Source organism: Bradyrhizobium sp. LA2.1 (genome assembly GCF_040547725.1).
Classification (GTDB): Bacteria; Pseudomonadota; Alphaproteobacteria; order Rhizobiales; family Xanthobacteraceae; genus Bradyrhizobium; species Bradyrhizobium barranii.
Genome location: NZ_JBEPQI010000020.1, coordinates 1 through 54,732, shown reverse-complemented (window position 1 = coordinate 54,732; position 54,732 = coordinate 1). Strand labels below are relative to the sequence as shown.

Genomic DNA, 54,732 nt, shown 5'->3' with positions numbered 1-54,732 from the left:
GTAAGCTGCGAAACCAAGGCGCCGTTCAGTCGAGGGCTGCGAGCGAGCTTCTTGCTACGCCGCCGCGCGCTGGCGCTCGACCATGGCTTCGCCAAAGGCCTCGAACAGCTTGCGGTTGATCGGATTGCGCTGCGGGTCGTATTCGGCGTGCCATTGTACGCCGAGCGCGAAGGTCGGGGCTTCCGCGATACGGATCGCCTCGATGGTGCCGTCCTCGGCGATGCCTTCGATCAGCACGCGCTTGCCGGGATCGAGAATGCCCTGGCCATGCAGCGAATTGACCCTGATCTTCTCGCAGCCGAGCAGCCGCGCGAAGGCGCCTCCGGGCGTCAGGTCGACGTCGTGACGGTCGGCGAACACCACGGTCGGGTCTGGATGAATCTCGCCGTTCTCGAGCCTGGGCATGCGGTGGTTCATGCGGCCGGGGATTTCGCGGATCTCCGGATGCAGCGAGCCGCCGAAGGCGACGTTCATCTCCTGTAGGCCCCGGCAGATGCCGAACAGCGGAATGCCGCGGGACACGCAAGCGATCGAGAGCGCCAGTGCCACCTCGTCGCGGTGGATGTCGTAGGGCTCGTGCCGCTCGCACGGATCGACATTGAAACGGGTCGGATGGACGTTGGCGCGGGCGCCGGTGAGCACGATCCCGTCGACCACATCGAGCAGCGCGCCGATATCGGTGATGTCGGGCGCTCCCGCAAACATCATCGGCAGGCCGCCGGAAACCTCGGCCACAGCGCGCAAATTGCGCTCGCCGACCATCTGGACCTGAAATCGATTTTCGACGCGATGGGCGTTCCCGATCACGCCGACGACCGGCTTTCTCATCTCCCGTTCCGACCTCCCGCGTAAGAAGATTCTCCAAACATGCCCTTGGGATGGAACAAATTCAACAGAAGGGTACGCGGGACGGCAATGCTATTTTCGCGCAAATGCCTCCTGGGCCGCGGTTGTCCCCACGACGGGCAGGCCGGCGGCCTTCAGCGCGGTTGCCGCCGGATCGTCCGGCGTGGCCAGCCAGGGCAATTTCGCCTCGATTCCGCGCGTCACGGGCTCCCCGAGCACCCCGCCGAAATCGATCGGCCAAAACCCGTTAGGCACCACCTCGGCGGTGAGGCTACGGACGGCGTAGCCGTCGCCCAGAACCGTATCCGCATGGTCTCCGGCGACAAGGCGGGCGGTCTGGGGATCTCGGGGATCGCCAAAGCTCACGAGCACGGGGATCAGTTCCCCCTGCACCGGGACAATGCCGGCCTGCCGGCTGATATCGTTGAACGAGACGCGGTTGCCGCGCGCGGCGCCATAGGCACGGAGCGCGACATAGTTGATGTCGTCGAGGTCGAGCTTGCCGCCCTGCTGATGCGCCAGCAATGCCACCAGGTTCTTGCCTTTGCCGCCGTCTTGGCCGAGATCGACGAACACAGCCTCCCCGCGCATCGTGGTGCGGCCGCCGCGGTTATAGTTGCGGTCAGGCACGACGGCGAGAACACCGGACCCCGTCTTGATCCCGTCAGGCGTCGTCACCTCGACCGTGAGGCGGTATTTGTGGCCGGGCCGGTTGATCCGGATCTGGTCGCCGATCACGATCACGGCCAGAAGCCCCAGCAGACCGGCCCACTTGCTGATGAAACTCAAGCGCCCCCCACCTGTTTTCTCCTCATCGCTCTGCACCGTTCGCGCGACAGCGTCAAACCAGCGCGTTGACGCGGTCTTGATCGGAAGCGCGTTTGTCGAAAGAGTGCCCCGCCCGCAGCCGCCGAAAAGGACATGATGTGACCATCCTCGCAGACCAACGCCCCACGACCCGCACCGATCTGGCTTGGGCAATTTCGGTCGGCGGCATCGGTGTCGTGCTGTTCACGGCGATGCTGGTCTTCACCTGGTATTTTGCGACCACGCTGCTGCTGATCTTCACCGGCATGCTGCTCGGCGTCGGCCTCAACGCGCTGACCAACGCGCTCGGCCGCCGCGTGCACCTGCCGCATCCGGTCCGGCTCGCGATCGTCTGCGTCGTGCTTGCGGTGCTGCTCGCAGGCGTCGCCTATCTCGGCGGCGCCACCATCGCCGAGCAGGCCTCGCTGCTGAGCAAGACCATCAAGTCGCAGATCGGCAACGTGAAGACCTTCCTGGACAACCACGGGATCGACACCAGCTTCTTCGATCTCGGCAGCGCTGCGTCTGACGCTTCGGCCAATCCACCATCGGACTCGACACCCTCGCCAGCAGCACCCCCGCGCGGTTCCTTGCCCGGCGCCGGCGCGCTGGCCTCCAGCGGTGGCGCGATCGTGAGCCAGACCTTCAAGCTCCTGCTCGGCACCATCCACGGCGTGGGAAACATCTTCATCGTGCTGTTCCTGGGGCTGTCCTTCGCCGCCCAGCCCGGCGTCTATCACGACGGCCTGTTGTTCCTGGCGCCGGCGAGGCATCGCACCCGCGTCACCCTGATCATCGACGGCATCAGCGAGACGCTGGAACGTTGGCTGATCGCGCAGATCGTCGTGATGATTGCGGTTGGCGTCGTGACCTGGATCGGGCTTGCCATCATCGGCATTCCCGGCTCGTTCATCCTGGGCATTCAGGCGGGCCTGCTCGCCTTCATTCCGACCGTCGGCGCCATCATTGCCGGCGTCGTCGTGGTGCTCGCGAGCCTCGCCTCGGGCTGGATTCCGGCGCTGTCGGCCTTCCTCCTCTTCATGGGCGTGCACGCGATGGAGAGCTATGTGCTGACGCCGATCCTGCAGCGGCAGGCACTGGACATCCCGCCGGCCACGCTGTTCGCGTTCCAGATCCTGCTCGGCGTCGTGTTCGGCATCTGGGGCCTGGCGCTGGCGCTGCCACTGGTCGCCATCGCCAAGGTCATGATCGACCATTTCAAGACGTATGAGGCGCCGCCCCTGGCAGCATGATCCGGAAAAGTGCGCAGCGGCTTTCCGAAAAGATCATGCTCAGGCGACGAGCCGGCGTAAGGCGTCGTGAAGTCGCTCAGGTCGTCAGCACGGTCTCGGTGTGCTCGACCTCCGGGGGCGAAGCAAAGTACTGACCGACGAGGCCGCGCCATTCGGTGAAATTCTCCGAGCCGCGGAAATCGACGGTGTGGTTCTCCAGCGTCGCCCACTTCACCATCAGCCGGTAGCGCTGCGGCTTCTCGATCGACTTGTGCAGCTCGAAGCCGTGAAAGCCCTTCGAACCGCCGAAGGCGGCCTTGGCCTTGGCGACGGCCGCCTCAAAGTCCTTCTCGCTGCCCGGCTTGACGTCGATTTGCGCGATCTCGGTGATCATCGGTTTCCACCCTGTTTGTTTGATGGGTGTGTCTACCGTAGACCGCAACGAAGAAAAAGGCACCGAATCGGCGCCCTGACCGGTCAAAAATGCGTGCTCTCAGGCTAACAGCAGAGCGGTGCCTGCCACGATGAGCGCGCAACCGATGAACAGCGCGAGCGGCCAGTAGCTACGGCTTTGCGTGTAGCGCCCCTGCGCGCGGCGCTCGGTGATCAGCGCGCGCTCGTATTCATCCGCGGTGGAGAACACGCAGGCGAAGCCGCCGCGTGCCGAGGCCGCAGCGGCTTCGAGCGACATCAGGGCAGCCTGCGGGTTCTGTCGACGGATCGATTCCATGACCGCAATGGTAGGGATCGAATGGTAAACAGCGGATTACCGAAGGCGCCTCTTGAGGCGGCCTCTTGGCTTCAGGCGGTGGCCGGACGCGCCTGCGGCGCACCGACCCGCGCCGCGCTCTGGCGGCGCCAGTTCTCCAGCGACAGCGGCAGCTCCTCCGCCGCCTCGACGCGGTTGCGGCCACCGCGCTTGGCCTGGTAGAGCGCGGTGTCGGCCGAGGCCAGCAGCACCTCGAGCTCGGTGCCGGCCGGACCGCCGGCAACGCCGATGCTGACGGTGGTGTCGACCGGGCCCTCGTCGACCACGACGCCGGAGGTCTCGAACGCCTCGCGCACGCGCTCGGCAACCAGCACACCCTCCTCCAACGAACACGGCAGCAGCGCCGCGAACTCCTCGCCGCCGATGCGGCCCGACATATCGGTCATGCGCAGATTGCTCACGACGACGGTCGAGAACAGTTTCAGCATCTCGTCGCCGGCGGGATGGCCGAAGCGGTCGTTGATCGACTTGAAATGATCGATGTCGAAGATCATCACGGTCACGGGACGGCCGGCCTTGGCTTCGCGCTCGATCACGCGCCCGCAGGCTTCCGAGAAGCCGCGGCGGTTGAGCATGCCGGTCAGGGGATCGGTGGATGCGGCGGTCCGGTGCGCCGTCACCGTGCGCTCCGACACCAGCATGAAGATCACGAACACGGTGCCGACGGCATAGAGGATGAGCTCGACCGCAAACACGGTGACCCAGATGCTGCCGGAGAAGCCGGCATCGTTCGGACGCAGGAAGCTGCCGAGCACGATCGGCAGCATCAGCACGCAGCCGTGCATCACCGGCACCACGAAGGCTGGCCAGCGCCGTTGCAGGCTCTTGCGCCGCTCGACCCAGAGCTCGCTCGCGGTCAGCGCCGCATAGACCGAGACGATGCCGGCGCCGACGATCATGCGCAGCATGGACGCGGCGGGATCAAGCAGCGTCACGGCGGTGGCCCAGGCCAGCGCGCCGACGAGGAGACCCGGCCAGTTCGGCTTGCGGCCATGGAAGACGCGCGCCGCATTCCACACCATGCCGCAGGCGACGAAGCCGACCGCGTTCAGCGCAAGGTAAAGATGCGGGCCGAGCTTGTCGCCGGCCGCGGTCCACAGCGCAACGGACGCTGCGCCGAGGAGATACGCGGTGCCCCACCATTTCAGCGCGGGGCTGTTCTCCTGCGTGCCGAAAAACACCATCATGGCGCCGAGCAGTGCGGCAACCATGGTGGCGACCAAATAGAGCGTGATGCTATCGAGCGACATCATGTCGGCCCCCTTCTAGACATAGCAAGTTACGCGATCGGCCCAGCCGACTTGCGCGCCCTTCCAGATGCGACGCTATGTCCCGCGAGTTCCATTCAGGTTTTCATGCGGGGCCAAGTTTTCGGGAAACACGCCATCAATTTGCATACAAACGAACAACAAAAAGGGCGCTGAAATCAGCGCCCTTTTGCATCTCATTGAAGCCGCTTTCGCGGCGAATCTGACCGAAGCGATTAACGCTTCGAGAACTGGAAGGACCGGCGGGCCTTGGCCTTGCCGTACTTCTTGCGCTCGACCACGCGGGAGTCGCGGGTGAGGAAGCCGCCCTTCTTGAGCACGGTACGCAGCTCCGGCTCGAAATAGGTGAGCGCCTTGGAGATGCCGTGACGGACGGCACCGGCCTGGCCGGACAGACCACCGCCGGCAACCGTGCAGATCACGTCGTACTGGCCGGAACGCGCGGCCACCGAGAACGGCTGCTCGATCATCATGCGCAGCACGGGACGGGCGAAATAGACCTCGACCTCGCGCGAATTGACCGTGACCTTGCCGGCGCCCGGCTTGATCCAGACACGGGCGACCGCGTCCTTGCGCTTGCCGGTGGCGTAGGCGCGGTTGAACTTGTCGACCTTCTTCTCGTGCTTGGGCGCGTCGGGCGCCGCCGCCGTCTTGAGCTGCGAGAGCTGGTCGAGCGACTGGATGGATTCGGCCATGTTATGCGGCCCTCGTGTTCTTGCGGTTCAACTTGGCGATGTCGATCTTCTCGGGCGTCTGGGCCTCGTGCGGATGATCGGCGCCGCCATAGACGCGGAGGTTGCCCATCTGGACGCGACCGAGCGGACCACGCGGGATCATGCGCTCGACGGCCTTCTCGAGCACGCGCTCGGGATGCTTGCCTTCAAGGATCTGGCGCGCGGTGCGCTCCTTGACGTGGCCGACGTAACCGGTGTGCTTGTAGTAGGTCTTCTGCTCGCGCTTGCGACCGGTGAGGACCGCATGCTGCGCGTTGATGATGATGACGTTGTCGCCGCAATCAACGTGCGGGGTGTAGGTCGGGAGGTGCTTGCCGCGCAGGCGCATGGCGACGATGGTGGCGAGACGGCCGACGACCAGACCCTTGGCGTCGATCAGTACCCACTTCTTCGTCACCTCAGCCGGCTTTGCCGAAAAGGTTTTCATATCGGAGTTTCCGTGGACGGGAGATATCGGCGCGAACACCGCGCCGGACTGGGCGGTTTTCTAGAGAAGAGACGCGCAACGGTCAATGCCCCAGAGCGTGAATTACAATAGCAAAATCAATATCTTAAAATTATGGTGCTATATTACCTGCGAAAAGCTCAAACATTTGGAATGGAATAGGTCGAGGTGACGTGAGCGATCGGGTCGGGCGACGTGCCGGACAGCAGCTTCACCTCGCCGACCGCCAGGCGCTTGCCGAGCTTGAGCAGCCGCGCCTCCGCCAGCACGTCCTGGCCGGGCTGGCCCTTGCGCAGGAAGTTGATGTTGAGATTGGTGGTGACCGCGAGCCCGATCGGCCCGATCGCGGACAGCAGCACCACGTACATCGCGAAATCGGCCAGTGCCATCAGCGTCGGGCCGGACACGGTTCCACCCGGCCGCAGCATCCTTTCGCTGTAGCGCTGGCGCAAAAGGCAGGTCTGGCCGTCGGCGCTCTCGATCGTGATGTCATCGCCGCTGAAGGCCTGGGGAAACTCGTCACGGAGAAACTGCTCGACCTCCGCCACGCTCATTTTCGCTAACGCCATGCTTCGTCTCACCCTCGCTTCGCATCCCCTGTTACATTAAGTTATCTGCGTCATCCAATTGCAAGAATCCAACCGGAAACGCTTCGATGTCCGCCCAGGCCGCCCGCGCCCCCTCCCCGCAACCGTCGAGCCTGCTGCGCGAGACCATAGGGCCCATCGCGGTCCTGACGCTGAACCGCCCGGCCGCCCGCAACAGTCTGTCGCAGGCGATGATCGCAAGCCTGCATGCCGAGCTCAATGAGATCCGCGACGACAAGGCGGTCCGCGGCGTCGTGATCGCAGCCAACGGCCCCGCCTTCTCCGCCGGCCACGACATGAAGGAGCTGACGGCGCGCCGCACTGACCCGGATCGCGGCCGCGCCTTCTTTGCCGAGATGATGACCGCCTGCAGTGCGATGATGCAGGCGGTCGTGCATTTGCCGAAGCCCGTGGTCGCGGCCGTCCAGGGCATTGCGACCGCGGCCGGCTGCCAGCTCGTGGCAAGCTGCGATCTCGCGATCGCCTCGGAAGCGGCGAGCTTCGCCACGCCGGGCGTCGATATCGGCCTGTTCTGCTCCACGCCGATGGTGGCGCTGTCGCGGAACGTGCCGCGCAAGCAGGCGATGGAAATGCTGCTGACCGGCGAGCCGATCCCGGCCACGCGCGCCCGCGAGATCGGGCTCATCAATCGCGTGGTTGCAGCCGGCACCGAGCGCGAGGCCGCAATTGCACTCGCCGAACAGGTCGCGCTGAAGTCGGCCTACACCGTCAAGCTCGGCAAGGAGGCGTTCTATCGCCAGGCCGAGATGAGCCTTGCGGACGCGTATCGCTATGCGGCAGAGGTGATGACCGAGAACATGATGGCGCGCGACGCCGAGGAAGGCATCGGCGCCTTCATCGAGAAGCGCACGCCGACATGGCGGGATGAATAGTCAACTCCTCATCCTGAGGAGCCGCGGAACGCGGCGTCTCGAAGGATGGAGGCCCGACTGTGGCCTCATGGTTCGAGACGCGCATGCCGCGCTCCTCACCATGAGGGTCAGAGAAAGACAAAGATGAACCACGACGCCTATCCCGACAATTACATCCGCGGCATCCTCAACAGCGTGAAGTCGATCGCGATGGTCGGCGCCTCGCCGGTCAATGTGCGGCCGAGCTATTTTGCGTTCAAATATCTGGCGCAGCGCGGCTATGACATGATCCCGGTCAATCCCGGCCATGTCGGCAAGGATCTGCTCGGAAAGCCGTTTGTCGCCTCGCTCTCCGACATCGGCCGCCCCGTCGACATGATCGACATCTTTCGCAACTCCAGCCACATCATGCCCGTGGTCGAGGAGGCCATGACGCTCGATCCGCTGCCGAAGGTGATCTGGATGCAGCTCGGCGCGCGTGACGACGCGGCAGCGGCGAAAGCAGAATCGGTCGGTATCAAGGTCGTGATGAACCGCTGCCCGAAGATCGAATATGGCCGCTTGTCGTCGGAGATCTCCTGGATGGGCGTCAATTCACGCACGCTGAGCTCCAAACGGCCGCCGGCGCCGACGCAAGGCATGCGGCTATCCCTCAATCGGATGAGTGTCGGCGGCGGTGACACCGCAGCTTCCGATCGCGCTGCAAAGAACAAGACCGAGCAAAGCTGACGCAATAAACTTCCGTTGCGCGAACGTGACAATCGTAGCGCCGTGATGTGAAGCGGCGCCTTGACGGCGGGCGCGTCGCCGATCAGCATGCCGCGCGATTTCAGATCACAAGAACAGGACGCCCTCAATGAGCGATCGCCTTCCGGGATTTTCAACCCTCGCCGTGCATGCCGGTGCACAACCCGATCCCACCACCGGTGCGCGCGCGACCCCGATTTATCAAACCACCTCTTTCGTCTTCAACGACGCCGACCACGCCGCCTCGCTGTTCGGCCTGCAGGCATTCGGCAACATCTATACCCGCATCGGCAATCCCACCAACGCGGTGCTGGAAGAGCGTGTTGCCGCACTCGAAGGCGGCACCGCCGCGCTTGCGGTCGCCTCGGGCCACGCCGCACAGGTCGTGGTGCTGCAGCAATTGCTCCAGCCCGGCGACGAATTCATCGCCGCGCGAAAGCTCTATGGCGGCTCGATCAACCAGTTCTCGCATGCGTTCAAGAGCTTCGGCTGGAACGTGGTGTGGGCGGATTCCGATGACATCGCAAGCTTCGAGCGCGCGGTGACGCCGCGCACGAAGGCCATCTTCATCGAGTCCATTGCCAATCCCGGCGGCAGCATCACCGACATCGAGGCGATCTCGACGGTGGCGCGCAAGGCGGGCGTGCCGCTGATCGTCGACAACACGCTGGCCTCGCCCTACCTGATCCGCCCGATCGACCATGGCGCCGACATCGTCGTGCACTCGCTGACGAAATTCCTGGGCGGCCACGGCAATTCGCTCGGCGGCATCATCGTCGACGCCGGCACGTTCGACTGGTCCACGGGCGGCAAATATCCGATGCTGTCGGAGCCGCGGCCCGAATATCACGGCATCCGCCTCCAGGAGACCTTTGGCAATTTCGCTTTCGCGATCGCCTGCCGCGTGCTGGGCCTGCGCGATCTCGGACCCGCGCTGTCGCCGTTCAACGCCTTCATGATCCTGACCGGCATCGAGACGCTGCCGCTGCGCATGCAGAAGCACTGCGACAACGCCAAGGCCGTCGCCGAATTCCTCGCCGGCCATCCGGCGGTGGCCTCGGTGAGCTATGCGGGCTTGGCAAGCGACAAGTACAACCAGCTTGCACGCAAATACGCGCCGAAGGGCGCAGGCGCCGTGTTCACGTTCAGCCTGAAGGGCGGCTATGACGCTGGTGTCAGCCTGGTGTCGAAGCTGCAGCTGTTCTCGCACCTGGCCAATGTCGGCGACACCCGCTCGCTGGTCATCCACCCGGCCTCGACGACGCACAGCCAGCTCGACGACGCCGCCAAGGTGAAGTCCGGCGCCGGCCCCGACGTGGTGCGGCTCTCGATCGGCATTGAAGACAAGGAAGATCTGATCGCCGATCTGGAGCAGGCGCTGGGCGCGTAAGACTCAGGGTCATTCCGGGGCGCGCGACAGCGCGAACCCGGAATCTCGAGATTCTCAGGTGCACAATTGCGCACCTGAGTTCGGTGCTTCGGACCGCCCCCGGAACGACGGCGGCCGTTTTGGCCGCAGTCAGTTAACAGTCATTAACCATATCTGCCGCATACATCGTCCTTGGATCGCCCCTTTGATTCGGAGCCGACGATGCTGCGCTGGATGGTGCCTGCCCTTGCCGCCATGCTGACGGTCTCAGCTGCCGTTGGCGCCGATCTGCCGGCCACAGCGAGACGGCGCGCTGCCGTGCCGCCGCAGGACCCGCCACAGGTCTATGTCGAGACCGATCCGGATGCGCTGATCTCGCCGGCCTATGGCATCGGCAGCTACATCCGCAACCTGCCGGGCACGCCGCTCCTGCCCGGCTCCAGCACCTTGCCGGGCTATTATGGCCGGCCCTGGAGCTACGATTATCAGGGCCCGTACTACGGCGGACCGCAGGTCGGCTATTTCTGGCGCCTGCCCTACGCCTGCGGCGTCTACGGCTATTGCTGACCTGATCAGCCGGCCTGACCGACCGGAACCGCGCGCGGCTGCGCCTGTGCAGATTGTCGCGACGCCAGCCGCTCCACCTGCATCACTGCAAGCGCGAGCACCACGATCGCAACCGCTTGGTGCGAAAGCGCGAGATCGATCGGCACCTGGTTGAGCAGCGTGAGGATCCCGAGCACAGCCTGCAGGCTGACCGCGGCGAACAGGCAGAGCGCACCGCCGGCCGCCGCGCGTGAACGCACCGCATCGAACGCGTGCAGCGCCGCCAGCACGAACAGCGCATAGGCCGTCATGCGGTGCTCGAACTGCACCGTCAGCACGTTGTCGAACATGTTGCGCCACCACGGCGTCTCGAACCAGAGCCGGTCGCCTGCGGGAATGAACGCGCCGTCGATCTGCGGCCAGGTGTTGTAGGCGCGCCCGGCGCGCAGACCCGCGACCAGCGCGCCGAAATAGATCTGGACGAAAGTCACGATGAGCAGCAGCACGCTCGTGAATCTCAGCCGCGCGGGCGCAATGATCTGCGGTCGCTCCTTGAGCCGCCGCACCGTCCAGACGATGCCGGCGAAGATCAGGAGCGCGAGCACCAGATGCGTCGCCAGTCGATATTGCGAGACCTCGACACGTTCCGTCAGGCCCGAGGCCACCATCCACCAGCCGACGGCACCCTGGAGTCCGCCAAGCGCGAACAGCAGCCACAACCGCCGCCTCAACTCACCCGACAGGCCGCCGCGCCACAGGAAGAACAGGAACGGCAGCAGATAGGCCACGCCGATGAAGCGGCCGAGCAGCCGGTGGCTCCATTCCCACCAGAAAATCTCCTTGAACTCGGACAGGCTCATGCCCGCATTGAGCTCGCGATATTGCGGAATTTTCTTGTAGGCCTCGAAGGCATCGGTCCACTGCGCCTCCGACAGCGGCGGCATGCTGCCCGTGACCGGCTTCCATTCGACGATCGAGAGACCGGATTCCGTCAGCCGCGTCGCGCCGCCGACCAGCACCATCAGCGCGATGAGGGCGGCCACGGAAATCAACCACCAGCGCACGGCGCGATGCGGGTTGGTCGGAGCGAAAATCGTCGTCATTTCAGGGGCAAAACCAAGCCTTGTTGCAAAGAGACTTGAACCGGACTGCGTGCCCCTTATAGTCCCCCGCTCCCGCAGCGCAAGTTACGCGAAGGCCGCAGCATTCCGCCATGACGATCCGCACCCGCAAGTTCCTCGGCGCCATCCTGCTCCTGGTGCTGGCCACCGTCTGGGCCCTGCTCGGCATGGCGCTGGCGCAGATGCCGTGGATCGCCGAGTCCGGCTGGCGGCAGGCGATCTACTACGTGGTGGTCGGCATGGGCTGGGTGCTGCCGGCGATGCCGATCGTGAGCTGGATGCAGCGGCCGGATCGCGTCAAATCTTAATTCGTAACGCTGCCGGTCGGTTTAACCGGCGCGAAGGCAACACCGGACACCAGCACGCGCAGCATGCGCAGTGATTGTATCCGGCCGTCCCAGGAAATCCGCGGCAGTGCGCGCAGATTGGTGCGCCCCTCCGCGTCCACGATGCCGGAGATGGTCGAGACGGCGCTGGCAAAGCCGGCCTCTTCCGCCATGACGACATGGCTGCGCCGGAAAGACGAGCGATCGCCGAACGGAAAGGCCAGATGCCTGATCTCGCGGTCGAAGGCCGCTTCCGCGACCGCCTTGCCCATCGTCATCTCGCGCAACGCGGCGGCGTCCTTCAGGTTGGCGAGAACGGGATAGTTCACCGTCGCGCTGCCGACCGTGACCAGCGGATCCGCCGCAAGCTTTACCAGATCCTCCCAATCCATCGAGGCTTCGCGCGTGAGCGCAGCGAGGTCGATCCGGTAGCGCGTGCAGAGATCGGCGATCGCAGCCGACACATCCGCCGGCGGCAACGAGCGCAGCCAGCTCTCGACGAACGAAAACAGCGCCTGCTTCTCGGCGTTGCCCGTGACGGTAAAACGTTGCTCTTTCTCGCCCATCATCAGGTTGATGCGGCTCTCGCGCGCGATCATCCGCTCGAGCCCGAGCCACCAGGCCTCTCCGACTCCATCGGGAAACGCGGTGGGCACATAGATCGTGAACGGCACGGCGTGGCGCGCCAGCACCGGATAGGCGAAGCTGATCAGGTCCTTGTTGGCGCCGTCGAAGGTGAGCGCCACGAAGCGCCGCTTCTCCGGCAGCGTCACCGCGCGGCGGCAGACATCGTCCATGCCGAGGAAGTCATATCCCCACTGTTTCAGCGCACGAATGGCGCGATCGAGAAATTGCGGACTGATCTCGCTTTCACGCAGCGGCTGAAACGCGCCGCGCCGCCGCGGCCGCACGTGCTGAAACCGCAGGATCGCGCCGACGCCGCGGTTGCGCAGCACAGCCTGACCGGTGAACCAGGCCAGTTCAAGCCGCAACCGCTCCAGCCATCTGTCGTCGGATGCCAATATCCCACCTTCGCGTTCGCCTGATTGTCATTACCCTTTGTTGACATTTCTTTGCAAAGGTCGGCCACAGGCCGAACTACGCAAATTTTTCGTTTCTCGACAGGTTTCGTGAATGACCATGGCTGCGGCGATGCAAAGCCGGACGGCAGAATCGCCAGCGCGGTCGAAAGCGAGCCGTATCGCGCATGTCGATATCGTCACCGATCTGGCCGAGGCCGAGACGGTCTGGCGCGCGTTCGAGGAGAGCGGCCACCTCTTCACGCCCTACCAGCGCTTCGACCTGCTCAGCCCATGGCAGCGGCTGGTCGGCAGCCACGAAGGCGCCAGCCCCTTCATCGTCATTGCCCGCGACACCGAGCGCCAGCCGCTCCTGCTGCTGCCGCTCTCGCTGCGGCAAGGCCACGGCGTGCGCACGGCCTGCTTCATGGGCGGCAAGCACACCACCTTCAACATGGGGTTGTGGAACGCCGAGTTCGCCGCCGAGGTCACCATCGCCGATCTCGACGCGCTGCTTGCGCCGCTGCGCGAACATGCCGACGTGCTCGCGCTGACGCAGCAGCCGCTGCGCTGGCACGACCAGCACAACCCGTTCGCGCAGCTGCCGCGGCAGAGCGCGATCAACGGCTGCCCTCTCCTGGCGATGGAGCCGGGCGGGCCGCCCACATCGCGGATCAGCAACTCCTTTCGCCGCCGCCTCAAGAGCAAGGAAAAGAAGCTCCAGGCGCTTGCCGGCTATCGTTATCACCTCGCCACCACGGATGCCGACGTCACCCGCCTGCTCGACTGGTTCTTCCGGGTCAAGCCGGCGCGGATGGCCGAACAGAAACTGCCCAACGTCTTTGCCGAGCCCGGCGTCGAAGCGTTCATCCGCAGCGCATGCCTGTCGCCGCGCGGCGAAGGCCGCGTCATCGACATCCATGCGCTCGAGTGCGACGACGAGGTGATAGCGATCTTCGCCGGCGTCGCCGACGGCCAGCGCTTCTCGATGATGTTCAACACCTACACGATGTCCGAGCACGCCCGCTACAGCCCCGGCCTGATCCTGATGCGCTACATCATCGACCGCTACGCCGAACGCGGCTACCGCTCGCTCGATCTCGGCATCGGCTCGGACGATTACAAGCGCATGTTCTGCAAGGACGACGACGACATTTTCGACAGCTTCGTGCCCCTGACCGCGCGCGGAAAACTCGCGGCGATGGCGATGTCCTCGCTGAGCCACGGCAAACGGCTGGTGAAGCAGAACCAGATGTTGTTCGATCTGGCGCGGCGGCTGCGGCAGGCGTTCGGGTAGGCGTCACAGCCTCTGGTCTCGTAGGGTGGGCAAAGCGAAGCGTGCCCACCACGTCTCCCGCAATCGTTGAAAGGTGGTGGGCACGGCGCAAATGCGCCTTTGCCCACCCTACGATTCCGAGCTCGTGGAGAAAGACCACTCACCCGGCTTCGCTTTCGCGAAGCCACCCTCTCCCGCAGGGGCAGAGGGCGAGAATTACGCCGCCACCACGCGCGGCGTTTCCACAGCATCCGACGGCTGCACCGGCTTGCTCAGCATCGTCACCTCGCTGAAGCCGACCGCCTTCAGCTGCTCGCACATCAGCGTGCGCGCGTCGGCGGCCATCGAGGCATCGGGCACCACGACGGCGCGGGCATGCGCCGTCAAGAGTTCCGCTGGGAGGTCCGAGGCGCTGCCGGCGTCCACCAGCACGTGGTCGTAGGCGCGGAGCAGCGCATCGATCGCGAGCGTCACCCGCGGCGATTGCAGCAGGCTGCGGTCGAAGCCGGGACGGCCGGCCATAACCAGGTGCAGCCGCGAGAGCTTGTCGCGGGTGATGATTTGCGCGAACGACGCCTCGCCCTGCATCAGCTCGGCGAGGCCGGGAGCCGAAGCATCGACGGACACCGCGGCGATGGTCGGCGAGGATGCGGCGAGATCGACCACAACGACGCGCGCATCGCGCGCCAGGTGCCGGGCCAGCGTCAGCGTCGACAGCGTGATGGCTTCGCCGGCCGCGGTGCCGAGCACCGTGACCTTCTTCGCCGCCGATCCCGCAGCGCGCAGGCTGTCGGCCAGATGCTCGATCTCGGCGAATTCAGTGACGTCGGCATCGGCCGTCATCTCGGGCTGAAGCGGCGTAAGGTCCTCCACAACCGGATCGAGCATCGGTTCGGCCACCGGCTGGACGACCGGCTGGACCAGCGGCTGGACTACCGGCTCTTGGCGCACCGGCGCCTGCGTTTGCGCCGGCGTGAACACCGCCACCGCGCGCGGCGCGGTCTGGCGCAGCAGCTCGCCGGTGACGACGACGCCGGACGAGAGCAGCAGCGTCGCGATCGTCGCAATCAGCACGATCGGCAGCTTCTTCGGATAGGCCGGCGTATTCGAGACGATGGCGCGCGAGATGATGCGGCCCTCCGCCGGCGCGGTATCGATGCTTTCGCGGGTGCTGGCCTCGCGATACTTCCCAAGATACGTCTCGAGCAGGTCGCGCTGCGCCTTGGCTTCGCGCTCGAGCGCGCGGAGCTGGACGTCCTGACCGTTGGTCGAGGTCGCCTGCTTCTTGAGCTGGTCGAGGCTCGCCGTCAGGCCGTCGACCCGGCCGCTGGCGATCCGCGCATCGCTTTCGAGGGAGCGCGAGATCTTGGCCGCTTCGTCGCGAATTTGGTTGTCGAGGTCGCCAAGCTGCGCCTTCAGCTCCTTGATCCGCGGGTGATTGCCGAGCAGCGTGGACGATTGTTCGGCGAGCTGCGCCCGCAGCGTCACCCGCTGCTCCGACAATCGCCGCATGAGCTCGGAATTCACCACCTCGGACGCCTCGATCGGCTTGCCGCTCTGGAGCATCTCTTTGATCAGCCGCGCCCTGGATTCAGCATCCGCCTTCATCGAGCGTGCGTTGTTGAGCTGGGTATTGACCTCGCCCATCTGCTGGTTCGAGAGCGTGGTATTGTTGGTGCCGACGAACAGCGACGACTTGGAACGGAAGTCCTCGACCTTCGCTTCGGCGTCGGAAACTTTCTTGCGCAGATTTTCGATTTCGCCCGAAAGCCACTGGCTGGCGCTGCGGGCCTGGTCCTGGCGCGCATTCTGCTGGAGCACGAGATAGCCGTCGGCGATCGAATTGGCGACGCGCGCGGCAAGGTCGGGATCGGCGGACTGGAATTCGACCACGATCACGCGCGACTTGTCGACGGCGTAGGCCTGGAGCCGCTCGTAATAGGCATCCAGCACCCGCTCTTCCGGCGTCATCGAGAACGGATCGCGGCCGATGCCGATCAGCGCCGCGAGCGACTTCAGCGGCGAAATGCCTTGCAGCACCGGATCGAATTCGGGGCGTTCCGCGAGCTTGTTCTTCTTGATGATCTCGCGCGCGAGATCACGCGACAGCACGAGCTGCACCTGGCTGGTCACCGCCTCGGGATCGAGCGACTGCCGCTCTTCGGTGCTGCGGTCGCTGCTCGGCCGCAGGAACACATTCTCGCGGCCGTCGATCAGGATACGGGATTCCGACTTGTAACGCGGGGTGACGAGATTGACAGCGGCGATCGACGCGACGAGCGCGAGCACCGTCGGCACGATGATCCAGCCGCGCTTGCGGGCGAGCACCGCGCCGAGCGCATGGAGATCGATGTCGCCGGATTCGGCTTGTGCCTGCTTCGCAGCAACGGGCGCAGGCTCTGCTTCAATCTTTCGCGCGGCTTCGGTCGATTTGGCTTCGGCCTTGGGCTTCGAAATAGCCCGCTCGACCACCGCCTTGTCCTTGCCGGCACGCCAGAACGCTAAACGCATCGAACACTCCCGCAGGGCAACGCTGCGACTCTACCTCAACCGGGGCGATTACACTCCATTAAGGTTGCTGCTGGGTTAATCGCGCCCGGCCGCGACAGGCGCGCACGGCGCCGACACCGTTTGTTAACCACGAGGGCTCTTAATCCATCTCGATATTTCGAGAATTGTTCGAGCATTCGCCGTCGAGCGCTGGTTCTGATCATGCCCCCCTCTCCCGACCGGCCGCTCCGCATCCTGCACGCCGTGCGCGCTCCCGTGGGCGGCATCTTCCGCCACATCCTCGATCTCGCCAACGGTCAGGTCGATCGCGGCCATCACGTCGGGATTCTCGCCGACAGTCTCACCGGCGGCGAGCGCGCGGACAAGGCGCTGGCCGAGCTCGCGCCGCGGCTGAAGCTCGGCGTGCACCGGCTGGCGATCCGCCGCGAACCGTCGCCTGACGATTTTCTGGTGTGGCTGCGGATGCGGCGCCTGATCGCCGCGCTCAAACCCGACGTCACGCACGGCCACGGAGCCAAGGCCGGCGCCTTCGTCCGCATGCGGCGGCGATCCAACGACACCATCCGCATCTACACCCCGCATGGCGGCTCGCTGCACTATCCCCTCAACACCTTCAAGGGCGAGTTTTACGCGCGGCTCGAACGCACGCTGATGGACGCGACGGACCTGTTCCTGTTCGAGAGCGCGTTTGCGCGCGACACCTATCAGCGCATCGTCGGCACGCCCAAGGGCGTGGTGCATTGCGTCTTCAATGGCGTGACGCCGGAAGAATTCGAGCCAGTTAGCATCGCCGACGATGCCACCGATCTCGCTTATGTCGGCGAGTTCAGGCACATCAAGGGCGCGGATTTGCTGGTCGATGCGGTGGCGCGCCTGCACGAGGGCGGCAAGAAGGTCACGCTCACGCTCGGCGGCGACGGCGAGGAGACGGCGGCGCTGAAGGCGCAGGTCGACAAGCTCGGTCTCTCCAGCGCCATCCGCTTCATCGGTCACGTCAAGGCGCGCTACGGCTTCTCCAAGGGGCGCCTGCTGGTCGTGCCCTCGCGCGGCGATTCCATGCCCTATGTCGTGATCGAGGCTGGAGCTGCCGGCATTCCCATGATCGCGGCCCGCGTCGGCGGCATCCCCGAGATCTTCGGGCATGACAGCCCGGCGCTGTTTGCGGCAAGCAACGCCGAGGCCATGGCCGAAGCGATCGCGGCCGCGCTCGACGATCCGCAAGGAACCGCGCAGCGTGCGGTCGCCTTGCGCGAGCGCATCTCCGCGCATTTCTCCCAGCAGGCGATGGTTGACGGCGTGCTCGCGGGTTATCGCGACGCATTTGCCAATCATTAACCATCCTTAAGACCGCTTTAGAGAATCTTCCGATTTGTCCGATAATCGACGTGCCAGGGGATGCTCGCCCGGGGCGCAACGCTGCGACCCGCGGGTTTTTTGGAATGGACGTGGACGCCCGTGGAACCGCTCAACGCACGCTCGATGCTCGACGCCGCCACAAGCGCCGCGGCGAAGCCGGCTGACCAACCGTTTGTGGAGCGCCGTCGCCGGCTCTCGCCCGCCGCGCTCGACGTCGTCAACCAGAAGGTCGCCCGCGCCTATTCGCCGATCGTGATCACCGGCTTCGTCCGCTTGGCCGATTTCGCCCTGCTGAGCCTCGTCGGCATCGCGCTCTATGTCGGCTATGTCATGCCGCTCGCCGGTTCCTTCAGCTGGGTTTATCCCGCGCAGATCATCGCCGTCGCGGTCGCCGCCGTGGTCTGCTTCCAGGCCGCCGACATCTATCAGGTGCAGCTGTTCCGCGGTCAGCTCCGGCAGATGACGCGGATGATCTCCTCCTGGTCGTTCGTCTTCCTGCTGTTCATCGGCGTATCCTTCTTCGCCAAGTTCGGCAGCGAAATGTCGCGGCTGTGGCTTGCCGCCTTCTACTTCCTCGGGCTCGCCGCGCTCATCTCCCAACGTCTGGTGCTGCGCTCGCTGGTGCGCGCCTGGGCACGCCAGGGCCGGCTCGACCGCCGCACCATCGTCGTCGGCTCCGACAGCAACGGCGAGCAACTGGTCGAGGTGCTGAATGCTCAGGAGGATTCCGACATCCACGTGCTCGGCGTGTTCGACGACCGCAACGACAGTCGCGCGCTCGACACCTGCGCCGGCGCGCGCAAGCTCGGCAAGGTCGACGACATCGTCGAATTCGCCCGCCGCACCCGGGTCGATCTCGTGCTGTTCGCGCTGCCGATCTCGGCTGAGACCCGCATCCTGGAGATGTTGAAGAAGCTCTGGGTGCTCCCTGTCGACATCCGCCTCTCCGCGCACACCAACAAGCTGCGTTTCCGTCCCCGCTCCTATTCCTACCTCGGCGAGGTGCCGACGCTCGACGTGTTCGAGGCGCCGATCACCGACTGGGACCTGGTGATGAAGTGGCTGTTCGACCGCATCGTCGGCGGCCTCGCGCTGCTCGCAGCCCTGCCGGTGATGGGACTGGTGGCGCTGGCGGTGAAGCTCGACAGCCCCGGCCCGGCGCTGTTCCGTCAGAAGCGCTTCGGTTTCAACAACGAGCGCATCGACGTCTACAAATTCCGCTCGATGTACCACCATCAGGCCGACCCAACCGCCTCCAAGGTGGTGACCAAGAACGATCCGCGCGTCACCCGCGTCGGCCGCTTCATCCGCAAGACCAGCCTCGACGAGCTGCCGCAGCTCTTCAACGTGGTGTTCTCGGGCAATTTGTCCCTGGTCGGCCCGCGTCCGCATGCGGTGCAGGGCAAGCTCCAGAGCCGTCTGTTCGACGAAGCCGTCGACGGCTATTTCGCTCGTCACCGCGTCAAGCCCGGCATCACCGGCTGGGCCCAGATCAACGGCTGGCGCGGCGAGATCGACAATGAAGAGAAGATCCAGAAGCGCGTCGAATTCGACCTCTACTACATCGAGAACTGGTCGGTGCTGTTCGACCTCGTCATTCTCCTGAAGACGCCGGTCTCGCTGCTGACCAAGAACGAGAACGCGTATTGAGTTTCCGTCATGCCCCGGCTTGACCGGGGCATCCAGTACTCCGCAGCGCCGGCTGTTTTCTCCAGTGCGCGCCGCGGAATACTGGATCGCCCGGTCAAGCCGGGCGCTGACAGCGGTGTTTGTGGTGTACCAGTTGCGTAAGCGTATGAGCATGTGATGGCGTATGCGGCGACAGCCGGTGGAGTGAAATTAGCCGCACCGGCTGCGCCCGGCGTGCTGGCCATCCAGCGCGCGCTGGTGTGGCTGGCCGGCGCCTCCGGCGCCATCGTCTTCATCGAGCCGAGCCCCTACGAGATCGTGACGCTGCTGGCCGCCGTCACCTTCTTCGCGACCGGCCTGCGCCTGCGGCTCGTGCTGATGCCGCTGATCCTGATGCTGGTCCTGCTCAATGTCGGCTACACGATCAGCGCGGTCCCGCTGTACGAACAGTCCGAGGTGGCGAGCTGGATTGCGACCTCCTGGTACATGGCGGTCACCGTCGTGTTCTTCGCGATGGTCACCTCGGAAGACACCGCGGCCCGGCTCGACATGCTCCGCCGCGGCCTCGTGGTCGGCGCGATGGTCGCCTCGCTGTCTGCGGTTGCCGGCTACTTCCATCTGGTTCCCGGCGGAGACGATCTCCTCACACTCTACGGGCGCGCGCGCGGCACGTTCAAGGATCCGAACGTGCTCGGCGCCTTCCTGATCCTGCCGGCGCTGTTCGCCCTCCAGAGCGTGGTCTCCGACAAGTTTGCCAAGGCGTTCCGTAACGTCATCGCCTTCGGCATCATGTCGCTGGCGATCCTGCTCGCGTTCTCCCGCGCCGCCTGGGGCGGACTGATGCTGACCTCCGCCTTCATGTTAGCGCTGATGATGCTGACCAGCCGCACCAACGCGCAACGCTCGCGCATCGTCGTCATGGCGATCGTCGCCGCGGTGCTGGGCCTCGCGCTGATCGCGGTCCTGCTGTCATTCGATTCCACCGCCGAGATGTTCAAGCAGCGCGCGAGCTTCGACCAGAGCTATGACGAAGGCCGCTTCGGCCGGTTCGGCCGGCACATCCTCGGCGCGGAGATGGCGCTCGACCTGCCGTTCGGCATCGGCCCCCTGCAATTCCACCGCTACTTCCCCGAGGACACCCACAACTCCTACCTCAACGCCTTCATGTCCGGCGGCTGGCTCTCCGGCGTGTGCTATCCCGCGCTGGTCTTCACCACCGTGATCATGGGTATCAGGCACATCTTCGTCCGTGTGCCCTGGCAGCGCGCTTATCTGGCGATCTTCTCCGCCTTCGTCGGCACCGTCGGCGAGAGCTTCGTGATCGACACCGACCACTGGCGGCACTTCTGGATGATGCTGGGCGCGATGTGGGGCATGATCGCGGCTGCGCAGGCTTACAAGATCAAGGACATTACCGTTCCGATGGAATCGGAACGGTAATGTCTGGCTTTCTGTTTTGACGCGTTTTCTTGACGCGAACCGGTATCCACTTCGCTCGAAAACGCTCTAGCGACGAAGTTTCTTCAGTTTGAGATCCGGCCGCTTTTCCGGCGGCGTGTCGAGAAGCCCCTTCAGCGCCTCGGTTGCCGCGAGCACGCCCTTGTAGCCCTCGGTCGCGAAGCGCAGCAGCAGGCGCAGCTCTTCGTCGGAATAGGCGCCAAACACCTTCTCCATCGCCTGCTGCATCGGCACGTAGAGCTGGCCGATCTTCATCGCCGTCTCGGGCACGACGGAAATGAAGACCTTGCGGCGGTCTTGCTCGTCCCGCTCGCGGCGCACCAGCCCGGCCTTCTCGAGTCGGTCCACCACGCCGGTGATGGCGCCCGTCGTCAGCCCCGTGACCTCGGCAAGCCGGCCCGCGGTGACGCGTCCTTCGAGATAGAGGATGTCCATACATTCGAGGTCGGAATTGGCAATTCCGGCAACGTTCGCAACCGTTTGGCCATAGAGCACGCCCTGCGCGGACGACCGCCGCATCGCCTCCTCGAGCTCCTGCAACAGCGCCGCGCGCGCCTTCGTCCTTGACAAGGCCAACCTCATATCTTAGTCGATATATATCTTAGCTACTAAGAGATTTAGCAACCGTAATTTCTCCTAGCACCACGGAAACGTCGGGAGCAAGCCATGTCCAACCGTCCCCGCAAGGCCCTGATCATCGGCGCCGGTATCGCCGGGCCCGTCACTGCGATCCTGCTGCGCCGCGCCGGCATCGAGTCCGCAATCTACGAGGCCTGGCCCTATTCGAAGGGTATCGGCGGCGGCCTCCAGATCGCACCGAACGGCATGCATGTGCTGGACGAGATCGGGCTCGCGAACGAGCTGATCAGCCGCGGCTCGATCGCCGAATCCTTCGACTTCTATTCGCAGAGCGGCGAACGGCTCGGCTCGATCAACCGTGACATGGCGCGGCGCTTCGGCCAGCCGGCAGTGAACGTCTGTCGCGCCACGCTGAACGAAATCCTGATCGACAAGGCCTGGTGCGCCTGCGTCTCGCTCTATTTCGAGAAGCGCCTGATCAAGATCGAGGACCGCGGCGACCAGCCGATCATCGCCTACTTCTCCGACGGCACCACGGCCGAAGGCGACTTCCTGATCGGCGCCGACGGCGTGCACTCGGTCGTGCGCCGCCAGGTCGTGCCGGACGGTCCGCAACCATTCGACACCGGGCTGATCGGGTTCGGCGGCTTCGTGCCGCACGCCGTCCTCGATGGCAGGCCGATCGGCCGGCACGTCGAGACCACGTTCGGCAAGAGCGGCTTCTTCGGCTATGGCTATTGCAGCCCGGATCCGAACGATGGCGTGATGTGGTGGAGCACGCAGCCCGCGCACGGCATGGACGCGGCGATGTTCCGCGCGCTCGACCACGCGACGCTCAAGCAGCATCTGCGCGGCTTCCATCACGGCTGGCACGATCCGATCCCCGATATCGTCGACGCGGCCGAGAACATCGTGGTCACCGACACGCTCGACGTCGCGACCTTGCCGACCTGGTCGCGCAGCGCTCGCTGCTGATCGGCGATGCCGCGCATGCGACCAGCCCCCACGCGGGCCAGGGCGCTTCGCTCGCGCTCGAAGATGCGATGCGGCTCGAGCGGCTGATGCAGGAGGGCCAGGAGCTCGGCGCCACCTTCCAGGCCTTCGAGGCCGAACGGCGCCCGCGCACGGAGAAGATCGTCGCCATGGCCCGCCGCAACGGCAACAGCAAGCGCGAGTTCAGCGCCACCGGCGCATGGGTCCGCAATCAGATGATGAAATGGCTGTTGCCGCTGGGATCGAAGAGCATGGAGTTCATGTACGCGTATGATGCGCGGGCGGCGTAGTTCAACTGCCGTAGGGTGGGCAAAGGCGCGACGCGCCGTGCCCACCATCTCTCCGCAATCGCAATAGAAGTGGTGGGCACGCTTCGCTTTGCCCACCCTACGGAAGCTACGCCTGGGCTTCCACCTCAAACCTCAGCCCGGCGTGATCGACCAGCCGCTTGATCAGCTTGTGCTGCATCGCTGCGCCCGGCGTCCAGAGACCGGCCGGGACATCAGGCGTGTCGCGCAACAGGCAGATCGCGCATTCGGAAACCATCTTCGCCGTTGAGGCATAGCCGGGATCGAGATCGCCCTTCACCGCCGCGCGAACCTGACGGCCGTCGGGCGCGATCGCGACATAGAGCACGTCGTAATGACCGCTGTCGCGCTCTTCCTTGGACGGCCCCTCGCCGGGCTTGAGCGCTTTGGGGCCGGTCTTTTCGCTATTGGCGGCCATGACGAGCTTCGCGTTGGCCTGCCCTTCGTCCCCCGTCCCCGTCAGCACCATCTCGTCGTAGACGAAATCGCGGCCATACGGGAATCCCATCAGCATGTTGGAGCGATGGACGTTGCGCGTGTTCAGCGTCGCCATAGCAAACGGGGCGGACCAGGATTGCAGGTCTTCCTCGAAAACGGGCTTGTTGCCGCGCGGCTGTTTCGGCCCCTCGAAGCCGGGCGTGAATGCGAAGGGGTCCTTGAGGATCGACACCAGGCTGAGATCCTGCGCGACTGCTTCGAAGGTGACCCTCGCGCTCGCCGAGGTGCCGCCGGAGAACTTCCAGCTGAGGTCGCGGACGCGCCCCTTGACGCGCGGCGCCGGCGCTCCGAACACGCGACGGGCTTCCTCCTGCACGAAGAACGCACCGAGCTCGAACGGGATGGAATCGAAGCCGCAGGAGAACATGATGCGCGCGCCGCTCGCCTTCGCCGCCGCGTCATGCCTGTCGATCATCTGCTTCAGCCAGATCGGCTCGCCGCAGAGATCCATATAGTCGGTGCCCGACGCGACGCACGCGGCAAGCAGATCGGAGCCGTAGAGCTGGTAGGGACCGACAGTGGTTATGACCAGCTTCGCCTGATCGACCATCGCCCGCAACGAAGCCGGATCGGCTGCGTCCGCCACGATCAGCGGCGTGTCTGCGGGTGCGCTGATCGCATCGCGAACGGAGGCGAGCTTGTCCCTGCTGCGCCCGGCCATCGCCCAAGTCGGCGCGCCGTCACCGGCATAGCTTGCAGCGAGATATTCGGCGACGAGCTGGCCGGTGTATCCCGTCGCGCCGTAGACGACGATGTCGAACTTCGCGGACACGGACCTTACGCTTCCACCTCGAACGTCAGCCCAGCATTGTCCCGCAGGCGCTTGATCAGCTTGTGCTGCATCGCCGCGCCCGGCGTCCAGAATCCGGCCGGGACGTCTGTCACATCGCGCAACAGGCACATCGCGCATTCGGAGATCATCTTCGAGGTCGAGCCGTAACCGGGATCACGGTCGCCGGTGACGCCGGCGCGAACCATGCGGCCGTCGGGCGCGATCGCGACATAGAGCAGGTCGAAGCGGCCGTTCTCCCGCTCTTCCTTCGACGGCCCCTCGCCCGGCTTCGGCGCGTTCGGACCAGTCTTCTCGGCGTTGGCGGCCACCACGCGCTGCGCGTTGGCTTCGCCCTTCTCGCCGGGACCCGTCAGAACCATCTCGTCGTAGACGAAGTCCTGGCCGTAGGGAAAGCCCATCAGCATGTTGGAGCGGTGGACATTGCGCGTGTTGATCAGTGCCATCATGAACGGCGCGGCCCAGGATTGCAGGTCCTCCTCGAGCAGCGACCTGTTGCCCTTCGGTTGCTTCGGGCCGGTGAAGCCCGGAGTCAACGCGAACGGATCGTTCAGGATCGCGATCAGGCTGATGTCCTTTGCGACCGCATCGAAGGTCGCCTTGGCGCTCGCCGCGGTGCCGCCCGACAGCGTGCCGCGCATGTCGCGCACGCGGCCTTTCACACGCGAGGCCGGAGCGCCGAACACGCGCTTGGCCTCTTCCTGCACTACAAATGCACCGAGCTCGAACGGCACGGAATCGAAACCGCATGAGAACACGATACGCGCGCCGCTCTCTTTGGCGGCCCCCTCGTACTTGTCGATCATCTGCCGCATCCAGATCGGTTCGCCGCAGAGATCGAAATAATCGGTGCCGGTGGCGACGCAGGCCGCGAGCAGTTCCTCGCCATAGAGCTGATACGGGCCGACGGTGGTGATCACCGACATCGTCTGCTCCGCCATCGCCTTCAGCGAGGCCGCGTCCGACGCGTCCGCGACAATCAGCGGCGTATTCCCGGGCGCGCCGATCGCATCGCGTACCGACTTGAGCTTGCCGAGGCTACGGCCTGCCATCGCCCATTTGAGCGCGTGGTCGCCCTTGTAATGCTGAGTCAGATATTCGGCGACGAGCTGGCCGGTGAAACCGGTCGCACCGTAGACGACGATGTCGAATTTCGCTGAGCTCATGGTCGACCTTTACTTCTTCGCGTAACTCACGCCCATGCCGGCGCGGACGTCGCTTTGAATCCCATAGGGCGGAATCGGATAGCGCAGGCCGTTCTTGGCCAGCGCCTTCATGCCCTCGATCGCCTTGGCAAGATGCGAGGGCTTCAAGGCCATCAGCATCTCCTCGTCCGGCACGCCGCCATAGCGCCGTTCGGCATAGCATGGCAAGGACAGGCTGGGCTCGCCGGTTTTCAGCGCCCGCCCCCAGGAATCCGCGCAGGCGGTCTCACCGACCACCCCCCATTCGAACTTCTTGTAGCCGGTATATTGCAGCCCGTTGATCAGGATGATCATCTGCCCCGGCGTTGCATAGACCAGGCAGATGTCGGGCGGATCGAGCCGCCCGCTCGCGAGCGGACTGACCGCAAGCGCCTGATACTGCCCGAACGGAACCACGTCCAGCGCCTCCTGGCGCTTGCGCGCGTCCTCGGCGGTGCCGTGCCAGACCCCGACATAGTTTTCGCCGGCGAGCCATTTTTCGTCCTGCGGCGCAAGCCCGATCACGGCGCGACACTGCGCACCGACAAGATCGTCGGCAGTGATACCGACCGTCCAACCCAGACGTGCAGCCATGCTGACGATCTGGTCTGTGGTGTGGACCGCGTTCGGCCGCCGGATTTTCGGGATCGCCTCCATGTCGGCGGTGCGCGCGAACAGCTTCATGCCGATCACCGTCGTCTTCAGCCGCAGCAGGCTGTTGAGGTCGGCGACGAGGCCGGCAAGATCGATCCTGTCTGCGCTCTGCTGTTGCATGGCGTCCTCCCGACCGGCGATCGCGCGCCGGTACTCTGTTCTTGTTTTGCGGCTCCCGTTTTAGTCCTTGCCCGGTCCCGGAAGCAACTCGCCGGTCCGCCCCATGATGCGATACGCCAAAAGGCCGATCCATTCGCGCACGGCGACATCGGTCTTGCCGAGCCCATCGGCCCCATTGCGGGTGAAGGCGAAGAGCCCGTCGCGACCGCCCATCCGCCAATCCACCGGATAGGCTTCGACATCGAACCCGGCCTTGCGGAAGATGCCCATCGCGCGCGGCATGTGGAAAGCCGACGTGACCAGAAGCCAGCGTTCGCCCGGCTTCGGCGTCACCAGCTGCTTCGTGAAGATCGCGTTCTCCCAGGTGTTGCGGGAGTCGCGCTCGAGGATCAGGCGCTCCTTCGGTATGCCCAGGCTTTCCAGGATGGGCGCGGTGTAGTCAGCCTCCCTCGCCTCCGTCGCGACCAGGTTCGCCGAGCCGCCGGTGAAGACGATACGCGCGTTCGGATAGCGCCGCGCGAGGTCGGCCGGCGCCAGCATGCGATCGGCCGCGTGCGCAACCACGGGCGTGCGATGCGCCGCCGACAGATCGGTGTCGATCGAGCCGCCGAGCACGATGACGCCGTCGGGGGCGCCCCGCGACGGGTCCCACGCCGGGAAACGCGACTCCAGCGGATAGAGCAGAAGATTGCCGATCGGCGAGAACGCGACCAGCGCCAGCAGCACCAGCGTGGTCACGGCGAGCTTGCGGCCGACCGCAGCAAACCGCGTCGCCATCAGCAGCAGCGACAGGATTCCGAGCTCGATCAGGAGATTGATCGGCAGCAGAGCGGTGCCGAGGGTCTTGGAAAGAACGAAATACAGGGGAGCCTCGCTGGAATGATCGTGCCGGGCTTGACCGGCCCGTCCATCTTCAGAAATCTTCTTGAAAGAGGATCGATCGCCGGGTCAAGCCCGGGCATAACAGGTTCTCATGACGAGTTCTGATGAAACCGATTGGACGCGGCTAATGACCCATCACCACCTGCATTCAAGCCCCGAGACCTGCCATTGGGGCTTCTTCGAAGCCGCGCTCAAACCCGTCCTCACCGTCAAAAGCGGCGATGAGGTGACGGTCGACACCATCAGCGGCGGGCCCGACATGCTGCCGGACCGCACCAAATTTCACATTCCGCCGGAGATGTTCGAGGTTCACGCCAAGAACGAGCGCATGCTGCCCGGCCACATCCTCACCGGCCCGATCGCAGTCGAGGGCGCCGAGCCCGGCGACGTGCTCGCGGTCGAGATCCTCGACGTCCAGCTCCGGCAGGATTGGGGTTGGAACATGATCAAGCCGCTGTCCGGCACCCTGCCCGACGATTTCCACGAAACGCGCATCCTGAACATCCCGCTCGACCGGTCGCGGATGGTCGGCCGCATGCCCTGGGGCCTCGATCTGCCGCTCAAGCCGTTCTTCGGCGTGATGGGCGTCTCGCCACCATCGGCCTGGGGTCGCATCTCCTCGCTTGTGCCGCGCGCAATGGGCGGCAATCTCGACAACAAGGAGCTCGGCGCCGGTGCGACGCTCTTTTTGCCGGTGTTCGTCCCAGGCGCGATGTTCTCCTGCGGCGACGGCCATGGTGTGCAGGGCGACGGCGAGGTCTGCGTCACCGCGATCGAGACCGCGCTCCAGGGCCGCTTCCGCCTGACGCTGCGCAAGGATCTCAGGTTCGACTATCCCCGCGCGGAGACGGCGACGCACTACATGACCATGGCCATGGACCCCGACCTCGACCAGTGCGTGGTGCGCGCGCTGCGCGACATGATCGTGCTGCTCGGCGAGACGCGAAACCTGTCGCGCGAGGACGCCTACACACTGTGCAGCCTGGCCGCCGACCTGCGGGTGACGCAGACCGTCAACGGCTGCAAAGGCATCCATTGCATGATCGAAAAAGCGATCGTGCACGGCTAGCTCCACCCGCCTGCCCGGCCCCGTCTCCACGCCGCCGCCGCTCGGCATCCCGCGCGGCGCGCGGCGCTGCGCCCGATTTTCCGAGTGATTCCAATGAGCTGAAACACCGGTCTCGCCCGGATTTGACTTCCACCCCTGAACCTAAATAGAGTCTTAATCGTTACTTTTATGTACCCGAGTAAGAGGCTAGCGTTCGGGCCATGGCCACCGAAAAAGCCGAGACTGACCGCATTCCCGTAACCTTGGCGCTCTCGACCATCACCTATCTGGAAAAACTGGTGAGACAGGGCACCCACGGCACCAGCGTTCCCGGCGTCGCACGCACTCTGATCGAGGAAGGCATCCGTCTCGCCATCAAGGACGGCCTTTTGTCGATTCGCGACAACGGCAGAACGTGAGGGCGCGCCGGACGTGAGGCGGACGGATCTCGAGAGGCGGATGGCCGACATCTGCAACCTGGGACCGTTACAATGCCTGTTCTCTCACCAACTTCTTCACCGACTGCTTCTTCACCGACTTGGACCAACGAACGAATTGAGCTTCTGAAGCAGCACTTCGAGGCCGGCCTCACCTGCAGCGAGATCGCTGCCGACATCGGCGTCAGCCGCAACGCGGTGATCGGCAAGCTGTCCCGGCTCAATCTCACGCGCGGCAGGACGAGCGACGAGCGCAAGCTCGAGCGGAGCCTCGCGCCGCGGCGCGGGACGAGAGCCGTACCGCGGCTGCAATATGAGATGCTCGCCACGATCTACGGCGACACCGACACACCTGTGGTCGCGGGTCCGATCGACGATGCCAACCGCTGCTCGCTGCTGGAGCTCGCCGAGAATCGCTGCCGCTGGCCGATCTCGACGCCGGGCGCAGACGACTTCTGCTTCTGCGGCAATACCGCGCCCGACGGCCAGTCCTACTGCGTCGGCCACAGCCGCCTCGCCTACCGGCCGAACTCGCGCGCCCGTGTGATGCGCGGCTGAAGGAAAATCCCAAAACGAAAAACCTCCGGCGGGGCATCACCGGAGGTTTCTGGAGGCTTAGCATGAAGCTAAGAGCCGTGACTTTCGTAATCGGCTGAAAACAAGATAGCTGATCAACTCAGGTAAGTAAATAAGTTTGAGGGCGATCGATTCGCATAGCTCGTCTTCGTCGTTTGCAACGTGTTGCCGGATTTTCCGAAGGCCGCTTTCATGAAAAAGCCCCGGCGGTTTCCCGCCGGGGCTCTATCAGATCGGAACGGTCTTCAGCTTACCAGTTGCGCTGGGCGCGCAGCAGCAGGCTGTAGGTGTCCTGGTCCTTCAGCTCGTAGGTTGCCGCAGGCTTGGCAACCGACGCCAGCGCCGGGGTGGTGATCACGCCCGAGTACTTCTGGTCGAGGTGGCTGTAGACGAAGTCAGCCGAGAAGGTCAGGTTCTTGACCGGCGTCCAGCGGGTGATGACGCCGATCTGGCCGATGTTGAAGTCCGGGTTGCAGGTGCCGGTCAGCGAGGCGAACGCAGCGCTGCCGCAGATCAGGCCCTTCGCCGTGCCGCTGTAGTTGACCGCAGCCCACGCGCCGTAGAGCGCCGTATTCCAGTACGGGTTCCAGTTGTGGGTGTAGGCACCACGGAAACCGTAGGTCTTGGTCAGCTCGAGCTGGCCGTTGGGACCGAACACCGCGTCAGACACGCCGGCAAAGCCGATGCTCTGATACGCGCTGCCCGAACCGCCGAACATCGAGTAGCTGGTCGCCGCCAGCGACTGGAAGTTGTAGCGGCTCGCGCCGTCGGTATAGACGCCCGAGATGTTGATCACGTCGCCAGCACCGGTCGGGATGTTCTTGATCTGCAGAGCTAGCTGAACGGCCCAGCCCCACTTGTCTTCCGGATGACCGGTGACTTCGGACGCGCCGTAGTAGGCGACGTGGTTGTCGTGCGCAGCCACCGACGCCTGGAACAGGCCCCAGGCCTGGTCGACACGAACCATGCCGACGATGTCGGGCGACCTAGTGCCGCCGATATCGTTCGAGCCGTAAGCACCGCCGAGGACGCCGCTGGTGGACATGCCGGCGGTGTTCCAGATGTTGGTCGTGAAGAACTGGGTCTGGTCCTGCGCCGAAACGGTCGCGGTCACGCCCTGGCCGAAATCGGCCGTGTAGGTGAACTGGGCGACGCCGTTCACGGAGCCGCTGCCACCGACGAGCTGGTCGAAGTTGTTGCCGGGATAGTTGGTCCAGGGCGCGTCGAACTGCGACACGGACTTACCCATGGTGAAGCCGGCGAACTGGATGAACGCATAGTAGACGCCGAGCGTACCACCCGAGATCGTGCCCGAGTTTGCGTTGTTCGGCGCAGACACGCCCGTGCTTCCGAGTTGCGAGTAAACGGTCGCGCCTGTTGCCGAGCCGCTTCCCGTATAGTTATCGGTCGTCCAGGTGAACACCGCGTCAAAGTAAGTGCGAACCACCCCGTACTCAGTCGCGGTACGGGTATCGATGTTGAGGTCCTCGCGAGCGCGCGCCAAATAGTAGTTCGACAGGCGGTTGTTCGCGCCGGAAACACCGTTGTAGGCGGCGCTGTAGTTGCCGCCGGCATTGAGCGCGACTTCAGCACGCAGATAGCCGCCGAGCTTGATGCAGGTGTCGGTGCCCGGGATGTAGTAGAAGCCCGCGCCGTAGAGCGAGCAGATCTTGACGTACTCGACCGCCTTGGCCTTGACCGGAAGATCGGCCGCTTGTGCTCCGCCGACGGCGATCAGACCCGCCGCAGTGCCGAGCAAAAGGCTCTTCACCACTTTCATATAAAACCTCCAAGTTGCTCATTTTACGGAGACCGGACCGTGAGGCCCCCCAGATCCCCGTCTTTTCAAATCCGCTCGGCCGCTTCGCGCTTTTGGACACACCCGCATCGACGCGAGGGACGTGAGCGAACCACCTGCAACGGGACGATTGAGTACCCCCCACCGTCACGGGCCAATATGCCTGCGCCGTTCCGCTAATCAAAATAGTTTATTTAGTCAGCTTTGTTGTTTCACTAAACCTGTGCCCCGCGCGCAACACCGCGAGTGAGGGAATATGCTGAGCTGATCATCTTTGTAGTTTTAGTGACAAAATTACCCTGCTCTGCACTTGCGTCAGGGCAGACTTGCGTGGACTATGGCCGTGCAAGACACCGGCCGGAAAAGAATCAGATCACGGGAGTGACGCTGTGTCAGCGACCAGGAAGGAAGGGGCGCGCCTCCGCTCCATCGGCAATCTCGATATCATCAGGCGTTTCACCTGGGAAATTTCGTCGATCAACATGTATCTGGAGGAGTTGCGTCAGTTCTGGGCGAGAACGCTGGGCATCAGCGGTCCGCAATGGCTGATCCTGATGGCGATCTCCGACCTCGACAAGGACGACGGCGTGCCCGTCAACGTGGTCTCCAAGCTGCTCCACGTCGATCCGTCCTTCGTCACCACCCAGTCCAAGCTGCTGGAGAAGAAGGGCCTGCTGCGGCGGCGGCCCTCGCCGACCGACGCCCGCGTGGTGCGGCTGTCGCTGGTCGAGAAGACGCAGAAGCACATCGCAAGCCTCAACGAGCAGTACAAAACGATCCGCGAATTCGTCTTCCAGGAATTCGACGAGAACGAACTGACCGAATTCACCGGCAAGCTGGCGACGCTGAAGACCCGGCTCGAAAAGGCCTGCGTCAGGATATCCCTCGACTACTAAAACATGATCCGGAAAAGTGCGAAGCGGTTTTCCGAAAAGATCATGCCCAAGCAACAACCTAAATCGCGATGACGATTCATCCCAATCTCATCGCGCTTTAAGACAGCAGGCGGCGTTCAGATCCGCCGCCCCGTGGCGCCCAGTTGCGATTCCAGCCAGTCGAAGATGTATTCGTTGGCAAGGCTGGGATTGTCCGCATGGGCCTGCGCCGCGCCGGTCTCCTGCGCGGTGAACACCTTCAGCACGATGTCGGAGCTGCCGAGTCGCGACTTCTGCACGATCTGGCGCGCCCGGTCGGCCTTGAGCCAGCCGTCCTCGCCGAGCGTGATCAGCACCGGACAGTCGACGCTCGAGGCCATCAACGGCGCCGACGGCACCGGGACGATGCTGAGGTCGCTCATCGCAAAGCGGCTGGCGAAGAAGGATCGTTCGTGCAGGTCCCACAGACCGCCGTCGCAGACGGCCGCGGCGAGCCTCGGCTCCTGCAACACCGCGCGCGCGACGAAGGAAGAGCCCCACCCGTCGGCCACGATGGCGACGCGATCGAAATCGACGTCGCCGCGTGTCTCCAGATAATCCATGACGCTGGCAATCGAGCTCTCGAGGTCGCGGCGCTGCAGGAGCGTGTCGGTATAGTCGTCACGCTGGTCGCCGAGCAGGTCCAGCGCGAGCATCGACAGTCCGCGTTCGCGCGCATGCGGCGCGAGCTTGAACAGGAATTCTTCCTTGCGGTGTCCGGGCTCGCCGATGCAGATCACGGTCGGAGCCCGCTTGCCGGCCGGGGACGCAGGCAGGAAATAGCCTTGCAAAACGTGTCCGTCATCGGCCCAGGGAATCGTGACGACCTCGCCAGCCGGACCGCGCGCGGTGAGGAAGCGGCGCGCGCATTCCTGCATGGCGAGCACCGCGACCCAGCGGCGCTCGTCGGCCTGGTCCAGCGGCATCGCGGCCGCGCCGTAGTAGTTCATCGCCCGCAGCCAGTTGCGCTGCGCGGTCGCCATGTGGCCTTCCGCGAACGCCGCCTCGGCACGCTGCCGGTTGGCTTGCGCCAGCCGCTTCCATTCGCGGTGCCAGGACTGCTCACCGCCCTGCTTGAGCTGCCGCGCGATCATCAGGCATTCTGCGATGGTGGCGCCACCCTCCTGCGCCGCGGTGAGGAGCCGCGTGAATTCAGCGGAAATATCCTCTCTCTCCGGGCAGAGGATCCAGTCGTCGGAGAGGCATGCGGGTATCATCGGAGCTACGCTTTATGATGGCGTTACCCCTGATCGACTAAACTATTTTGGTTCACCAACCAAGCTGCCGTGCGCCGAATGAGACCCGTTTCACATCACCATCGCTTGAACATTGCTTGAACGACGGAGCATGTCGCATGCGTGACATTCCAAATCGTCATAAGGCGTCGGAAAGTGGCAAGAGGTGGCACGTAAAGTTACCTGCGTAACATGTAAATTACCTGTGTAATAATACGTCCGCGCCTCTTGCCATGATGGTCGTCATACCTACATACGCGGACGTTCGTTGACAGTCTCAGCCAAACCGAATCAACCGAGCCGCCAGCCAACTTCCTGCGTAAAGCTTTCATAGAAGGCGCGGTCGTAGGCCTGCTCCGGCGTTGCGCGCACGCGTTCGTCAAGGCGCTTTGCGTCTTCGCCCACAAGAATGCGCCACCGGTCCGCCTTGACCCCGTTGAGGATGATCTTCGCGGCCTGCGCAGCAGTCGTCGGCGCGTCCTCGAGGAAGCTGCGGGCGCGTTCGGCGAACGCAGCCTGGATGTCCTCGTCCGACATCTTGTCAGCATCCGGCACGCCAGCCGCGACCATGCGCTTGCGGGTCAGCGCGACCTCGTCGGCATTGAGCCGCTCCGACCCGTCGGCGCTCTGCACCTTGCGCGAATTGGAGACGATCGAGGTGCCGATATGGCCGGGCATCACCACCGAGCATTTGACATGCGGCGCGTGCAGACGGAGGTCGTTGATCAGCGCTTCGGTAAATCCTTTCACCGCGAACTTCGCCGAGCTGTAGGCGGTGTGCGCCTGCCCCATGCCGATCGAGGCCCAGAAGCCGTTGACGCTCGCCGTGTTGACGATGTGGGCCTCGTCCGCCGCCACCAGCATCGGCAGGAAGGTGCGCACGCCGAGATAGACGCCGCCCCAGCAGATGTTGAAGGTACGCTCCCACTGCTCGCGCGTGTTGGTGAACAGGCTGCCGCCGCCACCGATGCCGGCATTGTTGAACAGGAGATGGATCCGGTCGGTCTTCTGCTGCTCGGCGAGCTCATCGCGAAACCGCTTGAGATGGTCCTCGATCGAGACGTCGGCGACGTGGGTCGTGACCCGCAGGCCCTGCGGCAGCTTCTCGACCTCGCAAAGCCGTTTGGTCTCGGCCATCGCGGCTTCGGAGACGTCGCACATCGCGACATTGCAGCCCTCCGCGACGAGCTGCCGTGCGAGTTCGCGTCCCATCCCCGTGCCGCCGCCGGTGATGACGGCGATCTTTCCTGCAAAATCCTTCATGGGACTTCGGTCCCTCCCCTTGTCGGTATGTTTCTTCACAGCTGGCGCCGCGCATCGCGGCGCGCGCAAAATGTAGCAGCGCCGCATCCGCAGGTAAAAGCGGATCGGCGCTGCCATTCGACATCGATAATTTCGGCCGGCGGACTATTCGGCCGCTTCGACACGCACCCCGTTCAACGCGCCGAGTGCCTCCAGCGCCTTGCGGGTGGCGGCCTGCTGCGCCGGCGAGGCCTCCGGCATCGGTGCGCGCGGATAGGTCCTGGGCAAGCCCTGGAGCGTCTGTGCGTAACGCGTGCAGGCCGGCAGATTGTCGGCGATAACGGCGTTCCACAGCGTCAACAGCTTCTTGTGCAGATCGAGCGCGCGCGGATGGTCGCCCGCCTTCACCGCATCCCACAGCGCGACGGAGGCATGCGGCGCCGCGGTCAGGATCGCGGCGATCGAGCCATGGGCGCCGAGCGTGTAGGACGGATACATGAGGGCATCGACCGCGCTGTAGATCAGCTTGTCCGGCGCCATCATCATGAGATCCGCGAACAGCTTGAGATCGCCCGCGCTCTGCTTGACGCCGACCACCAGCGGCACCTCAGTCATGATCCGCACCAGCAGTGCCGGCGACAGATAGGACCACGGCACCACGTTGTAGATGATGATGGGCATGCCGGTCTCGTCAGCCATGGCGCGGAAGTGCGCGACCATCGCCTCGTCATCGGGCTTGAACAGATAATGCACCGGCGTGACCTGGAGCGCTGCGACATTCATGTCGCGCACGAGCTTGCCGCGGCGGATCGCATCGCGCGTGGAGTCCACGATGATGCCGGCGATCACGGGAATGCGTCCCTTCACCGCCTCGACCGTCGCGGCCATCAGGTCGCGATATTCCTCGTGATCCAGCGTGTGGCCCTCGCCGGTCGAGCCGCCGGCCGCGACGCCATGCGCGCCGGCGCCGATCATCCAGTCGACCTGGGCCGCCACGAGCCCAAGGTCGATCTCGCCGTCCTTCCGGAACGGCGTCGTCATCGGCGGGATCACGCCGGTCGGTCGTGCCTTCATGGTCTGCCCTCGCGTTTCCTTTGGTCCTGTGGCGGTCCCGCTCTCTTGACGAGTATCCGTCCGCTTTCGAGCCTATCGGCTGCGCAGGCCTTGTGAAGGGGCGGTTCACGCGGCGCTGCCCCCACAATCGCTCATTCCTGCGATCCTTCCTCGCCCTTTTCCTTGGGGATTCCCCGTATTTGCCCGGCTTCGGTTTAGGGGCAATTTTTTTACAATCCGAATCACCAAATGGAGGTGGACGCTGGGTCGAGTCGGCTAGGTCAGCGTGTTGTTTGTGTCACAGGCTCTGGCACTCCGCTTGCATCCTCTTCGTGGTCTGAAACTACCGATGAGGTGACAGGAATGTTCGTGACCGTGGTTGCCGTGCTCTGCCGGCTGAGCGCAGCCAGCTCAGGCAGTTGCATCGAGGAAATCGTGACCGACAGCAACATGACGCCCGAGATGTCGATGATGCAGTGCGCGATCGGCGCACAGGCCCCGCTTGCCAAATGGATGGGCGAGCATCCGATCTATCACGCCAATTGGCGCCTCGAGCGCTACAAATGCGTGCCGGGTCACTACGAGATCAAGGGCCACGCCTAAGGCCCCGCAAGACTACGGATGAGGAAACGCCCCGGAGGTAGCCTGGTCTCTCCGCGCGGGCACCGCTAGCGCCAGACCCCATTGCGGCGGCGCGCCCCTGTGACGACGATCACGCCTTCCCTTTAAGCCACTGCACGCAGAATGATCGCACGCGCCTGTCGCCCTTCCGGCGTCGGCATCAGCGCGAAATTGTGCGGCTGGTCACGGAGCAGATGCAGCTCGACCGGCACGCCCGCCGCCCTCGCGCGCTCCGCGAGATCGACGCTATCGGGATAGAGCAGATCGCGCGTGCCCGAGAAGATTGTCATCGGCGCGAGCGAACGGAAGGCGCCGTTGAGCGGGCTGACGAAGGGATGGCCGACATCGAGCTCGCCGGCATAGAGCCGCCCCGCCTCAATGATCCCCGGAATGTCCTGGATCGGATCGCGGCCTGCGATCTCGACCTGCTCCGGACGGCTGACCGATGCATCGGCCGCCGGCGAGATCAGCATCAGCCGGCCCGGCTGCCGATGCCCGCGGTCGCGCAGCCACTGGCAGGCAGCGAGCGCCAGTCCCGCGCCGGCGGAATTGCCGACCACCGTGACCTTTGCGGGCCCGACATCCTCCAGCAGCATCCGCAACAGTTCGGCCGTCGCCGGCACGAGATCCTTGGCGGTGGCATGCGGCGCAAGCGGATAGATCGGCACGACGCAGACGACGCGCGCCTTGCGCGTCATCTGGCCGACGAAGCGCCAATGCGCCGGCACGATCTCGTTGATGAAGCCGCCGCCGTGCAGGAACATGACGTGGTTGCAGCCCTCATGGCCCGATGATGGCGCCGTGTAATAGACCGGCCATCCGCCCATCTTGGTCAACGTCACCTCGACGCCGCGGCCCAAACCCGTCGGCTCGTAGGAGGCCGGCTGCAATGCGAGTTTCTGCACATGCGCCTGCACGGCCTCGGCCGGGGCAAGGTGCTTCTTGAACGGAAGCTGCCGCAACAGCGCGTTGAAGCAACGACTCTGCAGGCTCGGCGCGGGATCGCCGGATGGCCGCATCCTCAACAGCCGGCCGCCCGGACAGAACTGGAAGGCCGATGCGATCTTTGCAACGCTCATGTCAGGTCTCCTCCAGACCGGGCTCTCTGTATGGGCGACGAAAAGGCTTGTGTCGACCGCCGCCACATGCGGATATAATGCGAGCATTCGCTCGCTTTTCCTACTCGCATTCGGATCGCAGGCCCATGGCGCGCAAACCGCCGACAAAACCCCGGAAAAATGCCTTGCAAGCGCGATCGCGCGCCACCGTCGACGCGCTGGTCGAGGCAACCGCTCGCATTCTGGTCCGCGAAGGCTTTGAGAAAGCCAGCACCAACCGGATCGCCGAAATCGCCGGCGTCAGCGTCGGCTCGCTCTATCAGTATTTTCCCAGCAAGGAGGCGCTCGTCGCCGCCGTGATCGACCGTCACAACGAGGAGATCATGGGCATCGTCCGTGCCGCCCTCACCGAGGTCGCCGACCTGCCGATCGACAAAGCCGTGCGCCGCCTCGTCACCGTCGCGATCGAAGCCCACCGTATCGATCCCAAACTACATCGGGTGCTTGCCGAGCAGATCCCGCGCACCGGCCAGCTCAAGGACGTCGAAGCCTTCAACCGCGAGGTCCACACCCTCGTGCGCGCCTATCTCGAAAGCCGCCGCAAGGAGATGCGCAAGATCGACCCGGGACTGGCGACCTTCATCTGCGTCAGTGCGATCGAGGCGGTCGCGCACAACACGGTGCTGAACCAGGCCGAGATGCTCTCGGAGAAGATGGTGCGGACGCTGGTGGACGAGACAACGCGGATGGTGGTGGGATATTTGAGGTAGTTTGCGAAAACGTCGCCTCATGCCCGCTCTACGCGGGAGAGCGGGCATCCTGCTAAGCAGTTGATTTATCTGCGGGCTGCATTGAGCCGAGCCCATGGCCATGAGTTTTCCATTTTTGATGGCGATCAATTCAGCTTTCCTATTGAGGACAAAACATATGCCCAAGAAAAATTGCCTGATAGTCCATGCCGCCGGAAGACAGCTCGACCTACTGCGCGGAGAGGCTTCCCGCATTGCGAAGGCGAACAAGGTCGACTGGTGGATCGATCGTGCCGACGTCGGCACACTTTTTTGCTTTGAAGACGCAAATGCTACAGATGCCTTCGCTCGCACCTGCGACAACTTCGGAGTCCGATGCCAAGACGGCTAGCTCAAAAACCCCGCCGACTTTGTGAGCCGGCGGGAGTTGAGTGAATACCTACGAAAACCGGCCCATCGCCAAACGCGCGTCGGACGGTGGGGCCGTTCCGGGTGGATGGCGAGACCTTGAGGAGGTCCAGATTCGCCACAGACCGATTTTTCAATCTCTCCCTTGGAGAGTCGTTCCTCAGACGCCGCGATGCCAATATTTTTGTGATCTGGCGCAAAAGGAAGGCCCCAGCCAATGGGGAAGACCGGGGCCTTCACAGGCCTTGCGATGGATCACACGCAAGACCGATCGCAGGATAGCTGCAGGAGCGCTCGTTCCTCCTGCGGAACCAATCTCGACCCAAGTTGGCTGCAACTCCAGATGAGTCGCGAGAGCCAGCATTCCAGCAGCCAAATCGGGGCTAGAGTGTGTCCGAAGTTGAACTAGACGCGGGCGAAACCAACGTGCTGAAGCCGCGATCCAACTCGAGTGTTTCGCAAATCATCGTTTCTTCGTAGGCCGAACCCGCGGCGAACGACTAGGGCGCGTGGGTGAAGATATCCACTCGTCGATTTCGTCTGGCTCTACTCGCCACGAAGGCGAGACGCCATCGGCTGTCCGGGCTGTGACACGGTATCGGCGCTTACGGAGCTTGGCTGCCAAATTCTTCGCGCCATCTTCGTCTCGACATTCAATAGAAAAATTACCGTAACAAACAACCCAGCGCTTTCGACTTACTTTTCGTTTGGATCGCGCTGAACGCTCCATCTAAGGGACCCCGTGAGTCCCCAAGCCCGTCCCAGTATCAAGACTCCATTCTTACCAAACCGTTTAAACCTGTCCGCGACCTCGCCAAGGGCAGCGGGCTACCTACCCATCCTAGCAACCCCCGACGCAAGACATGAGGTCTGGTGAACTTCATCAGCAAGATGTCATTCAATCACCTCGTCTGCGCGGCTCAGAACGGAAGTTGGAAGCACCAGGCCGAGCGCCTTCGCAACCGGGAGGTTGACTACCGTGAAGCATGCTACTTGCTTGCCGCCATGACAGGTTACACATCATAGCGCGGGGAGAAGACAACTCCGCTCCGGACGTCGCGCCTCCCAAGTCCCTGCGACGCAATGCATTGAAGCAGCTGTCGTGAATATTCCCCCGTCCACAGGCCGGCATGATGACATCATGCTCCTGTTTTGCCCGACGCGTCAAATCGCTTCGGAAAAACGTCATTCGCCAATGGGTTCGCTACTGTGCATGGGGTTGTTTTCGGCATTTTGATTTACCGCCCCCAGAAGCAGCCGCCCTGATCGTCGCGCATGCGTCACGCCGCGGGAGCAGGCTCCACGCCAACGGTTAATCCACCCGACAGATGAGTTGAGAAAAATGGTCGGAGCGAGAGGATTTGAACCTCCGACCCCTAGTCTCCCAGTTATAAACGACCTGATTTATAGCCATTCCTGACGTTGGATGGGGTGCAGCAAATCCCTGAAAATCAAACGCAATCCAACCAATGGCCACTTGCCTTTTCCGAGCCAATAGCCAGACTGCTGGCTACATACTGGCTATAAATTTGGTGGGGCATGGCAACGATCAGGATTTCGACCGATAGCGTAGCGGCGCTGATGAAGTCTGCGGTTCCCAACAAGACGACCTACTATTTCGACGACGATCTTGCGGGCTTCGGTCTCTACCGCACCACCACGGGCACCGGCACCTACTTCGCCGAATTCCGCCCCGTAGCCGGCGGCAGCAAGAAGCGATTGAAGTTGGGCCGGGTCGGCACCCTGAAGGCCGGTGAGGCCCGCGAGGCGGCCCGCAAGGCGATCGCGAACGCCGCATTGGGGAAAGACCTTGCCCAAAATCGGAGCGACGAGCGGGCCAGCCTAACGGTTGAGGAATTGGTCTCGAAATACATCGAGGAATACGTCGCCGAGCACAAAAAAGCGTCCACCGCGAGCCTTTACCGCATGCTCCTAAAGAAGCACGTCAAGCCTCGGATGGGCTCGATTAAGGCAGTGGTGCTGACCCGAGTTGATGTACAGCGCGCGCACGCTCTGATGACGCGCGAGGCCCGCATATCCGCTAACCGGGCAATCAAGCTAGTGTCTGCGGCCTACGGTTGGGGATCGCGGCATGGCCACGTGCCGGAAGGTACGAACCCCGCCTCCGGCGCGAAGCTGAACGAAGAGGAAGGCCGCGAGCGCTATTTAACGACCGCCGAGTTACTAGCGATTGGCAACGCCATGATAGATGCGGAGACCGTTGGCCTGCCTGTCGAGGCCGGTGACGCCAAGCACGCGCCTGTCGGGCAGCTTGTGAAAATGTCACCATACGCCACCGCCGCAATCCGGCTTCTTATGCTGACCGGCGCGCGCTTGCGGGAGATCCTGCACTTGCGCTGGGACGAAGCCGATCTGGATCGAGGTGTGTTGCGGTTGCCCGACTCGAAGACCGGCAAAAAGACGATCTATCTACCGGCTGCGGCAATCGACATCATCAAGGGCCTGACCAAGCTGGGTGCATTCGTCATCGCGGGCGAATCGGCTGGTACCAAGAATGAGAAACCGCGCGCGGACCTGAAGCGCCCATGGGCAGCCATTTGCAAGCGGGCTGGCGTGACCGGTGTCAGGATCCACGATCTGCGGCACAGCTTTGCCAGCGTCGGGATCGGTGACCAGATGGGCCTCCCGGTGATCGGAACCCTGCTCGGTCACGCCGATCCGAGTACGACAAACCGATACGCTCACCTGGCCGACGAGGCAGCCCGCCGCGCGGTTGAGGCCATCGGCGGTAAGATCGCCGCTGCGCTGAGTGGAAAATTGCCCGAGGAACCTAAACCAGCCCGCAAGATTTGATTCCTGCCGGGCGGGAACTGCACGGAGAACGCCATGCGAAAAATCCGCCGCCGCTTCGAACAAATTCAATCTGCTGAAGAACGTCTGGTTGAGCAAGCCGCGGAACTGCGGGAGCGGGCTAAGGCGATGCCTCCGGGGGTTGAGAAAGATGCCCTTCTCCGGCGCGCCCGTCAGGCTGAGACTGGCACTCACGTCAGCGAAAGGTCGCTGGGGTTGTAGTTGCCGACGGCGCTGGAGCCCGGCCGAACGGAAAAACGAGGCCAGGGAGGCGGTGCTTCCGGCTAGCGTTAGACGAGCTACAGTGGTGCGGAGCGACGTTACTCGTCGATCTCGCGGAGCTTGTCTAGCCGCTCCATCTCTGTGCGTAGCCGTTCGGTCTGTTCCACGTCCCAGCCAACCCGACGCAACTTTTGGCGACACGCCAGAATCTTCATCGCGAGTTCTACGCGCTCGTTCTGGTTGGGCAAGGCGGACATTCCGATGGTCTTTTCTATAAGTCCGTCGAAAGCCGGATTCGTTCAACGGGCTTCGGCCATGCTGCGGTTTCTTATCTGCGCAAGTAGAAACGAGTAGCGAGCTGTTGAATTGGGGGGTGGATGGCGGAGTCGTTCGGCAACAGTTTTACTGTCGTTGAGGTAGCCTCGGACGGCGCAAAAACTGAGATCTGGATTGCCCTGGCCAAGCCGAGCCAGGCGCCGACCCTGGTACTCGCCGCCGTTCCAGAAGGCTGGACGGCGGAAGTGTTGGATATCGCATTGACAGCTGAGCAGCTGATGTTCGAAGAACTCAACCTAGAGCCCGGCGATGTCCGCAGGTTGGACGGAGCCTACATATTCTGACGTCGCTCGCTTTCAGCCCTGTTGACGGCCCTCAGAAGCTCTTCGATGTAGGCGGCGATGTCGCCAATCGCCGCCCGCAAATCGGCCTCCGAAATGCCCTGCCCGTTGGCAGCCTCGATGAGACGCCGCGTGAGTTCCGCCACATCCTGCGATGCGCCCGCAGTCTGGTACTGTTCGACAGCGTTGATGCTGTTCTCAACCCAGAAATCGATAAACTCGCGGGCCTTGTCTGACATGTGACGCCCCCTGCTGGAACACGCTTAGCGCGCCCTACTCAAAAGGGATAATCGAAATCACGTCCCGTGTGAGTAAATGAAAGGCTCCTGGGAAAGCGGTAGCCCGCCTCAACTTGCGCTGCGGCATGCTGCGCGCTCGGCTCGCGCTCGCGCGATTATAGCGCGACCGGCTCTCCCACCTACAGACAGGCCCGCCGCAGGCGAAAGTCGTAGGAACGAGCCATCATCGCATTGCATTTCTTTGTCGGCCTACTCGAACATGGAGGTATGAATGCGAAAAATTGCACTTGCAGCCTTGGCTGCCGGCGCGATCTCCCTCACCGCTGTCGCTCCGGCCGAAGCCCGGTGGCATGGCGGATGGCATGGCGGCTGGGGTCCAGGAATTGGCTTTGGCCTTGCCGCTGGAGCACTGGCCTTTGGCGCCGCCGCTGCGGCATCTCCCTACTACTATGGGCCAGGCTATTATCCAGGCTACTACGGCCCGCCGTATGGCTATTATGGCCCCCGCTATTACCGCCCCCGCATTTTTTACCGGCCTTACGCATGGGGCGGGTACTACGGTCCTCGGTACTATGGCGGATGGGGACGTCCAATTTACGCTGGCTGGTAACTCAAAAAAAGAGCATGCGCCCCACCCTCGTGGGTGAGGCGCTACGGCGGCATGCCTCCGCTCATCGGCGGTGGAGTGAAGAAGATATCTCCGAGTTCAAGAGCCTGGCGGGGAAGATGCCAGTTGGCCAGATTGCCGCTAAACTGGGCCGGAGCGAAGGTGCTGTCATGGTGGAAGCTTCGAAGTTGAAGCTCTCGCTTCGCGTTCATCGAACGCAACACCCGCAAACCGCCTCGGCTTAGCTTTTCAGCTCAGCCGCCGGTTAATGCGCGTTGCAGCGGGAACGCCCCACCCTCGCGGGTGAGGCGCTACGGCGGCGCGGTCAACGGCCCTACTGCCGCGCGCCAAGCAGAATCACCTCATCATCCGAAGTTCGCTTCGCCCACGCAGCGCGTGCGTGTTCTAGCCGGAGCAAACCGTCCCGATCGTGGCTCGCGGCCCACGTGTTTAGGCTGTCTGTGGATGCCCCTTGGGAAGGACGTGAAGACCGCCCTTGTGAACAACGGAGTCGCAGCCACTTAGCTCTTAGCCCGGAATAAAGGTCTTCGCAAAGAAAGGTCTGGATGGGTCGATTTTGATGGTGGCGCCGCCGCTAAGATTAGTCATTGGTATTATTTCCCTACCCCCGTCCCGCGAGCGTTCAGAGGACATGATTTCGTGGCATCATGATTCCATGAAGAAACAACGAATGATCGCACGCTTCCACAGAAGCGGCCTGCTGTGACCGGGGCCCCGGTTATGGTCCGTATCCAGCCCGACATGGCCAAGGAATTAGTCGACTGGCGCCGTAGCCAAGGGTATCCGCCGGCTAGTTGAGATCGGACTGAAGGCCAAGAAATAGATGCCAGCCCGCGCCAGCCATCTGCCGACCAGCTCAGAGCGAGATGCATTGCAGAAACTGCGGGCAGGTCGCGAGCTGACACTGAGAGCTCTTGAGCCCACCGGCCAGCGCACCATCGTAAACATGCTGCCAAAGGGCTGGATCGAACGTGGGAGCACGGCAGGGACGTACCGGATCACGCCGGCGGGCCTCGCTGCCTTGCGCGTCAAGATACCCTAACGCCGAAGGCTGGCTCGCATTTCGCCGTCAAAGGCACAGGAACCATCCTGCGGGCGAGAGATTTCTCTCTTGCTTCAGGTTTCCCCGGCCTGAGGCGCCTCAACAGCGGCCTCCGCGTTGCCCCCGCGGGGGCCGTTCTGCATGCGAGGTACCATGGACGAGAGCTTGAGAGTGATGCTTGCGATCGGCGCGACAGTGACCGTCGCCGCTGGGGCGTTCTTTGCCATACGTTTTATCGTGGGTTTTTACGGCTAGACGTTGCACGTTAGGGCGTTACCCGTATTTTTCCCAAGGTTGATCTCGCAACCTGCCTTTCGCATCCCACCCGGCTCCTATAGCTTGGTATCAGCGGCGGCCGAATCCGGACCGGACACTTCTCAAGTCCGCGACCCGGAGGCGATAACTGTCGCCCCACGCTGGGGCGTCGATGTGGGGTGATCCCGTGTCGACCACCCGCCTGGACGCGATGTCTAGGCACCCAGAAGAGACGTGGGACTGCTAGAAGCGGTACGTAACGCGGACGGCAGGCCGATGCGAGCACATGAACGGCGGTTTTTTTCCGTTCCGATGGCGGCCAACTCCTCAACCTTCAAGGGTCGAGGCGCGCCCGACCCGGAGGGCTGGCTGTGAAAAAGCCAACACACCGAGTCGACGTTCGCGTGAACGTGAATGTTGCTGGTTGCCTTTGGGCAATCGCCGCAATCATTCATTGCTTCATCTGAGCAGGCGGGAGGCTTCGGCCTCCCGTTTCTTTTGTGCGGCAAACGCGGGTGGGTCGTCGTGAGATTGGCCCAGCGTTGACGCCCCCACTCCCTGCGCTCCACGATAAGCGCGGGAGGCACATCACAATGGCCAAACGATCCGCGAAGAGCAGCCCGCCATGGAAAGACGGTGACCCAATCACCGTCGCCACGCTGGAATGGTGCCTCGACCGGTTGCCTTTGAGATGGCGCGAGCGCCAATGGGTGGCGAGGTTTATCTTCCGATCTACGAACGGCTTGAATCGGAGCTTGCCGCGGCCAAAGCGAAGGAAGACATGATGCAGCGAATGCGCGTGCGAGCCGCGCGCGTTATGCAAGAGCACCGGATCAAGAAGTATAAATGACGACTGCTGAGCACGAAAATAAGACCCGAAGATCGCGCGAGCCGACCCACGACATGCCCCTCTACCCCACTGAGGCTCAGATCTCGCGCGCGGTGCTGGGTGACCGGGCCAAAGATTGGAAGCGCATCGCCAAGCTCCTGGAGGACAAAGAGGGGTTGCCGAAGATCAAGGAGTTGATGGGCGGTCGCTTTTGGCCTGCGGTGGTCGCGTTCTTTTATGGATGGCAGTGCGTTCCAATGAGCGGCAGCATTCCTGAATACGCCCCACCGTCCCGGATTCAAATTGTCCCGCCACCGAGAGGGCAGAAGCCTGTCTGAGGCATATTTCGCGCCCCCAACGCCAAACCAAAGACTAGTTGCCCCCTCAGCTTTGCTCGCCCTATGGTGGCGGCGGGGTTGTGAGGAGATTTTTCATTATGCGTCTTTTGATAATTGCCGCGGTGGTGGCAATGTGGGGGCTGCCGGCTCGCGCCGACATTTCAGAAGATCTAAAATTCTGTGCAAGTCTAACGTCGGGCAAGGACCGACTTGCGTGTTATGACGCGGCCGCGCGTATCGAGCGGATTAAGCCGATTGCCAGCCTCGGTCCGCCATCCGCGGTGATAAAGCCCACTCCGCCTCTAACGCCTTCCCGACCCTCCCCGTTCGCGGGGAGTTACGTTGGTCTTTCGGGCGGGTATGACATCCCAGCCATGGGGACCGGCCGCCAAAGCGTTGTCGGCGCGACGCCATACGCACCCGGCGGAGTTGTACAAGGGGCGTCGGTTGGTGGTTTCGCAGGCTACAATGTCGTCGAAGGCCATCTGTTGATTGGGGCCGAGTTGCGAGGCCGCTATAGTTTCGCGAAGGTGGAGGATTCGGTGGAATCATCTCCAATTTCAACGCCGTTGCCCGTCTTAATCGGCTCGTGCTGGGGGTGCGGGCCTGGTGGTGGCATTTCCACCGACGCGGTAACTTTGTTCTCTGCTCATCGATATAGCGCAAGTTACCGAAGGCCCTACGCCATCGATGCTTCGTTTAGGGTTGGTTTCACAGCCAGTGACTGGTTGTTTTACGGACGGGCCGGTGCTGGTATCGAGAAATCAGAATCGATCTCTACCGCCGACGATTCCAGGTCGGTCTACTGCTACAGGCCGACTATTGTTCAGAGGCCGAACTCAACGGGTGGCATCGACTACTTGGCCAACTCGTGTGCGTCACAAGGCAATGGACCGACTACGACAGTGACTCTTATCAACGGCTACGCGCCCTTAGTCTCTATAGGTGCCGGCATTGAGCGCAACTTCCATAACCTTTTCCTAAGAGCAGAGGCCGAACTTACAGGACACTCGATTCCCAACAGCGGCTTCACTTTCTACTACACGCCATCCGTGAACATGGCGCTGGGATATAGATTCTAATCTCGTGGCGGAATGCGTGGCTCACTGGACTGGAAGCGAATCGCTAAAGTCCTGGTAGACAAGCAGGGCTTGCCGAAGATCAGCGAATTGATGGGCGCCCGGTTTTGGCCTGTGGTGGTCGCGTTCTCTTATGGTTGGCAGCACATCTCGCTGGACAATACGCGGGTTGAGCCAACCAATCGGCCAAGCTCCAGATTTGAGTTCGTGCCGCCCCCAAGGAGCAAGTGGGAGGACTAAAGCGGACTCCTCGCTACTTGTCTGCGCACCCGTATTTTTCCCTTCGTCCAAAGTCTCGCAGATGCGCTGCACTCCTGCTTGCGTTCACGCCTCGGTTGCGGTTGGATGCGGCCTCAATTCGGACATTCAGATGCCTACGTTGTCAGCCCAGCAGTTCCAAATAACTGACGACATCGCTCCGCACGACGCCGAGGCGCTGACCTCTATCAATGATGAAATTGTAAGGCTTGCGAAACGACGCCGATCAACGATTTCCGTGGCCGGTCACCTGGCCCGATCAAAAATCGCATGGAAAATTGAGACCTTCGCCGAGGCTGTGCTCTATAGGATCGTAGCACTTGCCGAAGGGACGGCACTCTCCTGGAACGAGGCGATGCCGCTACCGGCCTTTCTCTGCACACGAGCGCTCGTTGAAACCGTTGCCCTACTTGTCGATTTCGAAGGGCGTGTGTCCAAGCTACTCAACGCCGAGGATCTGAAGGGGCTTGATGAACTCACGATGAACAGGATCTTCTCCAGCCGCGACGAAGAATGGTTGAAGCAGTCTCCTGAGTTCAAAACGGTGAATGTGCTCACACACATCGAAAAGCTGGACAAGCTTTTGCCGGGCGCTTTGGACCACTACAACCGGTTGTCGGAGCGATGCCATCCAAACTCCCTCGGTCATCATCAGATGTTTACGACGACCGACTACAGCAACGGCACGGTGACATATGACGCCCGGAAGGCAATGCGCGACGTTCCGGCAATCATCGCGGGATTGACGCTTTTGGCGGTCGCTGAACATTCGCTTAAAGAACTGAGCGCTCTCTTCGAGCGAGTGTCAGAGCTTCATCACCGGACGAGCCCTTCACCACGAGCTTGACCAAGCCTTGGGGTTCGATCGACCTACTCCGCTGAACATCTAAGGAGCCAGAATGCCCGACGTCGATTGGGAAGTAGTTCGTAAACATCGTCTGTCGAACGAGCGGCCCCCCGAATGGCCGAAAGATGTATATGCGATCTCTGTAAAGGGTTCAGCATTGCTCGGAATACACGAGATATCCGGCAAACTTTATTGGGACGGAAAGGAGATAGTTACGCGCAACGCCATCCGCTTGGGCACACTTGAAAGATGGATCGCAATCTTTGCTGCGGTCGGCACTTTTGGAACGTTCGTTGTCAACGCGGGACGCGCTATGGGCAAGTGGTCATAGACCCCCGATGTAAGGCCTCCACCAAGCTCCTCACCTCCACCGCTTCCGCCCGCCCCTCAGCTTCCGCCGCCCGACCTCTGCACCGGAGTCGTCGAGCACGATCACAACCGTGCCCGCACTAGGGTCATATTCGGGATCGCTGGCGATATCCCGAGCGACACGGGCGCCGTGTTGGACCGCTAGCTCAGCAGCGCCAAATAGCTCGCCAACCTGGTCCGTCTGCGCCTCGCCATTGTGGAAGATCGGGAAGTAGTAACGTCGCATAACCGCGGCCCTCGTCCTTTAGCCGCGATCATGCGCTCACCCCGGGAGGTCCGCACCTGTTCAAAACGACAGGGTCCGTGCGACAGCGGCGCTAGCAAACGGGCTCGCGTCATCCACCTCACGCCGCCCTCCTCCGCGCCTCTCCTTGCGGCCTCACCGGCTTCCCCGCCCGATCCTCCCGCCAACGATGCACCGCGCGCTGCGTCACGCCATCCGCGGTCACCGTCGTCAGCACCGATGGCCGCCTATGTAATGCCGGCCATCGCTGGCTGGGCGTCGCCGCTGGACTTTCCATCATGTGCAGTAGATCCACCTCCGCGTTGCGCGCATCGCGATCCGCGCCAATTTGCCATCCCGCGGCCAGTAGATCTTCAACCGGCGGCGTCGGCATAGCCGCGATTGCTAGCGGACTCTGCTGGCTGGAACCTGCAGCGAGCGAAAAAATTGACTCGTCAGGGAGGTTCCGATGACACAGAAAAATCGGACGCCACGTGGGTCGAGCACAATGGATCCCGTTACTGGTTCCGGCGCCAGCCAAGTTCCGACGAAACCGCACGACTCCGGCAGTCAGGCGAATGAAACTGTCGATGGCCTGGACGCTCAAACCGAAGCGTTGCGGCACGCGGCAGAAGATACGCCATCTGCTGCAGCACCTGACGACGAAGAAAAAGTGCCGGTCTTTGACCGGGCTGGTGCTGCGCCGAAAATCTGAGCGAGAAGACTGCCATGCACTGGCGCAAAGTGCCGAGCAGAACGAGCGGCAAGGTCTTCGATGTCGTGGTCTTGGCGTCTACCGCCTCAGTCGCCGTTTCGATTGTCTTGCTGGTTCTGCATTTTCCCGCGTGTCAGCCGAAATAGATAGAACTAGCTGTTCGTTGTCGGCCATTAAATCTCCGTAAGTGCGCAGAGCGTTTGTTGCGTATATTGCGCCATGTTGTTAGACCGCGCCTTCAACATGGAAGGAGCGCCGTTTTGGAAGAAGAAAAAGCTGGTTCGCCGCGAGTGGACGAAGGAAAATATCAAAGAATTGAAGGCGCACTCCAAGGCTCGCACGCCGGTCGTCAAAATCGCCAAGATGACCAAGCGAACCGAGGGCGCGCTACGTCAGAAGGCGATCGTGTTGGGTATCGGCCTGGGGCATCAGCGGTAAATTGACGCTGGCTTCGTTGAGGGAGCCGCCAAATTTCGATATTGTTTTAACGCTCGCATCTGCGCCGATCAGGTGCAGACTACTGCGTCCGTCAAGGCAGCCGGAGCTTTTAGCTTTCGCGGCCTTGGGGTTGAGGGCTCGCCTTCGCCAGCCCCGGCGAGTCCCACCTCAGTCAGCGAAGCTGACGCATTTAATTGTCCCACAGTGTAACACCGACGACATTGCGCCCCGCCCCGCGCTGTAGGCTTCATCTCGCCGGGGCTGGACCCATATTTCACTTATAAATTTTAACCCGGCAGCAGGCCGCAGTGGTTCGCCGCTGCGGCCTTTCTGTTGAACAACACAATGGGCGCGTCACCCGATGTCGTTTTGCGTCGTGTTAACCTCTTCACATGGGTATGACATCAGGACGGTTAATCTCCAGTCGCTGGCGAGAGGTTTCAGTTACAGCGGGAGGCGGCCGTGGCAGCAGACACAAAGGCGGACGACTGGTTTATTGCTGCGCACGTGCTGAGGGTACGCACGTCGTCGGGCACCGCATCGATATCGTTTAAGATTGGCAGCAGGGTAGCTAACATCGCAGCACTGTTGGGTTGCTCCGGACCAATCTCGGGAAGTGGTGTTGCGGACACGGACTTCCAATTAGACACGCAACTTATGCGCACCTTCAGCGGCCCATTTTCGTTGAAGGACATTAAGGGGCATCGCGGTGACGTCACGCAAAACGTGTCCTTTTCACCAGATGACTTGTCCGGCGTGGCATTCAATAAGAGTGGAAGCGTCTTTTTTAATTTCGATTTACCCAACACGAACCCGATGACCTTTACGATCAGGGGCCAGTGGATGGTAAAGATGGTCCTTAATCTTGGTACGACGTTCGCAATCTAGTCCGTGTACTCACATGTGATGCCGGGTTAGGCCCCGAAATCGGACACCAGGCGCGGACAAAGGCATGTCCACTTAGGGCTAGCAGCGGACCTCCGGCAACGTCACGACGCTCCTGGGTTTGACGCGGGTTTCTTGTCGACCACGTGGCAAGCCTGTAATCAAGAGTTACCGACAGTTCGATCAAGCTCAGTTGGGCGGCCTCGCTCGCGGTGCGGCATGTCTTGAAGGAGGCGCGCAATACGGCGCCCGCTGACGAACATCAGCGCGTGGTCGAAGGGCTTCCGTTATCTGAGAACAGGCTGTGTCGGAGCGAAGCCCCGAAACGGATCATCGGAAGTTGAGAGTCCTTGTTTGGCGCCGTCGGGCGGAGTGGCGCCGAGGAATGGGTTCCGCCAGGCTTCCTCGCTCGTGCGATTGCAGAAATCCGGATAGCTGCATTCGCTCACCGAGCCTTGCCCCGTCAAGCTACCGAGTGCTCGTCTTGGGTGCGATCGGCGGGGCGGGTGGCGTGGAGGTGCAGCTTGCAGTGCCGAGTGGAAGGTGTGGTCCCGCTCTCGAACCTTCTTGGAGTCCACTTGGGAGTCCATCCGTGCCTGCGCATTTCTCCCCTGTTCCCAGGTCTTAAATTGCCGGAATAGTGCTTCCTTATCGGCCTCCGACTGAATATTGGCGACGGCCGGGTTCTCTTGCAGGAATGCCTCAAAGTGTTGTCGCTTTACCGGTTCGACGCCGTGTTGGTCGAGCCATTGCTGCGCGAGCGGCAGGCGATTCCAGCCCGCGAGTGGTGCCGTCAGGGAGACCTCCTTCCACTTGGGATGAAAGGGCGGGTTCTGCAAATCGGCGAATTTCGAGAAGAAGGCGTCAACGAACAAGGCGAGCTTGCGACGGCGTTCAGTGTTGGGGGCCCAATTGTATGCTGCGAGCACCGCCGGCACCGCGATCGTTTCCACCGTTTCTCCCTCGGGAATCAGGTTCGGATAGTCTTTCGAGGTCAACGTCGCCGGCAGATAATCGCTCTGCAGGGGTTTCGAATAGTCGACCGCAGCAAGATGAAAGGAGCCGTCATTCTTGAAGGCAGTGACAGACACGTATGGCTTGCCGCCCACCACGATGACGGCGTCGAGCTCGCCCTTCTTCAACTTTTCCATTGCGATCCGCTGCTCGATATAGACGAAGTTCGCTTTGATCCCGAGCCGCTCGAAAATTGTCAGTGCAGTCACAAACGTGCCGCCATTGGGCAGGTCGACGCTCACCGTCTTACCTTCGAGATCGCTTAGAGTCTTGACTGCCTTCGGTGCGATGACCTGCATCTCCTCATTGTAGAGCTTGGTCACATAGGTGAACTGCTTCTTGATGTTGTTGGCGAAGCCCTTCTTCTCGAGATAGTCGAGCGTGTCGGCGCGCACGATGCCGAGATCGACGCCTTTAAGAAAGAGGATGTCGGCGATGCTCTGCACCGAGCCTCGACCGGTGATCGGCAGGACGCGCAGCTTACCGTCGTCGTCGAGCACGGAAGCGAGGTCTGCACCGAACTGCACATAGGTGCCGCCGATCGTACCAGTAAGCAGCGTGACCGTGTTGGCGTTCATTGCCTTCTTGGTCGAGACCGAGCCGAATTGGAAGACTGCCTTCAGGCTGTCACTAACCTTGGCCGGGTCATACTCGGTCTGTCCGGCATGGGCCGCAAATCCAGAAGCCATCAAGATCATCGCGGCAATCATTCCAAGGAGTTGACGCACAACATCCTCCTGGCATGTGGAACCTGCCACACGGACACAACCTCTCGAATCGTTGATCGTTCCCATGTCACTGTCGAACACTTCTGCTCCGGGTCAAAAGGCGAAGAACTCAGCGTGAGCCAATCTCGTCCGCTACGCCCCACTAAGCTGACCTCAGTGAGGCGTGTCGCCACTTCGCTGATGGGCCAATAGGAGACATTTGCTCACCAGCAAAAGTCTTCCCGAGACCGGCCAGTGCCGAGCGCGGCTTTATCTTTCTCGCAGCACGAAACCATTACGCTGCTCATCTATTGGTATGTGTAGCGGCGGAACCGGAAAACGGCAGCCGTCTGAGAAAGCCGCGCGGAGCAATGCCCGAGCGGCTTTTTTATGCGCCGTGTCCTTATCAGCGCATCAGCAGGCTCCGAGGTTTGGGACGAAAGCAGATGAGGCCTTTAGCGAGACAGCCATTTAGGGCACGTACCACCGAAGAACTTATGGCGCTGCTCAGCGCAGTAGCTACTGCAATTCTTGCGGTCATCATTATCTCGATGCTCTATTTTGGCCGGGATATCTTCGTGCCCGTTGCTTTGGCTATTCTACTCAGCTTCGTGCTGGCGCCGCTGGTCGGAATACTGCAGCGTATCCATGTCCCCCGCGGATTAGCCGTCGTGAGCGTGGTTATACTTGCCTTCACGCTGATTTTCGCGATGGGGAGTCTCCTCGCCACGCAACTGACGCAACTCGCGGGAGACCTCCCGCGTTACCAATCGACGATAAGCGAAAAAATTCAGTCCTTCCGGGACACAAAAGCCGGCAGGGGCACGCTGGAACGCGCCTCCGACATGCTGAAGGATCTCAGCAAAGAACTTGATAAGCCAAAGGATGCACCGTCCGCACGTGGCTCAGGCTCTGTCGCTGGTTTCAACACGCCCGCGCCGCTGACGCCGGTTCCGGTAGAAGTACGCCAGCCCGATCCTGGCGCGCTGGAAAGCTTGCGGACTTTGATCTCGCCGCTGGTTCATCCTCTCGCGACAACCGGCATCATCATTATTTTCGTCATCTTCATTCTGCTTCAACGCGAAGATCTTCGTAATCGTCTCATTCGATTGGCGGGGTCATCCGATCTCCAACGTACGACGGCGGCGCTCGACGACGCGGCGAGCCGCCTTAGCCGGCTGTTCCTGACTCAGCTCATCTTGAACGGCGCATTTGGCGTGGTGATCGGGATAGGTCTGTGGCTCATCGGGATTCCAAGCGCGATCCTTTGGGGCATCCTGGCGGCAGCTCTCCGCTTCGTTCCCTACATCGGCGCCGTCATCGCGGGCGCGTTCCCGCTTGCGTTGGCAGTAGCCATCGATCCCGGCTGGTCGATGCTGCTATGGACGCTCGCGCTTTTCCTAGTTGTGGAGCCGGTCGTGGGCCATGTCATCGAGCCGATGGTTTACGGCCACAGCACAGGGCTTTCTCCAGTTGCCGTGGTCGTGTCGGCAACGTTCTGGACTGCACTATGGGGTCCAATCGGGCTCGTCCTCGCGACGCCGCTGACGGTGTGCCTTGTCGTGCTAGGGCGTCATGTGGAACGTCTGGAATTTCTTGATGTCATGTTCGGGGACCGGCCGGCCCTTTCTCCCCCCGAAATATTTTACCAGCGGATGCTGGCTGGTGATCCGACGGAAGCCGCCGAAAAGGCCGAAGAATTTCTGAAAGAACGGTCGCTGGCCTCGTACTATGATGAAGTCGCCTTGAAGGGTTTGCAGCTAGCGCAAGCCGATGCCGAGCGCGGCGCGCTTGACCAGGAACGTCTAACGAAGATTCGAGACGCGGTGAACGAATTTGCCAGCGACCTTTCGGATCAGGAGGACCGGCCGCCGGCGAAAAGCAATTCAACCACCGACGCGGAAGCATCGTCCGCGGTGGAAAGCGTTGCAGAAAATGCGACAAATGAAACGTTGCCCATTCTCAGCAAGGAATCCCTCCCGCCGGGATGGCAGGGTGAACATCCCGTCCTCTGCGTGGCGGGGCGCAGTCGCATCGATGAGGCGGCCGCGATCATGCTGGCTCAGCTCTCGACGACGCACGGCCTGGCGGCGCGAGTGGAAGGGGCGGAAGCGCTCTCCACGACGAATGTCTTCCGCCTTGATACCACCGGCGTTGCGATCGTATGCCTGGTCTATCTCGATGCCAATGGACCAGCGCACATGCGTTACTCCGTTCGACGCCTAAGGCGAAAGTTACCGAAGGCAACCATTATCCTGGGCTGTTGGGTCAAGGAAATCGACCCGGCTGCGCTAGAATTGTTGCGGGAAGGCGCGAAAGCCGACCTCGTTGCCGCGAGCCTCGGTGAGGCGGTCAAGCTGTGCATCGAGGCGACGGGAGTGAAGGACCAGGAAGCCTCCAAGCAGGAAATGTCCGCAACAGTAGCTGCGTGAAGTTTCCATCATGGCCAGATTTCCCGTCGTGAAATCAGGCAGACGTTGTCGGCATATGCCCAATGCTGGAAAGGTTATTTGAGTGTGGAACAATCTAATCGAATTCGCTGCGTCTTGATGGTGTGCGCGACAATCACCACGACTTCGACCTTCGCGGCTAACCCTGATCAAGGCGAAAATCTCGTCAAACGATGGTGCACAGGCTGCCATCTTGTCGCAGCCGATCAGAAGGGCGCGAGAGCCGACGCTCCAACGTTCGCGTCCATCGCAGCGAGGCCGGATTTCGACCCCGCCAAGCTAGCGTTCTTCTTGCTCGATCCACACCCGAAGATGCCTAATATGCAGCTCAGCAGGGATGAAGCGTCAGATATCGCCGCCTATATCGGGACACTCAAGTAGCAGCAGAAAACACGCCGCCGACGCGGAGCACGCGCGATCCCGAACGTTCCGCGCTTGATGACCGACAAAGTGTGGTCGAGTTCAAGAAGTCCGCAGCGCGCCCATCTGCTGCCGAAGATTGGTCTACTGTACACCCACCATGTGCGGTCAGCGACGCAATTTGATGCCTTGAAAGAGCCAAACGGTCCCTTTGCCTGAACAATCGACGTCTGTTCTGGGTCAATCGTAAGCGCGATTTTCTCCGCACGGTGACGCCCGCGCTTTTGACGGATGGCCTTCGTATCGAGGGCGGCATCTGACCCGTTCAGGCAGCGGCGGTT

The 54,732-nt window shown here is 62.7% G+C and carries 56 protein-coding genes and 1 pseudogene (1 of these 57 only partly in view); 32 read left to right on the top strand and 25 right to left on the bottom strand.

The window, feature by feature from the left end:
* Window positions 1-4 carry the final stretch of a GlxA family transcriptional regulator gene (locus ABIB95_RS31925; RefSeq protein WP_354245341.1) on the top strand. It extends 974 nt beyond the left edge of the window, so 4 of the gene's 978 nt are visible here — the last part of the coding sequence; its start codon lies beyond the left edge, outside the window; it ends in the stop codon at window positions 2-4.
* A gap of 50 nt (window positions 5-54) precedes the next feature.
* Here the strand turns inward: ABIB95_RS31925 and ABIB95_RS31920 are convergent, their stop codons facing one another.
* Both ABIB95_RS31920 and ABIB95_RS31915 read right to left on the bottom strand, forming a co-directional pair.
* Window positions 55-828: a gamma-glutamyl-gamma-aminobutyrate hydrolase family protein gene (locus tag ABIB95_RS31920; protein WP_354245338.1), complete on the bottom strand. Its 774-nt coding sequence runs from the start codon at window positions 826-828 to the stop codon at window positions 55-57.
* A 90-nt stretch (window positions 829-918) separates the two neighbouring features.
* Window positions 919-1,635 carry a hypothetical protein gene (locus tag ABIB95_RS31915; protein ID WP_354245335.1) on the bottom strand — a complete coding sequence of 239 codons (717 nt, stop codon included), beginning with the start codon at window positions 1,633-1,635 and terminating at the stop codon, window positions 919-921.
* 137 nt (window positions 1,636-1,772) lie between these two features.
* On the opposite strand from ABIB95_RS31915, the gene ABIB95_RS31910 reads away from it, so the two are divergent.
* Window positions 1,773-2,906 carry an AI-2E family transporter gene (locus ABIB95_RS31910; protein ID WP_354098908.1) on the top strand — a complete coding sequence of 378 codons (1,134 nt, stop codon included), beginning with the start codon at window positions 1,773-1,775 and terminating at the stop codon, window positions 2,904-2,906.
* Between the two features lie 76 nt (window positions 2,907-2,982).
* Here ABIB95_RS31910 and ABIB95_RS31905 read toward each other — a convergent pair whose 3' ends face one another.
* From ABIB95_RS31905 to ABIB95_RS31880, 6 genes are all read right to left on the bottom strand, one after another.
* The gene (locus ABIB95_RS31905; protein ID WP_028155908.1) at window positions 2,983-3,279 is read right to left on the bottom strand and encodes an antibiotic biosynthesis monooxygenase family protein; all 297 of its coding nucleotides are present in this window, start codon (window positions 3,277-3,279) and stop codon (window positions 2,983-2,985) included.
* A 99-nt stretch (window positions 3,280-3,378) separates the two neighbouring features.
* Window positions 3,379-3,615, bottom strand: coding sequence for a hypothetical protein (locus tag ABIB95_RS31900; RefSeq protein ID WP_028149020.1), 237 nt, complete (start codon window positions 3,613-3,615; stop codon window positions 3,379-3,381).
* A gap of 71 nt (window positions 3,616-3,686) precedes the next feature.
* The gene (locus ABIB95_RS31895) at window positions 3,687-4,907 is read right to left on the bottom strand and encodes a GGDEF domain-containing protein (RefSeq protein ID WP_354245331.1); all 1,221 of its coding nucleotides are present in this window, start codon (window positions 4,905-4,907) and stop codon (window positions 3,687-3,689) included.
* A 230-nt stretch (window positions 4,908-5,137) separates the two neighbouring features.
* The gene (rpsI, locus tag ABIB95_RS31890) at window positions 5,138-5,617 is read right to left on the bottom strand and encodes a 30S ribosomal protein S9 (protein WP_007611021.1); all 480 of its coding nucleotides are present in this window, start codon (window positions 5,615-5,617) and stop codon (window positions 5,138-5,140) included.
* A 1-nt stretch (window position 5,618) separates the two neighbouring features.
* Complete coding sequence (rplM, locus tag ABIB95_RS31885) at window positions 5,619-6,083, bottom strand: 50S ribosomal protein L13 (RefSeq protein WP_008137961.1); 465 nt, start codon at window positions 6,081-6,083, stop codon at window positions 5,619-5,621.
* Between the two features lie 158 nt (window positions 6,084-6,241).
* On the bottom strand, window positions 6,242-6,670 hold the full coding sequence (locus tag ABIB95_RS31880; protein WP_039147848.1) for a PaaI family thioesterase: 429 nt from the start codon (window positions 6,668-6,670) through the stop codon (window positions 6,242-6,244).
* Window positions 6,671-6,756: 86 nt separating this feature from the next.
* Here ABIB95_RS31880 and ABIB95_RS31875 point away from each other — a divergent pair, with 86 nt between their 5' ends.
* From ABIB95_RS31875 to ABIB95_RS31860, 4 genes are all read left to right on the top strand, one after another.
* Complete coding sequence (locus ABIB95_RS31875) at window positions 6,757-7,581, top strand: enoyl-CoA hydratase (protein WP_063982943.1); 825 nt, start codon at window positions 6,757-6,759, stop codon at window positions 7,579-7,581.
* A 123-nt stretch (window positions 7,582-7,704) separates the two neighbouring features.
* Window positions 7,705-8,289, top strand: a complete 585-nt coding sequence (locus ABIB95_RS31870) for a CoA-binding protein (protein ID WP_354245327.1) — start codon at window positions 7,705-7,707, stop codon at window positions 8,287-8,289.
* A 127-nt stretch (window positions 8,290-8,416) separates the two neighbouring features.
* Window positions 8,417-9,697 carry an O-acetylhomoserine aminocarboxypropyltransferase gene (locus ABIB95_RS31865; protein ID WP_028149015.1) on the top strand — a complete coding sequence of 427 codons (1,281 nt, stop codon included), beginning with the start codon at window positions 8,417-8,419 and terminating at the stop codon, window positions 9,695-9,697.
* A gap of 201 nt (window positions 9,698-9,898) precedes the next feature.
* Window positions 9,899-10,243 (top strand): hypothetical protein, encoded by a 345-nt coding sequence (locus ABIB95_RS31860; protein ID WP_354245324.1) that lies wholly within the window; start codon window positions 9,899-9,901, stop codon window positions 10,241-10,243.
* 5 nt (window positions 10,244-10,248) lie between these two features.
* Here ABIB95_RS31860 and ABIB95_RS31855 read toward each other — a convergent pair whose 3' ends face one another.
* Window positions 10,249-11,325 carry a COX15/CtaA family protein gene (locus ABIB95_RS31855; RefSeq protein ID WP_354245321.1) on the bottom strand — a complete coding sequence of 359 codons (1,077 nt, stop codon included), beginning with the start codon at window positions 11,323-11,325 and terminating at the stop codon, window positions 10,249-10,251.
* 110 nt (window positions 11,326-11,435) lie between these two features.
* Here ABIB95_RS31855 and ABIB95_RS31850 point away from each other — a divergent pair, with 110 nt between their 5' ends.
* Entirely contained in the window at window positions 11,436-11,651 is a 216-nt protein-coding gene (locus tag ABIB95_RS31850; RefSeq protein WP_014494810.1) for a DUF2842 domain-containing protein, read from the top strand.
* Here ABIB95_RS31850 and ABIB95_RS31845 read toward each other — a convergent pair.
* Window positions 11,648-12,691 (bottom strand): polysaccharide deacetylase family protein, encoded by a 1,044-nt coding sequence (locus ABIB95_RS31845; RefSeq protein WP_354245318.1) that lies wholly within the window; start codon window positions 12,689-12,691, stop codon window positions 11,648-11,650. The genes ABIB95_RS31850 and ABIB95_RS31845 overlap by 4 nt on opposite strands.
* A gap of 112 nt (window positions 12,692-12,803) precedes the next feature.
* On the opposite strand from ABIB95_RS31845, the gene ABIB95_RS31840 reads away from it, so the two are divergent.
* Window positions 12,804-13,985 (top strand): GNAT family N-acetyltransferase, encoded by a 1,182-nt coding sequence (locus ABIB95_RS31840; RefSeq protein ID WP_354245315.1) that lies wholly within the window; start codon window positions 12,804-12,806, stop codon window positions 13,983-13,985.
* A 195-nt stretch (window positions 13,986-14,180) separates the two neighbouring features.
* On the opposite strand, the gene ABIB95_RS31835 is transcribed toward ABIB95_RS31840, so the two are convergent.
* Window positions 14,181-16,475: a GumC family protein gene (locus tag ABIB95_RS31835; protein WP_354245313.1), complete on the bottom strand. Its 2,295-nt coding sequence runs from the start codon at window positions 16,473-16,475 to the stop codon at window positions 14,181-14,183.
* A gap of 201 nt (window positions 16,476-16,676) precedes the next feature.
* On the opposite strand from ABIB95_RS31835, the gene ABIB95_RS31830 reads away from it, so the two are divergent.
* The 3 genes from ABIB95_RS31830 to ABIB95_RS31820 all read left to right on the top strand — a co-directional run bounded on the left by ABIB95_RS31830 (window position 16,677) and on the right by ABIB95_RS31820 (window position 20,900).
* Window positions 16,677-17,810, top strand: coding sequence for a glycosyltransferase family 4 protein (locus tag ABIB95_RS31830; protein WP_354245310.1), 1,134 nt, complete (start codon window positions 16,677-16,679; stop codon window positions 17,808-17,810).
* A 120-nt stretch (window positions 17,811-17,930) separates the two neighbouring features.
* The gene (locus tag ABIB95_RS31825; protein WP_354245307.1) at window positions 17,931-19,481 is read left to right on the top strand and encodes an undecaprenyl-phosphate glucose phosphotransferase; all 1,551 of its coding nucleotides are present in this window, start codon (window positions 17,931-17,933) and stop codon (window positions 19,479-19,481) included.
* Between the two features lie 156 nt (window positions 19,482-19,637).
* Window positions 19,638-20,900, top strand: coding sequence for an O-antigen ligase family protein (locus ABIB95_RS31820; protein ID WP_354245304.1), 1,263 nt, complete (start codon window positions 19,638-19,640; stop codon window positions 20,898-20,900).
* A gap of 66 nt (window positions 20,901-20,966) precedes the next feature.
* Here the strand turns inward: ABIB95_RS31820 and ABIB95_RS31815 are convergent, their stop codons facing one another.
* Window positions 20,967-21,437 (bottom strand): MarR family transcriptional regulator, encoded by a 471-nt coding sequence (locus ABIB95_RS31815; RefSeq protein ID WP_063986329.1) that lies wholly within the window; start codon window positions 21,435-21,437, stop codon window positions 20,967-20,969.
* A 147-nt stretch (window positions 21,438-21,584) separates the two neighbouring features.
* On the opposite strand from ABIB95_RS31815, the gene ABIB95_RS31810 reads away from it, so the two are divergent.
* Together ABIB95_RS31810 and ABIB95_RS31805 are read left to right on the top strand one after the other, a co-directional pair.
* Window positions 21,585-22,472 (top strand): FAD-dependent monooxygenase, encoded by an 888-nt coding sequence (locus ABIB95_RS31810; protein WP_354245301.1) that lies wholly within the window; start codon window positions 21,585-21,587, stop codon window positions 22,470-22,472.
* A complete protein-coding gene (locus tag ABIB95_RS31805; RefSeq protein WP_354245508.1) occupies window positions 22,364-22,780 on the top strand; it encodes an FAD-dependent oxidoreductase in 417 nt (138 codons plus the stop codon). The genes ABIB95_RS31810 and ABIB95_RS31805 overlap by 109 nt, the downstream gene beginning before the upstream one ends.
* A 106-nt stretch (window positions 22,781-22,886) precedes the next feature.
* On the opposite strand, the gene ABIB95_RS31800 is transcribed toward ABIB95_RS31805, so the two are convergent.
* Genes ABIB95_RS31800 through ABIB95_RS31785 form a run of 4 tightly spaced genes read right to left on the bottom strand, consistent with a single transcriptional unit; the run spans window position 22,887 to window position 26,821 of the window.
* Window positions 22,887-24,068 (bottom strand): saccharopine dehydrogenase family protein, encoded by a 1,182-nt coding sequence (locus tag ABIB95_RS31800; protein ID WP_354245298.1) that lies wholly within the window; start codon window positions 24,066-24,068, stop codon window positions 22,887-22,889.
* Window positions 24,069-24,073: 5 nt separating this feature from the next.
* A complete protein-coding gene (locus tag ABIB95_RS31795; protein WP_354245295.1) occupies window positions 24,074-25,252 on the bottom strand; it encodes a saccharopine dehydrogenase family protein in 1,179 nt (392 codons plus the stop codon).
* A gap of 9 nt (window positions 25,253-25,261) precedes the next feature.
* Window positions 25,262-26,044: a DUF169 domain-containing protein gene (locus ABIB95_RS31790; RefSeq protein WP_028155890.1), complete on the bottom strand. Its 783-nt coding sequence runs from the start codon at window positions 26,042-26,044 to the stop codon at window positions 25,262-25,264.
* 60 nt (window positions 26,045-26,104) lie between these two features.
* Window positions 26,105-26,821, bottom strand: a complete 717-nt coding sequence (locus ABIB95_RS31785; RefSeq protein WP_224517284.1) for a YdcF family protein — start codon at window positions 26,819-26,821, stop codon at window positions 26,105-26,107.
* 232 nt (window positions 26,822-27,053) lie between these two features.
* Between ABIB95_RS31785 and ABIB95_RS31780 the strand changes: the two genes are divergently transcribed.
* The 3 genes from ABIB95_RS31780 (at window position 27,054) to ABIB95_RS31770 (ending at window position 28,969) form a co-directional block, all read left to right on the top strand.
* On the top strand, window positions 27,054-27,995 hold the full coding sequence (locus ABIB95_RS31780) for an acetamidase/formamidase family protein (protein WP_354245291.1): 942 nt from the start codon (window positions 27,054-27,056) through the stop codon (window positions 27,993-27,995).
* Between the two features lie 200 nt (window positions 27,996-28,195).
* Entirely contained in the window at window positions 28,196-28,393 is a 198-nt protein-coding gene (locus tag ABIB95_RS31775; RefSeq protein ID WP_007603456.1) for a hypothetical protein, read from the top strand.
* A gap of 72 nt (window positions 28,394-28,465) precedes the next feature.
* Window positions 28,466-28,969 carry a GcrA family cell cycle regulator gene (locus ABIB95_RS31770; RefSeq protein ID WP_063982926.1) on the top strand — a complete coding sequence of 168 codons (504 nt, stop codon included), beginning with the start codon at window positions 28,466-28,468 and terminating at the stop codon, window positions 28,967-28,969.
* Between the two features lie 268 nt (window positions 28,970-29,237).
* Here the strand turns inward: ABIB95_RS31770 and ABIB95_RS31765 are convergent, their stop codons facing one another.
* The gene (locus tag ABIB95_RS31765; protein WP_354077587.1) at window positions 29,238-30,767 is read right to left on the bottom strand and encodes a porin; all 1,530 of its coding nucleotides are present in this window, start codon (window positions 30,765-30,767) and stop codon (window positions 29,238-29,240) included.
* Between the two features lie 407 nt (window positions 30,768-31,174).
* On the opposite strand from ABIB95_RS31765, the gene ABIB95_RS31760 reads away from it, so the two are divergent.
* A complete protein-coding gene (locus ABIB95_RS31760; protein WP_028152624.1) occupies window positions 31,175-31,681 on the top strand; it encodes a MarR family winged helix-turn-helix transcriptional regulator in 507 nt (168 codons plus the stop codon).
* Between the two features lie 116 nt (window positions 31,682-31,797).
* On the opposite strand, the gene ABIB95_RS31755 is transcribed toward ABIB95_RS31760, so the two are convergent.
* From ABIB95_RS31755 to ABIB95_RS31745, 3 genes are all read right to left on the bottom strand, one after another.
* Window positions 31,798-32,916 (bottom strand): alpha/beta hydrolase family protein, encoded by a 1,119-nt coding sequence (locus ABIB95_RS31755; RefSeq protein ID WP_028152625.1) that lies wholly within the window; start codon window positions 32,914-32,916, stop codon window positions 31,798-31,800.
* Between the two features lie 309 nt (window positions 32,917-33,225).
* Window positions 33,226-34,197 carry an SDR family NAD(P)-dependent oxidoreductase gene (locus tag ABIB95_RS31750; RefSeq protein ID WP_071913278.1) on the bottom strand — a complete coding sequence of 324 codons (972 nt, stop codon included), beginning with the start codon at window positions 34,195-34,197 and terminating at the stop codon, window positions 33,226-33,228.
* Window positions 34,198-34,341: 144 nt separating this feature from the next.
* A complete protein-coding gene (locus tag ABIB95_RS31745) occupies window positions 34,342-35,250 on the bottom strand; it encodes a dihydrodipicolinate synthase family protein (RefSeq protein WP_208070759.1) in 909 nt (302 codons plus the stop codon).
* 342 nt (window positions 35,251-35,592) lie between these two features.
* Here ABIB95_RS31745 and ABIB95_RS31740 point away from each other — a divergent pair, with 342 nt between their 5' ends.
* On the top strand, window positions 35,593-35,832 hold the full coding sequence (locus tag ABIB95_RS31740; protein ID WP_028152628.1) for a hypothetical protein: 240 nt from the start codon (window positions 35,593-35,595) through the stop codon (window positions 35,830-35,832).
* Between the two features lie 122 nt (window positions 35,833-35,954).
* On the opposite strand, the gene ABIB95_RS31735 is transcribed toward ABIB95_RS31740, so the two are convergent.
* Window positions 35,955-36,929 (bottom strand): alpha/beta fold hydrolase, encoded by a 975-nt coding sequence (locus ABIB95_RS31735; protein ID WP_354245287.1) that lies wholly within the window; start codon window positions 36,927-36,929, stop codon window positions 35,955-35,957.
* Between the two features lie 164 nt (window positions 36,930-37,093).
* Between ABIB95_RS31735 and ABIB95_RS31730 the strand changes: the two genes are divergently transcribed.
* From ABIB95_RS31730 to ABIB95_RS31710, 5 genes are all read left to right on the top strand, one after another.
* Entirely contained in the window at window positions 37,094-37,678 is a 585-nt protein-coding gene (locus tag ABIB95_RS31730; protein WP_223154007.1) for a TetR/AcrR family transcriptional regulator, read from the top strand.
* Window positions 37,679-37,772: 94 nt separating this feature from the next.
* Window positions 37,773-38,048: a hypothetical protein gene (locus ABIB95_RS31725; protein ID WP_223154006.1), complete on the top strand. Its 276-nt coding sequence runs from the start codon at window positions 37,773-37,775 to the stop codon at window positions 38,046-38,048.
* 1,556 nt (window positions 38,049-39,604) lie between these two features.
* A complete protein-coding gene (locus ABIB95_RS31720) occupies window positions 39,605-40,879 on the top strand; it encodes a tyrosine-type recombinase/integrase (RefSeq protein ID WP_354116192.1) in 1,275 nt (424 codons plus the stop codon).
* A 33-nt stretch (window positions 40,880-40,912) separates the two neighbouring features.
* Window positions 40,913-41,098: a hypothetical protein gene (locus tag ABIB95_RS31715; protein ID WP_028152632.1), complete on the top strand. Its 186-nt coding sequence runs from the start codon at window positions 40,913-40,915 to the stop codon at window positions 41,096-41,098.
* Between the two features lie 377 nt (window positions 41,099-41,475).
* Window positions 41,476-41,718: a hypothetical protein gene (locus ABIB95_RS31710; RefSeq protein ID WP_354116191.1), complete on the top strand. Its 243-nt coding sequence runs from the start codon at window positions 41,476-41,478 to the stop codon at window positions 41,716-41,718.
* Here ABIB95_RS31710 and ABIB95_RS31705 read toward each other — a convergent pair.
* Complete coding sequence (locus tag ABIB95_RS31705) at window positions 41,706-41,954, bottom strand: hypothetical protein (protein ID WP_354116190.1); 249 nt, start codon at window positions 41,952-41,954, stop codon at window positions 41,706-41,708. The two genes, ABIB95_RS31710 and ABIB95_RS31705, sit on opposite strands and share 13 nt — an antisense overlap.
* 2,631 nt (window positions 41,955-44,585) lie before the next feature.
* On the opposite strand from ABIB95_RS31705, the gene ABIB95_RS31700 reads away from it, so the two are divergent.
* The 4 genes from ABIB95_RS31700 (at window position 44,586) to ABIB95_RS31685 (ending at window position 47,561) form a co-directional block, all read left to right on the top strand.
* Entirely contained in the window at window positions 44,586-44,729 is a 144-nt protein-coding gene (locus ABIB95_RS31700) for a hypothetical protein (protein ID WP_354116188.1), read from the top strand.
* Entirely contained in the window at window positions 44,726-45,046 is a 321-nt protein-coding gene (locus ABIB95_RS31695; RefSeq protein WP_354116187.1) for a hypothetical protein, read from the top strand. Before ABIB95_RS31700 ends, ABIB95_RS31695 begins: the two co-directional genes overlap by 4 nt.
* 1,449 nt (window positions 45,047-46,495) lie before the next feature.
* Entirely contained in the window at window positions 46,496-47,230 is a 735-nt protein-coding gene (locus ABIB95_RS31690) for a hypothetical protein (protein WP_354116186.1), read from the top strand.
* A 52-nt stretch (window positions 47,231-47,282) separates the two neighbouring features.
* Window positions 47,283-47,561, top strand: coding sequence for a hypothetical protein (locus tag ABIB95_RS31685; protein ID WP_354245280.1), 279 nt, complete (start codon window positions 47,283-47,285; stop codon window positions 47,559-47,561).
* 30 nt (window positions 47,562-47,591) lie between these two features.
* On the opposite strand, the gene ABIB95_RS47430 is transcribed toward ABIB95_RS31685, so the two are convergent.
* Complete coding sequence (locus tag ABIB95_RS47430; protein ID WP_502917890.1) at window positions 47,592-47,825, bottom strand: DUF6894 family protein; 234 nt, start codon at window positions 47,823-47,825, stop codon at window positions 47,592-47,594.
* Window positions 47,826-48,291: 466 nt separating this feature from the next.
* On the opposite strand from ABIB95_RS47430, the gene ABIB95_RS31680 reads away from it, so the two are divergent.
* The 3 genes from ABIB95_RS31680 to ABIB95_RS31670 all read left to right on the top strand — a co-directional run bounded on the left by ABIB95_RS31680 (window position 48,292) and on the right by ABIB95_RS31670 (window position 49,863).
* Window positions 48,292-48,537: a hypothetical protein gene (locus ABIB95_RS31680; protein WP_135217284.1), complete on the top strand. Its 246-nt coding sequence runs from the start codon at window positions 48,292-48,294 to the stop codon at window positions 48,535-48,537.
* Between the two features lie 219 nt (window positions 48,538-48,756).
* The gene (locus ABIB95_RS31675; RefSeq protein WP_502917889.1) at window positions 48,757-48,975 is read left to right on the top strand and encodes a hypothetical protein; all 219 of its coding nucleotides are present in this window, start codon (window positions 48,757-48,759) and stop codon (window positions 48,973-48,975) included.
* A 462-nt stretch (window positions 48,976-49,437) separates the two neighbouring features.
* On the top strand, window positions 49,438-49,863 hold the full coding sequence (locus ABIB95_RS31670) for a hypothetical protein (RefSeq protein ID WP_063982908.1): 426 nt from the start codon (window positions 49,438-49,440) through the stop codon (window positions 49,861-49,863).
* Window positions 49,864-50,474: 611 nt separating this feature from the next.
* On the opposite strand, the pseudogene ABIB95_RS31665 reads toward ABIB95_RS31670, so the two are convergent.
* Window positions 50,475-51,584, bottom strand: a pseudogene (locus ABIB95_RS31665) (TAXI family TRAP transporter solute-binding subunit); the annotation flags it as partial.
* A gap of 494 nt (window positions 51,585-52,078) precedes the next feature.
* Between ABIB95_RS31665 and ABIB95_RS31660 the strand changes: the two are divergent.
* Together ABIB95_RS31660 and ABIB95_RS31655 are read left to right on the top strand one after the other, a co-directional pair.
* Window positions 52,079-54,013 (top strand): AI-2E family transporter, encoded by a 1,935-nt coding sequence (locus ABIB95_RS31660; RefSeq protein WP_231142103.1) that lies wholly within the window; start codon window positions 52,079-52,081, stop codon window positions 54,011-54,013.
* Between the two features lie 117 nt (window positions 54,014-54,130).
* Window positions 54,131-54,412, top strand: coding sequence for a c-type cytochrome (locus ABIB95_RS31655; protein ID WP_354116201.1), 282 nt, complete (start codon window positions 54,131-54,133; stop codon window positions 54,410-54,412).
* On the opposite strand, the gene ABIB95_RS31650 is transcribed toward ABIB95_RS31655, so the two are convergent.
* The coding region (locus tag ABIB95_RS31650) for a hypothetical protein (RefSeq protein WP_354245275.1) at window positions 54,391-54,732 on the bottom strand (342 nt) is incomplete at its 5' end. The two genes, ABIB95_RS31655 and ABIB95_RS31650, sit on opposite strands and share 22 nt — an antisense overlap.

What these genes read in the sequence shown, in the direction of transcription:
- ABIB95_RS31920 (WP_354245338.1), bottom strand. Translation starts at nt 828, where the DNA reads ATGAGAAAGCCGGTCGTCGGCGTGATCGGGAACGCCCATCGCGTCGAA.
- ABIB95_RS31905 (WP_028155908.1), bottom strand. Translation starts at nt 3,279, where the DNA reads ATGATCACCGAGATCGCGCAAATCGACGTCAAGCCGGGCAGCGAGAAG.
- ABIB95_RS31900 (WP_028149020.1), bottom strand. Translation starts at nt 3,615, where the DNA reads ATGGAATCGATCCGTCGACAGAACCCGCAGGCTGCCCTGATGTCGCTC.
- ABIB95_RS31895 (WP_354245331.1), bottom strand. Translation starts at nt 4,907, where the DNA reads ATGATGTCGCTCGATAGCATCACGCTCTATTTGGTCGCCACCATGGTT.
- rpsI (WP_007611021.1), bottom strand. Translation starts at nt 5,617, where the DNA reads ATGGCCGAATCCATCCAGTCGCTCGACCAGCTCTCGCAGCTCAAGACG.
- rplM (WP_008137961.1), bottom strand. Translation starts at nt 6,083, where the DNA reads ATGAAAACCTTTTCGGCAAAGCCGGCTGAGGTGACGAAGAAGTGGGTA.
- ABIB95_RS31880 (WP_039147848.1), bottom strand. Translation starts at nt 6,670, where the DNA reads ATGGCGTTAGCGAAAATGAGCGTGGCGGAGGTCGAGCAGTTTCTCCGT.
- ABIB95_RS31875 (WP_063982943.1), top strand. Translation starts at nt 6,757, where the DNA reads ATGTCCGCCCAGGCCGCCCGCGCCCCCTCCCCGCAACCGTCGAGCCTG.
- ABIB95_RS31870 (WP_354245327.1), top strand. Translation starts at nt 7,705, where the DNA reads ATGAACCACGACGCCTATCCCGACAATTACATCCGCGGCATCCTCAAC.
- ABIB95_RS31865 (WP_028149015.1), top strand. Translation starts at nt 8,417, where the DNA reads ATGAGCGATCGCCTTCCGGGATTTTCAACCCTCGCCGTGCATGCCGGT.
- ABIB95_RS31860 (WP_354245324.1), top strand. Translation starts at nt 9,899, where the DNA reads ATGCTGCGCTGGATGGTGCCTGCCCTTGCCGCCATGCTGACGGTCTCA.
- ABIB95_RS31855 (WP_354245321.1), bottom strand. Translation starts at nt 11,325, where the DNA reads ATGACGACGATTTTCGCTCCGACCAACCCGCATCGCGCCGTGCGCTGG.
- ABIB95_RS31850 (WP_014494810.1), top strand. Translation starts at nt 11,436, where the DNA reads ATGACGATCCGCACCCGCAAGTTCCTCGGCGCCATCCTGCTCCTGGTG.
- ABIB95_RS31840 (WP_354245315.1), top strand. Translation starts at nt 12,804, where the DNA reads ATGACCATGGCTGCGGCGATGCAAAGCCGGACGGCAGAATCGCCAGCG.
- ABIB95_RS31835 (WP_354245313.1), bottom strand. Translation starts at nt 16,475, where the DNA reads ATGCGTTTAGCGTTCTGGCGTGCCGGCAAGGACAAGGCGGTGGTCGAG.
- ABIB95_RS31830 (WP_354245310.1), top strand. Translation starts at nt 16,677, where the DNA reads ATGCCCCCCTCTCCCGACCGGCCGCTCCGCATCCTGCACGCCGTGCGC.
- ABIB95_RS31820 (WP_354245304.1), top strand. Translation starts at nt 19,638, where the DNA reads ATGGCGTATGCGGCGACAGCCGGTGGAGTGAAATTAGCCGCACCGGCT.
- ABIB95_RS31815 (WP_063986329.1), bottom strand. Translation starts at nt 21,437, where the DNA reads ATGCGGCGGTCGTCCGCGCAGGGCGTGCTCTATGGCCAAACGGTTGCG.
- ABIB95_RS31810 (WP_354245301.1), top strand. Translation starts at nt 21,585, where the DNA reads ATGTCCAACCGTCCCCGCAAGGCCCTGATCATCGGCGCCGGTATCGCC.
- ABIB95_RS31795 (WP_354245295.1), bottom strand. Translation starts at nt 25,252, where the DNA reads ATGAGCTCAGCGAAATTCGACATCGTCGTCTACGGTGCGACCGGTTTC.
- ABIB95_RS31790 (WP_028155890.1), bottom strand. Translation starts at nt 26,044, where the DNA reads ATGCAACAGCAGAGCGCAGACAGGATCGATCTTGCCGGCCTCGTCGCC.
- ABIB95_RS31785 (WP_224517284.1), bottom strand. Translation starts at nt 26,821, where the DNA reads ATGGCGACGCGGTTTGCTGCGGTCGGCCGCAAGCTCGCCGTGACCACG.
- ABIB95_RS31780 (WP_354245291.1), top strand. Translation starts at nt 27,054, where the DNA reads ATGACCCATCACCACCTGCATTCAAGCCCCGAGACCTGCCATTGGGGC.
- ABIB95_RS31775 (WP_007603456.1), top strand. Translation starts at nt 28,196, where the DNA reads ATGGCCACCGAAAAAGCCGAGACTGACCGCATTCCCGTAACCTTGGCG.
- ABIB95_RS31770 (WP_063982926.1), top strand. Translation starts at nt 28,466, where the DNA reads ATGCCTGTTCTCTCACCAACTTCTTCACCGACTGCTTCTTCACCGACT.
- ABIB95_RS31765 (WP_354077587.1), bottom strand. Translation starts at nt 30,767, where the DNA reads ATGAAAGTGGTGAAGAGCCTTTTGCTCGGCACTGCGGCGGGTCTGATC.
- ABIB95_RS31755 (WP_028152625.1), bottom strand. Translation starts at nt 32,916, where the DNA reads ATGATACCCGCATGCCTCTCCGACGACTGGATCCTCTGCCCGGAGAGA.
- ABIB95_RS31750 (WP_071913278.1), bottom strand. Translation starts at nt 34,197, where the DNA reads ATGAAGGATTTTGCAGGAAAGATCGCCGTCATCACCGGCGGCGGCACG.
- ABIB95_RS31745 (WP_208070759.1), bottom strand. Translation starts at nt 35,250, where the DNA reads ATGAAGGCACGACCGACCGGCGTGATCCCGCCGATGACGACGCCGTTC.
- ABIB95_RS31740 (WP_028152628.1), top strand. Translation starts at nt 35,593, where the DNA reads ATGTTCGTGACCGTGGTTGCCGTGCTCTGCCGGCTGAGCGCAGCCAGC.
- ABIB95_RS31735 (WP_354245287.1), bottom strand. Translation starts at nt 36,929, where the DNA reads ATGAGCGTTGCAAAGATCGCATCGGCCTTCCAGTTCTGTCCGGGCGGC.
- ABIB95_RS31725 (WP_223154006.1), top strand. Translation starts at nt 37,773, where the DNA reads ATGGCCATGAGTTTTCCATTTTTGATGGCGATCAATTCAGCTTTCCTA.
- ABIB95_RS31720 (WP_354116192.1), top strand. Translation starts at nt 39,605, where the DNA reads ATGGCAACGATCAGGATTTCGACCGATAGCGTAGCGGCGCTGATGAAG.
- ABIB95_RS31715 (WP_028152632.1), top strand. Translation starts at nt 40,913, where the DNA reads ATGCGAAAAATCCGCCGCCGCTTCGAACAAATTCAATCTGCTGAAGAA.
- ABIB95_RS31710 (WP_354116191.1), top strand. Translation starts at nt 41,476, where the DNA reads ATGGCGGAGTCGTTCGGCAACAGTTTTACTGTCGTTGAGGTAGCCTCG.
- ABIB95_RS31705 (WP_354116190.1), bottom strand. Translation starts at nt 41,954, where the DNA reads ATGTCAGACAAGGCCCGCGAGTTTATCGATTTCTGGGTTGAGAACAGC.
- ABIB95_RS31700 (WP_354116188.1), top strand. Translation starts at nt 44,586, where the DNA reads ATGGGTGGCGAGGTTTATCTTCCGATCTACGAACGGCTTGAATCGGAG.
- ABIB95_RS31695 (WP_354116187.1), top strand. Translation starts at nt 44,726, where the DNA reads ATGACGACTGCTGAGCACGAAAATAAGACCCGAAGATCGCGCGAGCCG.
- ABIB95_RS31690 (WP_354116186.1), top strand. Translation starts at nt 46,496, where the DNA reads ATGCCTACGTTGTCAGCCCAGCAGTTCCAAATAACTGACGACATCGCT.
- ABIB95_RS31685 (WP_354245280.1), top strand. Translation starts at nt 47,283, where the DNA reads ATGCCCGACGTCGATTGGGAAGTAGTTCGTAAACATCGTCTGTCGAAC.
- ABIB95_RS47430 (WP_502917890.1), bottom strand. Translation starts at nt 47,825, where the DNA reads ATGCGACGTTACTACTTCCCGATCTTCCACAATGGCGAGGCGCAGACG.
- ABIB95_RS31680 (WP_135217284.1), top strand. Translation starts at nt 48,292, where the DNA reads ATGACACAGAAAAATCGGACGCCACGTGGGTCGAGCACAATGGATCCC.
- ABIB95_RS31675 (WP_502917889.1), top strand. Translation starts at nt 48,757, where the DNA reads ATGTTGTTAGACCGCGCCTTCAACATGGAAGGAGCGCCGTTTTGGAAG.
- ABIB95_RS31660 (WP_231142103.1), top strand. Translation starts at nt 52,079, where the DNA reads ATGGCGCTGCTCAGCGCAGTAGCTACTGCAATTCTTGCGGTCATCATT.
- ABIB95_RS31655 (WP_354116201.1), top strand. Translation starts at nt 54,131, where the DNA reads ATGGTGTGCGCGACAATCACCACGACTTCGACCTTCGCGGCTAACCCT.